50 protein-coding genes (1 of these 50 cut by a window edge) are annotated in these 56,619 nt (G+C 72.0%); 16 read left to right on the top strand and 34 right to left on the bottom strand.

Translation table 11 applies throughout. The annotated features are described in order from the left end of the window. The 3 genes from A6A08_RS18760 to gltB form a co-directional block, all read right to left on the bottom strand. Positions 1-297: the 5' portion of a DUF2784 domain-containing protein gene (locus A6A08_RS18760; protein WP_073703908.1), read on the bottom strand. It extends 87 nt beyond the left edge of the window; the window shows 297 of its 384 coding nt (coding positions 1-297); the start codon lies at positions 295-297; its stop codon lies off the left edge, out of view. Positions 298-610: 313 nt separating this feature from the next. Next, positions 611-2,065, bottom strand: coding sequence for a glutamate synthase subunit beta (locus A6A08_RS18755; RefSeq protein WP_073703907.1), 1,455 nt, complete (start codon positions 2,063-2,065; stop codon positions 611-613). A 31-nt stretch (positions 2,066-2,096) separates the two neighbouring features. Next, entirely contained in the window at positions 2,097-6,653 is a 4,557-nt protein-coding gene (gene gltB / locus A6A08_RS18750) for a glutamate synthase large subunit (RefSeq protein ID WP_073703906.1), read from the bottom strand. A gap of 608 nt (positions 6,654-7,261) precedes the next feature. On the opposite strand from gltB, the gene A6A08_RS18745 reads away from it, so the two are divergent. After that, positions 7,262-8,944 (top strand): bis-aminopropyl spermidine synthase family protein, encoded by a 1,683-nt coding sequence (locus A6A08_RS18745; protein WP_073703905.1) that lies wholly within the window; start codon positions 7,262-7,264, stop codon positions 8,942-8,944. An 87-nt stretch (positions 8,945-9,031) separates the two neighbouring features. Here the strand turns inward: A6A08_RS18745 and A6A08_RS18740 are convergent, their stop codons facing one another. The 14 genes from A6A08_RS18740 to hisI form a co-directional block, all read right to left on the bottom strand. Continuing rightward, entirely contained in the window at positions 9,032-10,054 is a 1,023-nt protein-coding gene (locus A6A08_RS18740) for a hypothetical protein (protein WP_242422715.1), read from the bottom strand. 153 nt (positions 10,055-10,207) lie between these two features. Next, positions 10,208-11,386, bottom strand: a complete 1,179-nt coding sequence (locus tag A6A08_RS18735) for a hypothetical protein (RefSeq protein ID WP_073703904.1) — start codon at positions 11,384-11,386, stop codon at positions 10,208-10,210. 97 nt (positions 11,387-11,483) lie between these two features. Beyond that, complete coding sequence (gene lgt / locus A6A08_RS18730) at positions 11,484-12,593, bottom strand: prolipoprotein diacylglyceryl transferase (RefSeq protein ID WP_073703903.1); 1,110 nt, start codon at positions 12,591-12,593, stop codon at positions 11,484-11,486. A gap of 55 nt (positions 12,594-12,648) precedes the next feature. After that, positions 12,649-13,629: a DsbA family protein gene (locus A6A08_RS18725; RefSeq protein ID WP_073703902.1), complete on the bottom strand. Its 981-nt coding sequence runs from the start codon at positions 13,627-13,629 to the stop codon at positions 12,649-12,651. 53 nt (positions 13,630-13,682) lie between these two features. Continuing rightward, positions 13,683-14,195 carry a MauE/DoxX family redox-associated membrane protein gene (locus tag A6A08_RS18720; RefSeq protein ID WP_073703901.1) on the bottom strand — a complete coding sequence of 171 codons (513 nt, stop codon included), beginning with the start codon at positions 14,193-14,195 and terminating at the stop codon, positions 13,683-13,685. A gap of 368 nt (positions 14,196-14,563) precedes the next feature. Beyond that, positions 14,564-15,382, bottom strand: a complete 819-nt coding sequence (gene trpA / locus A6A08_RS18715; RefSeq protein ID WP_073703900.1) for a tryptophan synthase subunit alpha — start codon at positions 15,380-15,382, stop codon at positions 14,564-14,566. Beyond that, entirely contained in the window at positions 15,382-16,599 is a 1,218-nt protein-coding gene (gene trpB, locus A6A08_RS18710) for a tryptophan synthase subunit beta (protein ID WP_073703899.1), read from the bottom strand. Before trpB ends, trpA begins: the two co-directional genes overlap by 1 nt. A gap of 241 nt (positions 16,600-16,840) precedes the next feature. Continuing rightward, positions 16,841-17,647 carry an indole-3-glycerol phosphate synthase TrpC gene (gene trpC / locus A6A08_RS18705; protein ID WP_073703898.1) on the bottom strand — a complete coding sequence of 269 codons (807 nt, stop codon included), beginning with the start codon at positions 17,645-17,647 and terminating at the stop codon, positions 16,841-16,843. Positions 17,648-17,869: 222 nt separating this feature from the next. Next, positions 17,870-18,235, bottom strand: coding sequence for a CD225/dispanin family protein (locus A6A08_RS18700; protein WP_073703897.1), 366 nt, complete (start codon positions 18,233-18,235; stop codon positions 17,870-17,872). Between the two features lie 97 nt (positions 18,236-18,332). Further along, positions 18,333-18,845 (bottom strand): DUF2752 domain-containing protein, encoded by a 513-nt coding sequence (locus A6A08_RS18695; protein ID WP_083609180.1) that lies wholly within the window; start codon positions 18,843-18,845, stop codon positions 18,333-18,335. A gap of 94 nt (positions 18,846-18,939) precedes the next feature. Further along, the gene (locus A6A08_RS18690) at positions 18,940-19,314 is read right to left on the bottom strand and encodes a CD225/dispanin family protein (RefSeq protein WP_073703896.1); all 375 of its coding nucleotides are present in this window, start codon (positions 19,312-19,314) and stop codon (positions 18,940-18,942) included. 266 nt (positions 19,315-19,580) lie between these two features. Further along, the gene (locus A6A08_RS18685; RefSeq protein WP_073703895.1) at positions 19,581-19,919 is read right to left on the bottom strand and encodes an HGxxPAAW family protein; all 339 of its coding nucleotides are present in this window, start codon (positions 19,917-19,919) and stop codon (positions 19,581-19,583) included. After that, a complete protein-coding gene (locus A6A08_RS18680) occupies positions 19,919-20,626 on the bottom strand; it encodes a Trp biosynthesis-associated membrane protein (protein ID WP_073703894.1) in 708 nt (235 codons plus the stop codon). The genes A6A08_RS18685 and A6A08_RS18680 overlap by 1 nt, the downstream gene beginning before the upstream one ends. Then, on the bottom strand, positions 20,623-20,967 hold the full coding sequence (gene hisI / locus A6A08_RS18675; RefSeq protein ID WP_073703893.1) for a phosphoribosyl-AMP cyclohydrolase: 345 nt from the start codon (positions 20,965-20,967) through the stop codon (positions 20,623-20,625). Before hisI ends, A6A08_RS18680 begins: the two co-directional genes overlap by 4 nt. Positions 20,968-21,127: 160 nt before the next feature. Here hisI and A6A08_RS18670 point away from each other — a divergent pair, with 160 nt between their 5' ends. Continuing rightward, on the top strand, positions 21,128-22,123 hold the full coding sequence (locus A6A08_RS18670) for a sugar isomerase (RefSeq protein WP_073703892.1): 996 nt from the start codon (positions 21,128-21,130) through the stop codon (positions 22,121-22,123). Positions 22,124-22,307: 184 nt separating this feature from the next. Here A6A08_RS18670 and A6A08_RS18665 read toward each other — a convergent pair whose 3' ends face one another. The 9 genes from A6A08_RS18665 to hisD all read right to left on the bottom strand — a co-directional run bounded on the left by A6A08_RS18665 (position 22,308) and on the right by hisD (position 32,179). After that, positions 22,308-24,164 carry an ABC transporter ATP-binding protein gene (locus tag A6A08_RS18665; RefSeq protein WP_073703891.1) on the bottom strand — a complete coding sequence of 619 codons (1,857 nt, stop codon included), beginning with the start codon at positions 24,162-24,164 and terminating at the stop codon, positions 22,308-22,310. After that, positions 24,161-26,176 carry an ABC transporter ATP-binding protein gene (locus A6A08_RS18660; RefSeq protein WP_073703890.1) on the bottom strand — a complete coding sequence of 672 codons (2,016 nt, stop codon included), beginning with the start codon at positions 26,174-26,176 and terminating at the stop codon, positions 24,161-24,163. Before A6A08_RS18660 ends, A6A08_RS18665 begins: the two co-directional genes overlap by 4 nt. A 386-nt stretch (positions 26,177-26,562) precedes the next feature. Then, a complete protein-coding gene (gene hisF, locus A6A08_RS18655; RefSeq protein ID WP_073703889.1) occupies positions 26,563-27,336 on the bottom strand; it encodes an imidazole glycerol phosphate synthase subunit HisF in 774 nt (257 codons plus the stop codon). Further along, on the bottom strand, positions 27,333-28,094 hold the full coding sequence (priA, locus tag A6A08_RS18650) for a bifunctional 1-(5-phosphoribosyl)-5-((5-phosphoribosylamino)methylideneamino)imidazole-4-carboxamide isomerase/phosphoribosylanthranilate isomerase PriA (protein ID WP_073703888.1): 762 nt from the start codon (positions 28,092-28,094) through the stop codon (positions 27,333-27,335). Before priA ends, hisF begins: the two co-directional genes overlap by 4 nt. A gap of 76 nt (positions 28,095-28,170) precedes the next feature. Next, complete coding sequence (gene hisH, locus A6A08_RS18645) at positions 28,171-28,830, bottom strand: imidazole glycerol phosphate synthase subunit HisH (protein WP_073703887.1); 660 nt, start codon at positions 28,828-28,830, stop codon at positions 28,171-28,173. Positions 28,831-28,846: 16 nt separating this feature from the next. After that, positions 28,847-29,008, bottom strand: a complete 162-nt coding sequence (locus A6A08_RS28295; RefSeq protein ID WP_199866978.1) for a hypothetical protein — start codon at positions 29,006-29,008, stop codon at positions 28,847-28,849. Then, positions 29,009-29,602, bottom strand: a complete 594-nt coding sequence (hisB, locus tag A6A08_RS18640) for an imidazoleglycerol-phosphate dehydratase HisB (protein ID WP_073703886.1) — start codon at positions 29,600-29,602, stop codon at positions 29,009-29,011. It abuts the gene before it with no gap. A 94-nt stretch (positions 29,603-29,696) separates the two neighbouring features. After that, positions 29,697-30,779: a histidinol-phosphate transaminase gene (locus A6A08_RS18635; RefSeq protein WP_073703885.1), complete on the bottom strand. Its 1,083-nt coding sequence runs from the start codon at positions 30,777-30,779 to the stop codon at positions 29,697-29,699. A 104-nt stretch (positions 30,780-30,883) separates the two neighbouring features. Beyond that, the gene (gene hisD, locus A6A08_RS18630; protein ID WP_199866977.1) at positions 30,884-32,179 is read right to left on the bottom strand and encodes a histidinol dehydrogenase; all 1,296 of its coding nucleotides are present in this window, start codon (positions 32,177-32,179) and stop codon (positions 30,884-30,886) included. 248 nt (positions 32,180-32,427) lie between these two features. On the opposite strand from hisD, the gene A6A08_RS18625 reads away from it, so the two are divergent. The 4 genes from A6A08_RS18625 (at position 32,428) to A6A08_RS18610 (ending at position 36,640) form a co-directional block, all read left to right on the top strand. After that, positions 32,428-32,988 carry a ferritin gene (locus A6A08_RS18625; RefSeq protein ID WP_073703884.1) on the top strand — a complete coding sequence of 187 codons (561 nt, stop codon included), beginning with the start codon at positions 32,428-32,430 and terminating at the stop codon, positions 32,986-32,988. A gap of 210 nt (positions 32,989-33,198) precedes the next feature. Next, positions 33,199-33,975 carry an LON peptidase substrate-binding domain-containing protein gene (locus tag A6A08_RS18620; protein ID WP_073703883.1) on the top strand — a complete coding sequence of 259 codons (777 nt, stop codon included), beginning with the start codon at positions 33,199-33,201 and terminating at the stop codon, positions 33,973-33,975. Between the two features lie 206 nt (positions 33,976-34,181). Then, positions 34,182-34,667 carry a Cys-tRNA(Pro) deacylase gene (gene ybaK, locus A6A08_RS18615; RefSeq protein ID WP_242422714.1) on the top strand — a complete coding sequence of 162 codons (486 nt, stop codon included), beginning with the start codon at positions 34,182-34,184 and terminating at the stop codon, positions 34,665-34,667. Positions 34,668-34,771: 104 nt separating this feature from the next. Continuing rightward, positions 34,772-36,640 (top strand): long-chain fatty acid--CoA ligase, encoded by a 1,869-nt coding sequence (locus A6A08_RS18610; RefSeq protein WP_073703881.1) that lies wholly within the window; start codon positions 34,772-34,774, stop codon positions 36,638-36,640. Positions 36,641-36,652: 12 nt separating this feature from the next. On the opposite strand, the gene A6A08_RS18605 is transcribed toward A6A08_RS18610, so the two are convergent. Further along, complete coding sequence (locus A6A08_RS18605; RefSeq protein ID WP_073703880.1) at positions 36,653-37,315, bottom strand: hypothetical protein; 663 nt, start codon at positions 37,313-37,315, stop codon at positions 36,653-36,655. A gap of 80 nt (positions 37,316-37,395) precedes the next feature. On the opposite strand from A6A08_RS18605, the gene A6A08_RS18600 reads away from it, so the two are divergent. Beyond that, positions 37,396-37,926 carry a DinB family protein gene (locus A6A08_RS18600; protein WP_073703879.1) on the top strand — a complete coding sequence of 177 codons (531 nt, stop codon included), beginning with the start codon at positions 37,396-37,398 and terminating at the stop codon, positions 37,924-37,926. Positions 37,927-38,056: 130 nt separating this feature from the next. Further along, complete coding sequence (locus A6A08_RS18595; protein WP_073703878.1) at positions 38,057-38,590, top strand: DinB family protein; 534 nt, start codon at positions 38,057-38,059, stop codon at positions 38,588-38,590. 169 nt (positions 38,591-38,759) lie between these two features. Here the strand turns inward: A6A08_RS18595 and A6A08_RS18590 are convergent, their stop codons facing one another. The 5 genes from A6A08_RS18590 to A6A08_RS18565 form a co-directional block, all read right to left on the bottom strand. After that, the gene (locus A6A08_RS18590) at positions 38,760-39,581 is read right to left on the bottom strand and encodes a PadR family transcriptional regulator (RefSeq protein WP_073703877.1); all 822 of its coding nucleotides are present in this window, start codon (positions 39,579-39,581) and stop codon (positions 38,760-38,762) included. Positions 39,582-39,739: 158 nt separating this feature from the next. After that, complete coding sequence (gene dnaE / locus A6A08_RS18585) at positions 39,740-43,300, bottom strand: DNA polymerase III subunit alpha (protein ID WP_073703876.1); 3,561 nt, start codon at positions 43,298-43,300, stop codon at positions 39,740-39,742. Between the two features lie 290 nt (positions 43,301-43,590). Next, positions 43,591-44,772: a globin domain-containing protein gene (locus A6A08_RS18575; RefSeq protein ID WP_073703875.1), complete on the bottom strand. Its 1,182-nt coding sequence runs from the start codon at positions 44,770-44,772 to the stop codon at positions 43,591-43,593. Positions 44,773-44,916: 144 nt separating this feature from the next. Further along, positions 44,917-45,351 carry an Rrf2 family transcriptional regulator gene (locus A6A08_RS18570; protein ID WP_073704001.1) on the bottom strand — a complete coding sequence of 145 codons (435 nt, stop codon included), beginning with the start codon at positions 45,349-45,351 and terminating at the stop codon, positions 44,917-44,919. Between the two features lie 101 nt (positions 45,352-45,452). Next, complete coding sequence (locus tag A6A08_RS18565) at positions 45,453-47,069, bottom strand: MFS transporter (protein ID WP_073703874.1); 1,617 nt, start codon at positions 47,067-47,069, stop codon at positions 45,453-45,455. Between the two features lie 388 nt (positions 47,070-47,457). Between A6A08_RS18565 and panB the strand changes: the two genes are divergently transcribed. From panB to A6A08_RS18540, 5 genes are all read left to right on the top strand, one after another. Further along, positions 47,458-48,315 (top strand): 3-methyl-2-oxobutanoate hydroxymethyltransferase, encoded by an 858-nt coding sequence (panB, locus tag A6A08_RS18560; protein WP_073703873.1) that lies wholly within the window; start codon positions 47,458-47,460, stop codon positions 48,313-48,315. Between the two features lie 195 nt (positions 48,316-48,510). Beyond that, positions 48,511-49,551 (top strand): LLM class F420-dependent oxidoreductase, encoded by a 1,041-nt coding sequence (locus A6A08_RS18555; RefSeq protein WP_073703872.1) that lies wholly within the window; start codon positions 48,511-48,513, stop codon positions 49,549-49,551. 642 nt (positions 49,552-50,193) lie between these two features. After that, positions 50,194-50,739 carry a hypothetical protein gene (locus A6A08_RS18550; protein ID WP_083609177.1) on the top strand — a complete coding sequence of 182 codons (546 nt, stop codon included), beginning with the start codon at positions 50,194-50,196 and terminating at the stop codon, positions 50,737-50,739. A 43-nt stretch (positions 50,740-50,782) separates the two neighbouring features. Next, positions 50,783-51,400, top strand: a complete 618-nt coding sequence (locus A6A08_RS18545) for a hypothetical protein (protein WP_073703871.1) — start codon at positions 50,783-50,785, stop codon at positions 51,398-51,400. 26 nt (positions 51,401-51,426) lie between these two features. Continuing rightward, positions 51,427-52,029, top strand: coding sequence for a hypothetical protein (locus A6A08_RS18540; RefSeq protein ID WP_073703870.1), 603 nt, complete (start codon positions 51,427-51,429; stop codon positions 52,027-52,029). Positions 52,030-52,108: 79 nt separating this feature from the next. Here the strand turns inward: A6A08_RS18540 and npdG are convergent, their stop codons facing one another. After that, positions 52,109-52,804: an NADPH-dependent F420 reductase gene (gene npdG / locus A6A08_RS18535; RefSeq protein WP_073703869.1), complete on the bottom strand. Its 696-nt coding sequence runs from the start codon at positions 52,802-52,804 to the stop codon at positions 52,109-52,111. Positions 52,805-52,894: 90 nt separating this feature from the next. Continuing rightward, a complete protein-coding gene (locus A6A08_RS18530) occupies positions 52,895-53,089 on the bottom strand; it encodes a hypothetical protein (protein WP_073703868.1) in 195 nt (64 codons plus the stop codon). 147 nt (positions 53,090-53,236) lie between these two features. Here A6A08_RS18530 and map point away from each other — a divergent pair, with 147 nt between their 5' ends. The 3 genes from map to A6A08_RS18515 all read left to right on the top strand — a co-directional run bounded on the left by map (position 53,237) and on the right by A6A08_RS18515 (position 56,583). After that, positions 53,237-54,088 (top strand): type I methionyl aminopeptidase, encoded by an 852-nt coding sequence (map, locus tag A6A08_RS18525; protein WP_083609191.1) that lies wholly within the window; start codon positions 53,237-53,239, stop codon positions 54,086-54,088. 102 nt (positions 54,089-54,190) lie between these two features. Beyond that, a complete protein-coding gene (locus tag A6A08_RS18520; RefSeq protein ID WP_073703999.1) occupies positions 54,191-55,024 on the top strand; it encodes a M55 family metallopeptidase in 834 nt (277 codons plus the stop codon). A gap of 173 nt (positions 55,025-55,197) precedes the next feature. Beyond that, complete coding sequence (locus A6A08_RS18515) at positions 55,198-56,583, top strand: M20/M25/M40 family metallo-hydrolase (RefSeq protein ID WP_073703866.1); 1,386 nt, start codon at positions 55,198-55,200, stop codon at positions 56,581-56,583. Positions 56,584-56,619 lie beyond the last annotated feature (36 nt).

The following is a 56,619-nucleotide window of genomic DNA, read 5'->3' as shown; positions in this document are numbered from 1 at the left end:
GGCGAGTTGCACGGTGAGCAGGTGTTCGGCGGGGTAGACGATGCCGGTGAGGTAGTGGTCGATGAAGCCCTCCTCGGGGAGTCCGGCCTGTCCGGCGCGTCGGCGGGCCCGGTTCTCGACGTGGGTGAGGGGGCAGGGCCAGCCGATGACGGTGATGCCGAGCCCGTAGAGGGCGCAGCCGAGGTGGATCCAGAAGGTGCGGGGCCACCTCCAGGCGAGGAGGCCGCCGAGGGCGACGTAGGCGAGGAAGGCCAGGTGCACGACCATGGCGGCGTCGGCGATCAGCCGGTAGGTCATCGCGGCCCCTCGCGGTGGTGTGGTCCGCGGCCACGGGTGTGGGCTTGTGCGGGTGGTGGGGTGGTCTCCCCTGGTTCCAGTATTCCTGCCGGGTCTTCGCCGTACCAGGGTGTGGTGGGGTCTGTGGACGGCGGATCCGTCGGCCGCCGCCCGTGGGGCCGTCGTCTCAGGCGGGGTCGGGGGTTCTCGTGCGCCGCCTGCGGAGGGTGAGGGGGGTCGGGCCGGCCCAGGAGGCGAGGACGACGACGGCGACGCGCCGGGCGCGGGGGTGTTCCTCCCCCGCGCCCGGCGCGTGTGTGCTCGGGCCGGCCTCCTAGACCAGCGGGCGTTCGGTCGGCGGGATGGCGACCGGCAGCGTGCTGTCGTCGGTGAGGTAGCGGTCCACTCCGGCGGCGGCGGAGCGGCCCTCGGCGATGGCCCACACGATCAGCGACTGGCCGCGGCCCATGTCGCCGGCGCAGAAGACGCCGTCGACGGTGGTGTGGTAGTCGGCGTCGCGTACGACGTTGCCGCGTCCGTCCAGTTCCACGCCGAGCTGTTCGAGCATGCCCTCCTTCTGGGGGCCGACGAAGCCCATGGCGAGGGTGACCAGTTCGGCGGGGATCTCGCGCTCGGTGCCCTCGACGGGTTCGAAGCCCTTGTCGGTGCGCTTGACCTCGACCAGCTTCAGGGCGCGGACGTCGCCGTTGTCGTCACCGAGGAACTCCAGGGTGTTGACGGAGTAGATCCGCTTGCCGCCCTCCTCGTGCGCGCTGGTGACCTTGTAGAGCATGGGCATGGTCGGCCAGGGCTGGTTCTCGGGCCGCGTGGTGGGCGGCTTGGGCATGATCTCCAGCTGGGTGACCGAGGCGGCGCCCTGGCGGTGGGCGGTGCCCACGCAGTCGGCGCCGGTGTCGCCGCCGCCGATGACCACGACGTGCTTGCCCTCGGCGCTGATGGCGGGGCGCTCGTAGTCGCCCTCCTGCACCCGGTTGGCCAGGGGCAGGTACTCCATGGCCTGGTGGATGCCGCCGAGTTCGCGGCCCTTGGCGGGCAGGTCGCGCCAGGCGGTGGCTCCGCCGGTGAGCACGACGGCGTCGTGGTCGGCGCGCAGCTGGTCGACGGTGATGTCGACGCCGACGTCGACACCGGTGCGGAAGGTGGTGCCCTCGGCGCGCATCTGGGCGATGCGGCGGTCGATGTGCCGCTTTTCCATCTTGAACTCGGGGATGCCGTAGCGCAGCAGTCCGCCGATGCGGTCGGCGCGTTCGTAGACGGTGACGTCGTGCCCGGCGCGGGTGAGCTGCTGGGCGGCTGCGAGCCCGGCGGGGCCGGAGCCGACGACGGCGGCCTTCTTGCCGGTGCGGGTGGTGGGGGGCAGGGGCTTGACCCAGCCCTCCTCCCACGCGCGGTCGATGATGGAGACCTCGACGTTCTTGATGGTCACGGCGGGCTGGTTGATGCCGAGCACGCACGCGGACTCGCACGGGGCGGGGCAGAGCCGCCCGGTGAACTCCGGGAAGTTGTTGGTGGCGTGCAGGCGTTCGATCGCCTCGGCCCAGTCGTGGGTGTGGACGAGGTTGTTCCACTCGGGGATGAGGTTGCCGAGCGGGCAGCCGTTGTGGCAGAAGGGGATGCCGCAGTCCATGCAGCGTGAGGCCTGCTTGGTGACGGTTCCCCGGTCGAAGTCCTCGTAGACCTCGCGCCAGTCCTGGATGCGTACGTCGACCGGGCGGTGCTTGGGCAGCTCGCGCTCGGTGATCTTCAGGAAACCCTTGGGGTCAGCCATGTGTTCTTCCTCCTTTCGTGTGCGCTGACGCTCAGGACTGCGCGGAGGCCATGACGGCCTCGTTGACGTCGCGGCCCTCGCGTTCGGCCTCGGCCTGGGCGAGCAGGACGCGCTTGTAGTCGCGCGGCATGACCTTGGCGATCCGGTCGAGTCCCGCGTCGCCCGCGGCCAGGAGGCGTTCGGCGACGGCCGATCCGGTCTCGGCGTGGTGGCGGGTGAGGACGTCGGTGAGGAAGGCGCGGTCCTCGTCGGTGAGCGCCTCGACCTCGACCATCTCGGTGTTGACGCGTTCGGTGTCCAGGTCCAGGACGTAGGCGGTGCCTCCGGACATGCCGGCCGCGAAGTTGCGGCCGGTGCGGCCGAGGATGACGGCGCGGCCGCCGGTCATGTACTCGCAGCCGTGGTCGCCGATGCCCTCGACGACGGCGAGGGCTCCGGAGTTGCGGACGCAGAAGCGTTCGCCGACGACTCCCCGCAGGAAGATCTCTCCGGAGGTGGCGCCGTAGCCGATGACGTTTCCGGCGATGATGTGGTCCTCCGCGACCAGCCGGGAGCCGGCGTCGGGGCGCACGATGACGCGTCCGCCGGAGAGGCCCTTGCCGACGTAGTCGTTGGCGTCGCCGGACAGGCGCAGGGTGATGCCCCTGGGGACGAACGCGCCGAAGGACTGGCCGGCGGATCCGGTGAAGGAGATGTCGATGGTGTCGTCGGGCAGTCCGTCGGCGCCGTAGCGCTTGGTGACCTCGTGTCCGAGCATGGTGCCGACGGTGCGGTTGACGTTGCGTACGGGCAGTTCGAGCCTGACGGGCTGGCCGAAGTCCAGGGCGCCCTCGCTGAGCTGGATGAGGGTGTTGTCCAGGGCCTTGCCCAGACCGTGGTCCTGGTTGCGCCGCTGGACGCGGTGGTCGCCCGCCCAGGGCTCGACCTCGTGCAGGATCGGCGACAGGTCCAGGCCCTGTGCCTTCCAGTGGGTGAGGGCCTCGGTGGTGTCGAGCAGGTCGACGGCGCCGATGGCCTCGTCCAGGCTGCGGAAGCCGAGCTGGGCGAGGTACTCGCGGACCTCCTGGGCGATGAACTCGAAGAAGTTCACCACGTGGTCGGCCTGGCCGGAGAACCTCTCGCGCAGGGCGGGGTTCTGGGTGGCGACGCCGACGGGGCAGGTGTCGAGGTGGCACACGCGCATCATGACGCAGCCGGAGACGATGAGGGGTGCGGTGGCGAAACCGTACTCCTCGGCGCCGAGCAGGGCGGCGACGACGACGTCGCGGCCGGTCTTCATCTGGCCGTCGGCCTGGACGACGATGCGGTCGCGCAGGCCGTTGAGCAGCAGGGTCTGCTGGGTCTCGGCGAGGCCGAGCTCCCAGGGTGTGCCCGCGTGCTTGAGGGAGGTCAGCGGCGAGGCGCCGGTGCCTCCGTCGTGGCCGGAGATGAGGACGACGTCGGCGTGGGCCTTGGACACGCCGGCGGCGACGGTGCCCACGCCCGCCTCCGAGACCAGTTTGACGTGGACCCGCGCGGAGGGGTTCGCGTTCTTGAGGTCGTGGATGAGCTGGGCGAGGTCCTCGATGGAGTAGATGTCGTGGTGCGGCGGCGGGGAGATGAGCCCGACGCCGGGGGTGGAGTGGCGGGTCTGGGCGACCCACGGGTAGACCTTGTGGCCGGGCAGCTGGCCGCCCTCGCCGGGCTTGGCGCCCTGGGCCATCTTGATCTGGATGTCGTCGGCGTTGCTGAGGTAGTGCGAGGTGACGCCGAAGCGGCCGGAGGCGACCTGCTTGATGGCGCTGCGCCGCAGGTCCCCGTTGGCGTCGGGGGTGAAGCGGTCGGGGTCCTCGCCGCCCTCGCCGGTGTTGGACTTGCCGCCGAGGCGGTTCATCGCGATGGCGAGGGTCTGGTGGGCCTCGGCGGAGATGGAGCCGTAGGACATGGCTCCGGTGGAGAAGCGCTTGACGATCTCCGAGACGGGCTCGACCTCCTCGACGGGCACGGGTTCGCGCACGCCCTCCTTGAGGCGGAAGAGTCCGCGCAGGGTCATGAGCTTCTCGGCCTGGTCGTCGACCTTGGAGGTGTACTCCTTGAAGATCTCGTACTTGCGGGTACGGGTGGAGTGCTGGAGCTTGAAGACGGTCTCGGGGTTGAACAGGTGCGGTTCGCCCTCGCGGCGCCACTGGTACTCGCCGCCGACCTGCAGGCGCCGGTGGGCGTTCGGGTTGGCGGTGTGGGCGCGGCGGTGGCGGATGGCGACCTCCTCGGCGAGGACGTCGAAGCCGACGCCGCCCAGGCGGGAGGTGGTGCCGGTGAAGCAGCGGTCGATGACCTCCTGGCCCAGGCCGAGGGCCTCGAAGATCTGGGCGCCGGTGTAGGAGCTGACCGTGGACACGCCGATCTTGGACATGACCTTCAGGACGCCCTTGCCGAAGGCCTTGACGGTGTTGCGGACGGCCTGGTCGGCGTCGATGCCGCCGATGGTGCCCCGCTCGACCAGGTCGCGGACGGTGGCCAGCGCCAGGTACGGGTTGACGGCGGAGGCGCCGTAGCCGACGAGCAGGGCGACGTGGTGGCATTCGCGCACGTCGGCGGCCTCGACGAGGAGGCCGACCTCGGTGCGGGTCTTCTCGCGGACGAGGTGGTGGTGGACCGATCCGGTGAGCAGCAGCGAGGGGATCGGTGCGCGGTGCGCGTCGGCGCGTCGGTCGCTGAGCACGAGGATGTGGGCGCCGTCGGCGATGGCGGCCGAGACCTCGCCGTTGATCTGCTCCAGGCGGGCGGACAGGGCGTCGCCGCCGCCGTCGACGGGGTAGGTGCCGTCGACGGTGAAGGTCTTCAGGGCCGGGTTGTCCCGGCCCGCGGCGACGATGGCGGCCAGTTCGGCCTGGTCGACGACCGGGGTGGGCAGGACGAGGCGCTGGGTGTCGCCGGGTGCGGCGTCCAGGATGTTGTGCTCGGCGCCCAGGAGGGTGGCCAGGCTGGTGACCATCTCCTCGCGGATGGCGTCCAGGGGCGGGTTGGTGACCTGGGCGAAGTTCTGCGAGAAGTAGTCGAAGAGCTGGCGGGAGCGCTCGGAGAGCGCGGCCACCGGGGTGTCGGTGCCCATGGAGCCGATGGGTTCGGCGCCGGTGCGGGCCATCGGTGTGAGGATGACGCGCAGCTCTTCCTCGGTGTAGCCGAAGACCTGCTGGGCGAGGTTGAGTTCGGCGACCGGGGCGGGCTCGCTCGCGGGCAGGTCGGCCAGGCGCAGGACACCGGAGTCGATCCACTCCTGGTAGGGGTGTTCGGCGGCGAGTTCGGCCTTGATCTCCTCGTCCTCGATGATGCGGCCCTGGGCGGTGTCGACGACGAAGATGCGGCCGGGCTGCAGGCGGCCCTTGCGCACGACGTCGGCGGGTTCGATGTCCAGGACGCCGGCCTCGCTGGCCAGGACGACGAAGCCGTCCTCGGTGACCCAGTAGCGGCCGGGGCGCAGGCCGTTGCGGTCCAGGACCGCGCCGACGACGGTGCCGTCGGTGAAGGACACCGAGGCGGGTCCGTCCCAGGGCTCCATGAGGGTGGAGTGGTACTCGTAGAAGGCCCGGACGGCCGGGTCCATCTCGGTGTGGTTCTCCCAGGGCTCGGGGATCATCATGAGCACCGCGTGCGGCAGCGAGCGTCCGCCCAGGTGCAGCAGCTCCAGGGCGTCGTCGAAGGAGGCGGTGTCGGAGTCGTCGGGGTCGACGATCGGGAAGATCCGGTCGAGGCTGCCGGGGATGAGGTCGGTGGCGAGCTTGGCCTCGCGCGCCCGCATCATGTTCCGGTTGCCCTTGACCGTGTTGATCTCGCCGTTGTGCGCCACGTAGCGGAACGGGTGGGCGAGCGGCCAGGACGGGAACGTGTTGGTGGAGAAGCGGGAGTGGACCAGGGCCAGGCCGGAGGTGTAGCGCCGGTCGGACAGGTCGGGGAAGAAGGGCTCCAGCTGCGGGGTGGTGAGCATGCCCTTGTAGGCGATGGTGCGCGGGGACAGGCTCGGGAAGTAGACGTCGGTCTCGTGCTCGGCGCGCTTGCGCACGCAGTAGGCGTAGCGCTCCAGGGCGATGCCGGTCAGGCCCTCGGTGGCGGTGCCGGGGGTGCCGGTGATGAACAGCTGCCCGAAGTAGGGCATGGCCTGGCGGGCGGCGGGACCGCTGTAGCGGGGTTCGAAGGGCAGGTCGCGCCAGCCGAGCAGGGTCAGGCCCTCGTCGGCGACGATGGCGTTGATGCCCTCGATGGCGGCGGCGCGCTCGGCGGCGTCGGCGGGCAGGAAGCCGATGCCGGTGGCGTAGGCACCCGCCTCGGGGAGCGGGAAGTCGCAGACCTCGGCGTAGAGCTCGTGCGGGACCTGGGTGAGGATGCCCGCGCCGTCGCCGTCGTCGGCGTCGGCACCGGAGGCGCCGCGGTGGTCGAGATTGCGGAGTACGGTGAGCGCCTTCTCGACGGTGTCGTGGCTGCGACGTCCAGTGAGGTCGGCTACGAAGCCCACACCGCAGGCGTCGTGCTCGAAGGCGGGGTCGTACAGGCCCTGGGAAGTGGTTTCCGCGTTCGTTCGGACGGACGAACGCCGCACCTGGCCAGCAGGCATCTACCCTCCTGTCGTCTTTCGTCGGCTTCGTGAAAAGCGCATCCGGGACGACGTTGGCCCTGCTGCGTGCGGATGAAGTTGTGGTGCCGCGTGTGGCGGCGGTTCCCGTCGGGTGTGCTGTGGTCGGCCCGCCTCCGTGGCGCGGTCACGTCCTCGTGGCCGCTGGTGGCGGGTGGGGTACCTGTGACGGGCAGGTTCCCTTATACATGCCGGTCCAGCCGCGATGGTAATCGCAGGTCTAGACCATGTGGCGCCGCGGTGCGCCGTTGGTCGCCGCTCGCGTCCGCCCCCACGGGTGCGGGCACGGTCCCTCGCGGTGTGTCTCCGTGAGGGCTGGCCTAGCCGGTTTTTCCACGAGGGAACCCCGCTAAACCTCCCAAGGTGTTCAAAGCACCGACTGCGGGGTCGGGTAGGTCACGTTGGGCATGCGGGCTCGACGCGCCGCTCCCCCACATTACCCCGGTGTTAACCCTGGCCCCAAGGGGGGCGGGGGTTCGCCGCCGCGTGATCTGCCCCTCACCCGTGATCTGCGCCTCACCGCACGCGGGCCCCGCGACCCGCGTGCCGTCCGTCCGCGGGTACCCCGCCGTGCGTGGGACGATCGACGTATGCATCCGACCATCCCGGGCGAGAGCGCCCCGCCCCTTCCCGAGCCCGCGTTCAGGCTGCTGCGCGACCATGGCGTGGACGCGCCCCGGCTGCGCCGTGTGCTGGCCCTGCTCTCGGACGGCCGCTGGTGGGGCGCGAACGACCTGGTGCGGGAGAGCGGTGTGGCGTACGCGCTCGTGTCCGCGCTGGTGGAGGCCCTGGTGGAGGCCGGCGAGCTGACCGCCGAGGCCGGGGGCGGGCGGGGCCGGGTGCGCCTGGTCCGCTCCGAGGACTACGTCGGCGCGGCCGCCGAGGAGCCGGCCGATCCGGTGGCGCACCTGGTCCCCCGGTACAGCCGGGCCCTGGCCGAGCTGGTGCGCGCCACGGACGTGGGCCCCGCCTCCGACCTGGACCTGGACCACGTGTCCGCGACCGCCGAGACGGCGCTGCGCCGCGCGCTGCTGCTGTCCACCCGTTTCGACCTGCACGACCGCACCCTGCTGTGCGTGGGCGACCACGACCTGACCTCGGTCGCGCTGGCCCTGGTCCTGCCGGGGGCCCGGGCGGAGGTGGTGGACCTCGACGAGCGCGTGCTGGCCCACATCGACGCCCTGAGCGCCTCCCTGGGGCTGCCGGTGCGCACCCACCACGCGGACCTGCGCCTGGGCCTGCCGCCCACCCTGCGCGGCTGCGCGGACGTGGTGTTCACCGATCCGCCCTACACCCCCGACGGGGTGGAGCTGTTCGTGCGGCGCGGTGTGGAGGGGATGGCCGACCCGCGCCGGGGGCGGGTGCTGGTGGCCTACGGCGCCAGTGAGACCACCCCGAGGCTGGCCGCGGCCACCCAGGCCCGACTGGTGCGGATGGACCTGCTGGTGGAGGCGGTGTGGCCGGACTTCAACCGCTACCACGGGGCCGAGTCCATCGGCGCCGCCTCGGATCTGTACGTGCTGCGGCCCCTGTCGCGTGCCCTGCCCGGGTCCTCGGGGGAGAACGCGCGCGTGTACAGCCAGGGGGCCAACGCCAAGGAGGCCCGGGGCGGTCTGGACGCGGACCGGGCCCGTGCCGTGCTCGACCGGGTGGCCGAGGAGGTCGGCGGGTCCGGTGAGGACCGGGAGCCGACTCTGGTGGGCGAGTGGCCGCGGCGGGTGGCGGAGTCGGGGCGGGTGCGCCTGTCCACGTGGATGGAGGCGCCCACCGGCGGCGACGGGTGCTCGGTGGTCAATCTCACCGGCGGGTGGGAGCGGCTGGCGGCGCGTGCCGCCCTGGCGGCCGCCGGGGGCACGGTGTACGCGCTGGTGCCCTCGTCGGCGGAGTGCGTGCGCGACGAGGCGGGCCAGCGGAGGCTGCGCGCCCTGGTGGAGCCGCGTTTCCGTGTGCGGTTCCTGCGCGGGTTCGGCGCGAACGACCTGACCGCGGTGCGGCTGACCCGGCGTCCGGAGTCGGACTCGGCGGTGGACCGGCTGCTGGTCCACGTGCAGGAGCGGGCGCACGGCAGGCTCACGACGACCCTGCGGACCGGGCTGGTGGAGGTCACGGCGTGGCGGGAGAACCCCGTCAACAAGCGCACCGCCCGCCACGCGGTGTCCGCGGCCCCGCACTGGGTGTGCGGGCACACCCTGCTGGACTTGCCCGAGCACCGTTTCGGTGAGCTGCGGGAGGTGGCCGCCGACCTCCTCGCGCGGGCGCAGGCCCCGGTGTAGGACGGCGGCGGGTACCGGTGACGGCGCGGAGGTGACACGGCGGGGCCCCGGGGAGCACTCCCCCGGGCCCCGCTGGAGGAGCGCGGGTCAGCCGGTGCCCGTGGTACCGGTCCCGCCGGTGCCCGTTCCGGTGCCCTCCGTGCCGGTGGTGCCCGTTCCGTCGGTGCCGCCTCCCTGGAGGCCCTCCCCCGTGGTGCCTCCGGTGGTGCCCTCGGTCTCCTGCTCGGACCCGGTGCCGGAGTCCTCCAGCTGCACCATCCGCCGGTAGAGCGGGTCGCGGAAGTTCGCCAGCGCCACGAGCGGGCCGGAGAGGCTGACCCGCTCGTCCACCGACTCCGAGTCGGTGGGCTGGACCCACACCAGGACCAGGTAGTGGCCGCTGACGATGGCGTCGCTGGCGCTGTAGCCCTGGCCCAGGCGGCCGAAGGGGTCCTCGCCCGAGGGGGCGAGCACGAAGCCGGGGTCGGGACCGCCCGCCTGGGCCTGCCCGCCCTCCTGCGTCTCGGGCTCGGCCATGGCCGCGGCGACGGCGCGGCTGCCCTCGACGTCGGCCAGGTTGAACACGGCCGTGACGCCGAAGTAGGCGTCGGAGACGTAGGTGGCGCGCCCGGCCTGGGTGCAGTCGGCCTCGGCCAGCGCGGACCGGACCGGCTCACCCCACACGGCGGCGGCGCAGTCCTCGGACAGGTCCGAGTCGCGCAGCGCGAACTCGATGCTCTGGCTGGAGATCTCGGCGTTGTTGTTCTCGAACAGCTCGCCCTCGTTGAGGGGCCGGCTGTCTTTTTCGCGGGTGGCCAGGACCTCGTTCATACCGCCGCTGTCGATCACCCGGTACATGACCGGGCGGGTCTGCGGGGCGGCCTGTCCGGTGCCCTCGTCACCGCCGAGCTGTACGTACAGCACCACGCCGAGGGCGACCAGAGCCACGACGAGCGCCCCGGCCAGGATCCCGATCAGGGGGCCGAAGCGCTTGGACTCCTTCTTCCTGCGGCCGCCCGACCGGCGGCGCCCGCCCGCGCGGGAGGACCGCTCCGCGGGCACGTCGTCGGACTCACTGCTCTTCCTCCGACGCCCCGCGGGTCCGGACGCCGACGGTTCAGAAGGGGACACCCAGTGGACCTTTCCTAGGATGCGGTCCGGCCCACGCGCGTGGGCCGGACCGGTCGAGTTCGGCAGGACGGCCTCTCGCCGTGCCTGGTGCGGCCCTGCGGGCGGGCCGATCTGTCCGAGATCCTATCGGGGTGTCCGACAGCGCGGGACAGGCTACTCCGCGGCCTGGTTCACCGCGACGACCTCCTCGTAGACGTGGCGCGCCGCGTTCATGGAGGCCACGCTCAGGGTCGCCATGTCGGTGTCGTCCCCGGGCTTGGACCCGTCGGTCTCGGCCACCCAGAACACGGCCAGGTAGTGGCCCATGACCTGGGAGTTGGCCTGACTGTAGCCGTCCTGCAGACCGGGGATCTCGTCGTTGGTCTGGGTCAGCAGGAACCCGGCCCCGCTCTCGGGGTTGGTCGGGTCCAGCTGGCTCTCGACCTCGGCGGCCTCCTCGGCGCTGGCCAGGTCGAACAGGGTGAACTGCGCGACGTACTTCTCGTCGGCGTCGGTGTACACGCCCGAGGCCGCCCGGATGCAGTTGCCGTCGACGAGGCTCTGGCCCAGCTCCTCGCCCCACACCAGGGAGGTGCAGGAGTCGGTGACCGAGCCCTCGCGCAGATCCAGCTTCATGTCGTCGAGCCCGATCTCCTCGACCCCGCCGAAGACGGTGTCCTCGGTCATCGGCTCGACGCCCTCGGGACGCTCGTTGATGGGGCCGAACACGTCCTCGCGGTTGGGCTCGGACAGGTACATCTCCGGAGTCAGGGTGCTGTGCCCCTCCGGCGGTGCCACGACCGACTCGTCACCGCCCGCGGTGGTGCCGCCGGGCGCGAGGAAGAGCTGGTAGGACAGCAGGCCCAGCAGGGTCACCAGGGCGAGGCTGAACGCTCCGAGCAGCACGCCCAGCACGGCGGTGCCGCGCTTGCGCCTGCTCTGCTCGGCGAGGGTGTACACGATCTGGTTGGGCCGGTCGCCCAGGACCGACACCTTCTTGATGGCGGAGGCGGAGAAGGCCGAGACCTTGTCCACCCCGGCGCGCCTGACGCCCGAGGCCCTGCGGCGGGAGGCGCCGGAGCCGCGGTTGCCGCGGCCGCCGCGGCGCGGGGAGCGGCCGGAGCCCTCGGCCTCCTGCTCCGCGTCGGAGGCGTCGTCGGCGCCGCCCGGGTCGCCGGTGCCGACGGGGCGGGTGTGGCCGTACTCCGCGGAGAAGTCCTCCTCGGGGTCGTACCCGTCCTGGTGGTCGTCCTGGCCGTAGTCGTCGGCGTGGTCCTCGGTGTAGGCGCGCTCGGCGCGGCGGGTACCGCCACGGCGGCCCATGCGGCCGTACCCGGACTCAGCTCTGGTCACGGTTCTTCTCAATCGTCAACCCGTGGTCTGCTCGAAAGGTACAGGAGGCGCCCAGATCCGTGCCCGGACATGGCCGGTCCACGTGGCTTTCCTGCGTCTACTCGGGCTTCGCCCCGGGATCGGTTCCCTCTTCGGTGCCCCGCTCGGTCGAGCCCTCGGTACTAGATCGCTCAGGACTCGGATGGTATTCCGTCCCCGCCTCCTCCGAGCTGCCGTTCTTCACTTTGACCTGTGCCTCGTCCTCGTCCAGCGCGCTGTAAACGGTGCTGTCGTCGGCGGTCTCGCCGTCGGATGTGGGACCGAACACCTGGGTTCCGGCGTCGTGTCCGTGGGGGACGACGGCGCTGGAGAAGGAGTCCAGGCGGCGGCCCGCCCACACGAAGTAGGCCAGGGCGGCGAGGAGGACCAGGATGGAGGTCCAGTTGTTCAGGCGCATGCCCAGGAAGTCGTTGGCCGGGTCCACGCGCAGGTACTCGATCCAGAACCGGCCGATGCAGTAGCCCATGACGTAGAGGGCGAACAGGCGGCCGCCCTGGAGGGAGTGCTCGTAGCGGCGGCCGGCCCAGGCCAGCAGCACCGCCAGGAGCAGGCACCACAGGGACTCGTAGAGGAAGGTGGGGTGGTAGGTGCCGACACCGAGTTCCATACCGGGGCGCAGGTGGCCCTCGGGGTAGGGGGAGATCTCCACGGCCCAGGGCAGGTCGGTGGGCCGGCCGAACAGTTCCTGGTTGAAGTAGTTGCCCCAGCGGCCGATGGCCTGGGCCAGGGGGAGGGTGGGGGCGATGGCGAAGGAGAGCTTGGACATGGACAGGCCGCGCTTGCGCGCCACCAGCCACACGCCCAGGGCGCCCATGGGGACGGCGCCCCAGATGCCGAGGCCGCCCTCCCACACGTACAGGGCGCGGATGGGTTCGCGCCCCTCGGCGAAGTACAGCTGCGCGTCGCTGATGACGTGGTAGAGACGGCCGCCGACCAGGCCCAGGATCACGGCCCACACGGCCATGTCCATGATGGTGCCCTTCTCACCGCCCATGGCGGCCCACCTGCGCTCGCTCCACAGCACGGCGACGATGACGCCGGCGAGGATGCACAGGGCGTAGAAGTGGATCTCCAGCGGTCCGATGGGGATGGAGTTGACCTGCGGGCTGGGGATGGCCGCGAGGGCACGGCCGGACTCGACCGCGCCCTCGGAAGCTGTCGACGACAATGTCACTGGTCTGCTCTCGGATTCGCCCCGCGTGCGGGGGTGTCTTCAGGGGTGGCTACTCCGCGCCACCCCCGTCTCCCATGGGCTGGGTGTCGACCTCGCCGGGACCGGCTGAGTCGATCGCCTCGTCGAGGCCCCGAGCGGTCATGGCGGTGTTGTTGTCGAGCAGCTCACCGTTGACGTAGACGGAGGGGGTTGCGCGGAAGGCGTTGTCTCCGTTGTAGCGAGTGTAGGCGTTCCCTGTGGCCTCGATGATCTGGCCCGTGTACGTCCCGTCCAGGAACGAGGAGTCGTGGCCGTGCCCGTCGCCCCAGGCGAGCAGGTCGGACAGGACCATGGTGCCCAGGGTCTCCTGGCCGATCTGCTCCTGGGCGTCCTGGGTCAGGGCGGGAAGGAACTCCCCGGTGAACCTGGAGACCACGGCGGCCTCCTCCTCCACGCGCTGGTCGAACTGCTCCTGCTGCTGCTCGGTGGGCCCTGTGTCGGCGAACCAGTCCTTGAGCTGGTCGACGGTGAAGCCCTCCTCGCCCTCGGTGGGCTGGTTCTCGAAGAGGGCGTCGTTGTACTGGACGAAGCGGTCGTGGTCGGCGGCGGCGCGGGCGGCGGCCCCGGCGCGCAGCGAGTTGCTGCTGATGGGCTGCGGCCGCTGGGCGAAGATGCTCACCGGCCGGTAGTGGACGATGGCCTGGCCCTCGGCGGCGTTCTCCTTGAGGACGTCGCCGTTGAGCAGCTCGAACTGGCGGCATGCGGGGCACTGGTAGTCGGCGTAGACCTCGACGACGGGGGCCTCGGCCCCCTCCTGGGCCATGACGACGCTGCCGTCCTCCTGCAGGGTCCGGGGCGGCAGGGCGCCCTCGAAACCGGAGCTCCTGCGGTCGGCGTTGAGCACGAGGTAGCCGACGCCGACGATGAGCAGGACCACCACCGCGGCGGCGCCCACGACGAGCAGGGTTCTGTTGCGTTTGGCCGCCCGCTTCTCCTTCTCCCTCTGTTCCCTGATCCTCTCGCGGGAGCGCCTGCGCGCTTCACTCCCCATGCTCTCCTCTGTTTCTGCTGCTGGATACGGTCGGCCGGGCCCGTTCCGGGGGCTCACCGGAACAGGCCGAGGGCGCGGTCGATGGCGAAGGGCGAACGCGGCCAGAGCGCGATGAAGCCGCCCAGGGCCGCGAAGGCGATGTCGCGGGCGATGGAGAGTCCGTACTTGGTCTCCCCCGGTTCGACCTGTCCACCGCCGCCGAAGCAGCCGCAGTCGATGTTCAGGCCCCGTGCCATGGCCGAGACGACCCCGGCGATGAAGACGACCATGAGCAGTGCGCTGACGGCGCCGGCGTAGCGGGTGGCGAGTCCGACCAGGAGCAGGACGGCCAGGGCGATCTCGAACAGGGGGAGGGTGTAGCCGATGAGCCGGGCGACCTCGACGGGGAAGAGGTCGTAGGCCTCCACCGCCTGGACCGACAGGGCCGGGGGGAACTTGGAGACGGCGGCGTAGAACAGGACGGCGGCCAGTCCGAGCCGGCAGGCGAGGGTGAGCCAGGGTTGGACGGCGTCCCAACGCGATCCGCGTGCGGAGCCGGGGTCGGGGGTCTGGTCGGGTGTGTCCATCACTGGGGCCTTCGGGGAGATCGGGGGCGGACTATCGCTCCGGGTGTGCGCCTCATTGCTCTTCGTGTCGCGTCAGATCCTACTGGCTGTGGTGAGTGCGTGACGCTGTGTCCGGAAACTCGGGCGCAGCGGTCACCGCTCTCGGGCGGCGGGCGCCACCGCCGCCTTCATGGATACCTGGCCGCGGGAGTGTTCCGGGGCCTCACGGGCGGGCTCTCACCCGATTCTCACCGCCTTAACCGTTCCCTTGCCCGGCGCGGGGCGGCGGGAGCGGCCCGGGTGGCGGGGCTCACGCGAAAGAGGCGGGAGGCCGCCCCGGTGGGGACGGCCTCCCGCCTGTGTGGGGGGGCGCCGGGGCGCCCCGGTGCTCAGCCGCGGCCCGAGCGCACGCCCGCCGCCAGTTCCTGGGCGAAGGAGCGGACCGCCGTGAGGCCTGTCTCCAGGTCCGGTGCGTCCAGGATCCGCTGGCAGAACCCGGCTCCGACGATCACCCCGTCGGCGTAGGCGGCCACCTCGGCGGCCTGGGCGCCCGTGGAGATGCCCAGCCCCACGCAGACCGGCAGGCCGGAGTCGCGGGTGGCCTCCCGGGTGCGCCGCACCAGCTCGGCGGCGGTGTCGGCGACCTGGGTGCGGGTGCCGGTCACCCCCATCAGCGAGGCCGCGTACACGAAGCCGCTGCAGGCCCGGGTGGTCAGGGCCAGCCGCCGGTCGGTGGAGGAGGGCGCGACCAGGAACACCCGGTCCAGGCCCGAGGCGGTGGAGGCGGCCACCCACTCCTCGGCCTCCTCGGGGATGAGGTCGGGGGTGATCACTCCGGCCCCGCCCGCCTTGGCCAGGGCGGTGGCGAAGCGCTCCACGCCGTAGCGCTCGATCGGGTTCCAGTAGGACATGACCACGGCGGCGGCGCCCGTGGCGGCGGTGGCCTCGACCACGCGGAACACGTCGTCGGTGGTGGTCCCGGACTCCAGGGCCCGGTCCGCCGCGCGCTGGATGGTGGGGCCGTCCATCATGGGGTCGGAGTAGGGGAGGCCGACCTCGACGACGTCGCAGCCCCCCTCCACCATGGCCTCGACGACCCTGATCGAGGAGTCCACGTCGGGAAAGCCGGCGGGCAGGTAGCCGATCAGCGCGGCCCGTCCGGCCTCGCGGGCCTCGGCCAGCCTGTTCTGCAGTGCGGTAGCGGTCATCACGCCTGTCCCTCCGGGTCCACGAGGCCGAAGTAGGCGGCCGCGGTGTCAACGTCCTTGTCGCCGCGCCCGGAGAGGTTCACCAGGATGACGGCGTCCGGGCCGAGGCGCTCGCCGAGCTTGCGGGCGCCGGCCAGGGCGTGCGCGCTCTCGATCGCCGGGATGATGCCCTCGGTGCGGCACAGCAGCCGGAAGGCCTCCATGGCCTCGGCGTCGGTGACCGGCTCGTAGGAGGCGCGGCCGGTGTCGGCGAGGTAGGCGTGCTCGGGCCCCACCGCCGGGTAGTCGAGTCCGGCGGAGATGGAGTGGCTGGGCAGGGTCTGCCCGTACTCGTCCTGGAGCACGAAGGTGCGCGCGCCGTGGAAGACCCCGGGGCTGCCCGCGGTGATGGAGGCGGCGGTGCGGGTGGTCCGCGCGCCCTCTCCCCCGGCCTCGAAGCCGTACAGGGCCACATCCTCGTCGGGGATGAAGGCCGCGAAGACGGCCATGGCGTTGGAGCCGCCGCCCACGCACGCGGCGACCGCGTCGGGGAGCCTGCCGACGCGCTCCAGGACCTGCTCGCGCGCCTCCTGGCCGACGACGAAGTGCAGGTCGCGCACCAGCTTGGGGAAGGGGTGCGGGCCGGCCACGGTGCCGAACAGGTAGTGGGTGTGGTCGACGTTGGCGACCCAGTCGCGGAACGCCTCGTTGATGGCGTCCTTGAGGGTGCGGCTGCCGATGGTGACGGGGACGACCTCGGCGCCGAGCATGCGCATGCGGGCGACGTTGAGCGCCTGGCGCCGGGTGTCCTCCTCGCCCATGTAGATCACGCAGTCCAGGCCGAGCAGGGCGCAGGCGGTGGCGGTGGCCACGCCGTGCTGTCCGGCTCCGGTCTCGGCGATGACGCGGGTCTTGCCCATGCGCCTGGTGAGCAGGGCCTGGCCGAGCACGTTGTTGATCTTGTGCGAGCCGGTGTGGTTGAGGTCCTCGCGCTTGAGCAGGACGCGGGCGCCGCCGCAGTGCTCGGAGAAGGTGCGGGCCTCGCTCAGGGGGCTGGGGCGTCCGGTGTAGTCCTTGAGCAGCGCGGCGAGCTCGGCCTGGTACTCGGGGTCCTGCTTGGCCTTCTCCCACTCGGAGGCGACCTCGTCGAGGGCGGCGATGAGCGCCTCGGGTGCGAAGCGTCCGCCGAAGCGGCCGTAGTGCCCGTGCGGGTCGGGCAGTGGTTGGTCGTGGCTCATGGGAAGTTCTCCTGGGAAGGGCCGACCGCGTGGCTTCCCCGGGCCTCGCGCCGCGGGGTCCGCGCGCCGACCGGTCGTGCGCCGCCCGGCTTCGGCGGCGCGTTCGTACTGTGGGTCAACGCGGCGTCGGGAACCCGCGGCTCACGCCTGCGGGCTCCCTAGAGCCATCGCCGTCGAAGGCCGGGGCGCACCATCGCCGCGGCCCTCGGCGCCCGCGTCGTTCCCGTCACGGTGTGTCTCCCTAGTTGCGGTCGCGCAGGGCGGGGTGGGCCCCGGCGGTCACCAGGTCGGCGACGGCCTCGCGCGGGTTCCTGCCGCGGACGAGGCTCTCACCGACCAGGACGGCGCCGGCACCGGCGCCGGCGTAGGCCAGCAGGTCGTGCGGGCCGCGGACTCCGGACTCGGCGATCTTGACGACGTCGGAGGGGATGAGGGGGGCGAGCCGGGAGAAGGTGTCCCGGTCCACCTCCAGGGTCTTGAGGTTGCGCGCGTTGACGCCGACGACGGTGGCCCCGGCGTCCAGGGCGCGGGAGACCTCCTCCTCGTCGTGGACCTCCACCAGCGGTGTCAGGCCCAGTGAGCGGGCCCGCTCCACCAGGGACACCAGGGCCTCCTGGGGCAGGGCCGCGACGATGAGGAGTACGGCGGAGGCTCCGAAGGCGCGGGCCTCCCACAGCTGGTAGGAGCTGACCACGAAGTCCTTGCGCAGCAGCGGGGTCTCGACCGCCTGGTGGACCGCCTGGAGGTCGGCGAGGCTGCCGTTGAAGCGGCGCTGCTCGGTGAGGACGCTGATCAGGGCGGCGCCGCCGGCCTCGTAGTCGCGGGCCAGGGCCGCCGGGTCGGTGATGGTCGCGAGGGGGCCCTTGGAGGGGCTGGCCCGCTTGACCTCGGCGATGACGTGCACGCCGGGGCGCCGCAGGGCGGCTTCGGCGTCCTGCGGGGTGGGCGTCGCCCCGGCCTGGGCCTTGAGGCGGTCCAGGGGGAGGGCCTCCTGCCGCTGCGCCAGGTCAGCGCGTACTCCGTCGAGGATCTCGTCGAGCACGCTCACCAGTTACTGCTCCCTCGTGAAAGTGGGCCGGTCGCGGCGCCGGTCCGCCCGGGGGCGGGCCGGCGGTCGTGCGGCGGGACCGGACACCGCCGTCGCACCGTGTCGCTGGTCATCGTATCCACCCGCCGGGGCCGCGGGGTCGGCGACCCCGCGTGACACTCCGTGGGAGGCGGGAAGACGCGGGCCCCGGTCCGCGGGGCGGAGCGGGGCCCGGGTCCGCGGTCAGTAGGTGTAGGTGGTGCTGGAGGCCCCGGCGACGATCACCATGACGATGATGAACCCGAAGTAGAGCACGAGGAGGACTATGCCGAGGATGAACAGCACCAGGCCGATCATGCCCATGGTCTTGGCGGTCTTCGCCGCGGACTCGGCGCCCGCGTAGTCCCCCATCTGCCACTTGCTGTTGATCTGGAGGGAGAAGACCAGGCCGATGATGCCGATGACCGGCAGGCAGCTGAGGATGCCGAGGATGTTGTGCACCAGGTAGGTCTTCGGCGGCTCCCCCGGTGGCGGACCACCGTATCCGGGAGGGCCTCCGTAGCCGCCGGGAGGGCCGTAACCGCCGGTGGGCGGGGGTCCGTAGCTCATGTGATCAAACCTTCCCGAACGTGGGTGTCTTCGTAGCGCGCGGAGGGGGCGGCCGCGCTCGTCGGATCAGACTGCGCGAAGTCCGTTCTGGTTCCGGTCACCAGCCCGGGAACAGCGGGGTTCCGGGGGCCAGGAAGGAGAACCAGGGCAGGTTGCGCAGGATCCAGTGCCCGGTGATGACGACCAGGAGGCCCCACAGGAACCAGCCGGGCGTGAGCTTGGGCGGTTTCGTGGGCGGCCGGACCGTTCGGACCAGCCAGAGCCCGTAGGTCCACGCCACGTAGGGGGCCAGCAGCCACAGCAGGGGGTTCATGCTGATGGAGGCGAGGACCTCGCCGTGGGTGAGCAGGGCGACCGCGCGCATGCTGCCGCAGCCGGGGCAGAAGGTGCCGGTGAACAGCAGCCAGGGGCAGGTGGGGTAGTTGCCCGGCTCGTTGGGGTCCACGAGGTGGAGGAGGGCGGCCCCCGTCAGGCCGAGGGCACCCAGGCCCACGGGCCACACGGCCGGGTGGAGCGTCTCGGCCCGGCGCCTGGTCCGCTCGGCCAGGGAGGGTGCCGCGGGGGGCTGGGCCGGGGGGCTCTCCGGCGGCTTTTCGTGGTGTGGGTGCACGCGACCAGCTTAGGGGTTCGGGGGCCGGAGAGGACTCTGCCCCCGAGCGCCGGGGCGCTCGGGGGCAGACGCGGTACCGGAAGGCGGGCGCCTTCTAGTAGTACGTCGGGGTGGTGGAGGCGGCGCCGAGTCCGATGATGATCAGCAGGATGTAGAACCCGATGCTCAGGACGTAGGCGATGCTGCCGAGGATGAAGGCGAGCTTCGTCCACTTCTTGGCCTGGGCCTGGGCCTCCATGGCGCCGGCCTGGTCACCGCGGTTCCACAGGTCGTTGACCTTGGTGGCGTTGATGATGGCCGGGATGGCGAAGGGCCAGCAGCAGAAGATGGCCACGATGGCCCAGGTGAGGCCGTTGTCCGGAGGGGTACCGCCGGGAGCGCCGTAACCGCCGCCGGGGGCGCCGTAGCCGCCGCTGGGGGGACCGTAGCCGCCGCCGGGGTTGCCTGGGGGCGGGGGACCATAACTCATGCTAGGTACAACTTTCCGGAAGAGGACAGGGGTTCTGTGCGGCGCGCCGACGGCACGCCGACCCAACATGGGGCAGGGTTGGATCACCGGAGGCAACGTCGCGGGCGGAAAACGCATGATGCCAGATCAGCGGGACTCCCACCGAACGGGACCAACGCGACAGTCAGGGCCGGTGGAGTGAATCTACCCGTCCCATGCGACCTTCGTCCATTTTCGGTCATTCGCTCACTGTGAGCTGCGGTTCCCCCGGGTTCACCGGGTCCCGGTCAGGCCTTGGCGGACTCGGCGTCGGGGTCGAGGGCGGGTCCGGGCTGGGCCACGGCGGGCTCGGGCTGGGCGGCGGCGGCCTTCCGGCCGGCCTCCCACTCCTCGCGTGTGGGCGGGACGGGACGGGGCTCCTTGCGGCCCAGGCCGGCCTTCTTCATGACGCCGGCGACCGCGGCGAGCACGACGCTGACGCCCAGGGCGATGGCCGTCCACAGCAGCACGCTGCCGCCCATGGCGACGATGGCGAAGGCCGCCGCGCTCCACACCACGATCCAGGAGAGGGTGAGGAACCATGCGGAGACGGTGTTGCCGTGGTCCTCGTGGTGTTCGTCCGCCATCAGGGTTTCTCCTTAGGTTCGGCTGGCCGTGGTGCCAGCGGTGCGTGTTCCGTGTCGCCCCCGGTCGTTTCCGCGACGCCCTCGGACGCGGCGCCTCCGGGGGCGTCGAGTGTGGGGTCCTCACCGGCGTCCAGCGATTTCCACAGGTCGGAGGGTGTCTCTGCCCGGGTCGCGCGCGGTGCGGCGTCCCGATCGTACCGGGTGCCCATACCTGGCCAGACCGGGGCCCTTACCACGGCGAACAGGCCCGCCGCGACGAGCAGCACGGCGCCCGTCACGGCCATGGCGGGGCCGAGGGCGGACAGCTGGGGGGCGGTGGCCGCCTGCGCGCCGCCGGCCGCGTCGGCGGCCTTCTCGGACACGGCGGCCAGGAGGGTGGCGGGGCGGGTGGCGTCCCAGACCGCGCCCAGGGCGGCCGCGCCGCCGAGGGCGACGAGGAGGCCGACCGCCCGGCGGGCCTGGTTCCGGGCGGCGTACAGGCCCGCGATCGCGGCCAGCCCGGCCCAGCCGATGCCGCTCAGGGCGCCGGTGAGGTCGGTGCCGGTGAGTTCGACGGGCGCGGGGGCGACCGGCCCCGGCGCGTCGAGTCGGCCGGTCGCCCAGTGGCGTCCGGCGGCGGCGAGCAGCAGGGCGGCACCGGCGGCCAGGGCGAGCATGGCGAGGCCGTACTCCCGGCCCACGCGCGCCGGAGGCGTGGGAGAGCTCACAGGAGTCTCCCCGCGTCGAAGCACGTACGGTCGCCGGTGTGGCAGGCGGCGCCCCTCTGGTCGACGCGGACCAGCAGGGTGTCCCCGTCGCAGTCGAGTGAGACCGACACCACACGCTGGGTGTTGCCGGAGGTGGCGCCCTTGACCCAGTACTCGCCGCGGCTGCGCGACCAGTAGGTGGCGGCGCCGGTGGTGAGGGTGCGGTGCAGCGCCTCGTCGTCCATCCAGGCGAGCATGAGTACCTCCCCGGTGTCGTGCTGCTGCACGACGGCGGGGACGAGGCCGTCCGGGTTCCGCTTCAGGCGGGCGGCGATGTCCGGGGCGAGGCTGGTGACGCTCATGCGTTCCAGGTTATGGCCGTCCGTGGAGCGTCCCGCACCGGGTGGTGTATGAGGGCCAAGCGCATAAGGCGGGGCCGGTGGGAGGGGAGGAGCGTGGGACAAGCCACTAGAGTTCGTGCGTCCGTACCGTCACCGCCTCTTCCTCTCATCTGGGGGTTCCGTGACCGCCGAGTCCCTGTCCGCCGACCTGGCGGGCAAGCCCGACGCGCTGGCCTCGCTCGCCGACCGCTTCCCGCGCTGGGATCCCTACGCCGCTCTGCCCGCCCTGCTGGACGACGAACCCGCCTCGGTGCGCTTCCTGGGCCTGGGCGCGGCGCGCCACGCCTGCGCGGTGGCGGCGTCGCGCCTGCGCCGGGCCGGGATCGCGGCGACCGCGGACTTCTCCTCCTCGGTGGAGGAGCCTCCCGCGGGCCCGGAGACGCTGGTGGTGGCGGTGAGCCTGGGCGGCGGGCAGCGGGAGCTGTACACGGCCCTGGACCGCTATGTGGCGCGGTCGCCGGTGATCGTGCTGGCTCCGTCCGTCGACGCCGTGGTGGGGCGCCAGGCGGACCTGCTGGTGCCGCTGCACGCGGGCGAGGAGGCGAGCGGCCTGGGGTGTCGCGCCTACCAGCACGCGCTGGCCCTGCTCCTGCTGCTGGGGCACCGCCTGGGCGCGCCGGTGTCGGGAAGCAGCCAGAACTTTCCCGGATTGCTGCGCCGGGCGGCCAACGCGACGGGGTCGCTGCTGCGGAGCGCCCCGGAGTGGGTGCCCGAGGCCGCCCGGGCCCTGGAGTCGCCGCACGGTGTGCACCTGGTGGCCCCGGCCGAGCGGTTGGCGTCGGCGGGGCAGGGGGTGCAGGCGCTGCGCAAGGGGCCGGTGCGGGTGGCGCACGCGTGCGAGACCGGGGAGTGGTCGCACACCGGCCGCTACCTGGCGGCGGTGACGGACTACCGGGCGCTGTTGTTCGCGGGGTCGGCCTACGACGAGCGCTTCGCGGAGCACCTGCGGCACCTGCGGGGCGCGTTCGTGGCGGTGGGCCCCACCCCCGGCCGCGAGCGCGTGCCGGGGGCGGAGCTGACGGTGCGCTATCCGGGCGACTCCGACCCGGACGTGAGCCTGCTGGTGGAGCCGCTGGTGGCGGAGCTGCTGGCGGCGCACTGGTGGCGCGGCCGATGACACTACCCGTCTGATGACTGCCGACCTGCCACCTGGGGGTGTCGTTCGGGCGCCGGCGGGGTTCTGGAGGTGCCGGAGGTGGGTTCGCGAGGAACGAGCCAACCCACCGGAGGCGCCGAAGGTTCCCGCCTTTTGGGCGCCCGAACACGGGGCGAAGCGGAGCGGAGCCCCAGAACAAGCACGGTCAGGCCGAGGAGGTCACCCAGGAGGCGTACAGGTCGGCGTACACGCCCGGCTGGTCGACCAACTCGGTGTGGGAGCCGCTCTGCACGATGCGCCCGGCGTCGAAGACGAGCACCCGGTCGGCGGCCTCGGCGGTGGACAGGCGGTGCGCGATGGCCACGGAGGTGCGCCCCCGTGTGAGCCGGTCCAGGGCGCGCTGGATGCGCACCTCGGTGTGCGGGTCCACGGCGGAGGTGGCCTCGTCCAGGACCAGCAGGTCCGGGTCGGCGACGTAGGCGCGCACCAGGGCCACCAGCTGCCGCTCCCCCGCCGACAGGGACTCGCCGCGCTGGCCCACCGGGGTGTCGAGACCGTGCGCGAGGGTGTCGAGCCACTCCGACAGTCCCAGTTCGGTGATGGCCGCCTCCAGTTCGGCGTCGGTGCTCTCGGGGCGGGCGAAGCGGATGTTGTCGCTCAGGGAGCTGTCGAAGAGGAAGCCCTCCTGCGGGACCATGACCACCCGGCCGCGCAGGGAGGAGAAGGCCACCTCGCGCAGGTCGACGCCGTCGAGCCGGACGGTGCCCCGGTCGGGGTCCATCAGGCGGGTGAGCAGCTTGACGAAGGTGGTCTTGCCCGATCCGGTCTCCCCCACCACGGCCACCCGGGTGCCGGGGGTGATCTCGACGCTGACGTCGTCCAGGACGACGGGGCCCTCGGGGTAGGAGTAGGTGACCTCCTCGAAGGAGACCCGGACCGCTCCGCGCGGCAGCTCCCGGCCCGCCTCGCCGGGGTCGGCGATGTCGGGGACGGTGTCGAGCACGCCCAGGACGCGGCGCCAGCCGGCGATGGCGTTCTGCGCCTCGTTGAAGATCTCGGTGGCCATCATCATCGGCTGGATGAACAGGGTCATCAGGAACAGGAAGGCGATGAGCTGTCCGGCGGTCAGGTCGCCGTCCAGGCCGAGCCAGACGCCGACGAGGACCACGGCGGTGTTGCCGGCGGCCGCGACGATCTCGGCGAAGGGCGAGACCGCCATGGACAGCCGCTGGGCGCGGACCTGGGAGCGCCGGGTGGCCTGGACGGTGGTGTCGATGCGCTCGGCGGTGCGCCGCTCGATGCCGTGGGCGCGGATGACGGCGGCGCCCGTGACGGTCTCACCGATGACACCGAGCATGTCGCCGGTGTTCTCGCGGACCTTGAGGTAGGCCTTGGAGAGCAGTCTCTGGAGCCAGCGCACGCCGAACAGCAGCGGCAGGAAGCAGATCCACACCACGAGGGTGAGCTGCCAGGAGTAGACCGCCATCAGGGTGGTGGCGACCAGGAGCTGGCCGCTGCTGACCAGCAGGAGCATTCCGCCCCACTGCATGAAGGTGCTGATCTGGTCGACGTCGCTGGTGACCCGGGAGACCAGGGCGCCCTTGCGCTCGCTGTTCTGGGTGAGCACGGACAGGTCGTGCACGTGGCGGAACGCCTTGCGGCGCAGCGTGGCCAGGCCCGACTCGGTGGCCCGGTACAGGCGCACGTTCATCAGGTAGGAGCAGACCATGGTGACCACGAGCAGGGCGGCGCAGACGGTCACCATGCGGGTGACGAAGTCCAGGTCGGGCCCGTCGGGGCCGGAGAGTCCGTTGTCGATGATCTGCTGGACGGCGACGGGCACGATGACCTTGCCCGCGGTGGCCACGACCGCGAAGACCAGGGTGAGCCACAGTCCCCGTGCGAACTCCGGGGAGAGTTTGAGGCCGCGCCTGAGCGTGTCCATCGCGCCGTCGGAGGAGCGGTGCAGGGACAGGGCCGGGTCGGCGCCGCCGCCCTCCTGCCCCTGCCGCGCGCCGGGGCCGATCCGCTGCTCGGCGCGGGACTGGGCGGGTGCGCTCATCGGCTGGTCTCCTCGGTGGCGTCGCTGCGTCGGGCGGATTCGGGCGGCCCGGGGTCCTCGGGGAGGGGGGCGCGCTCGGCCTCGTTCTCGGCGGAGGCGCGCTCGTAGGCGGTGACGAGCCTGGTGTAGCCGGGGGATGTGGTGAGCAGTTCCTCGTGGGTGCCGCGGGCCAGGACGCGCCCCCGTTCCATGTAGACGACCTCGTCGGCGAGTTCGATGGTGGCGCGCCGGTAGGCGACCACGACCACGGTGGCGGCGCCGTCGCGTTCGCGCAGGCCCGCGAGGATCTGTGCCTCGATCTGCGGGTCGACGGCGGAGGTGGCGTCGTCCATGATGAGCAGCCGGGGACGGCGCACGATGGCGCGGGCCAGGGCCAGGCGCTGGCGCTGGCCGCCGGAGAGGGTGGTGCCCTTCTCCCCGAGCCGGGCGTCGAGCCCACCGTCCAGTTCGCCGACGAAGCCGTCGGCGCGGGCCAGGCGCAGGGCGGCCCAGACCTGGTCGTCGCCGATGTCGGCGCCCAGGGTGATGTTGTCGCGGACGGTGTCCTCGAACACGAAGGTGCCCTGGGGCACCAGGGCGGCGTGTCGGGGGATCTGGTCGCGCCGCAGGTCGCGTACGTCGGTCCCGTCGAGGGTGACGGTGCCCGAGTCGGCGTCGACCAGGCGCATGAGCACGGTGGTGAGCGTGGACTTGCCCGCGCCGGTGGGGCCGACCAGGGCGACGGTGCGTCCGGGGGCGATGTCCAGGTCCACGCCGTTGAGGACGGTGGTGCGGGCGGTCGCGGCCCCGCCGTCCATCAGGTCGCGTCCGCCGCCGTCGGCGTCGTAGGCGTCGGCGTAGGAGAAGGTGACGCCGCGGGCGCTCAGGGCGATGCCGGTCGGGGTGTCCTCCAGGGTCCGGTCGCCGTACTCCATGGCGCCGCCCGAGTTCAGGACGGACTGGACGCGGTCCCAGCCCACGACGCTGCGGGGCAGGTCGCCGAGGATCCAGCCGAAGGAGCGGATGGGCAGGGCCAGCAGGGTGAACAGGTAGGCGATCTGGACGAGGCCGCCGGGGTCGATGGCGCCGGTGGACAGCCGCCACATGCCCAGGAGCAGGACGGCGAGCACGCCGAAGTTGGGCAGGGCCTCCATGACGGGGTCGAACATCGAGCGCATCCGGCCGACCTGGATGAGGGCGTCGCGCAGGCGGTGGGCGGCGTGGGTGAAGCGTTCGGTCTCGGTGTCCTCGCGGCCGAGGGTCTTGACGACCAGGGCGCCGTCGAAGGACTCGTGGGCGACGCCGCTGACCTCGGCGCGCAGGGCCTGGGCGCGGGAGGCCATGGGTGAGACGCGGCGCTGGAAGACGACGTTGGCGGCGGCCAGGACGGGGAAGACGACGAAGGCGACCAGGGCGAGCACCGGGTCGGTGGTGACCATGGCGACGGCGGAGATGGCCAGCATGAAGACGCTGCCGACCGCCATGGGCAGCGGGGCGAGCGGCTGCCAGGCCGCCTCGACGTCGGCGTTGGCGTTGGACAGCAGCTGTCCGGTGGCGTGGCGGTGGTGCCAGGACAGGGGGAGGCCGAGGTACTTGCGGGCGACGGCGCGGCGGTAGCGGGCCTGCATGCGGAACTGCATGAGCGCGGCGAGCATGCGGCGCATGGCGATGCCGGTCGCCTTGCCGAGTCCGACCGCCATGAGCAGCGCCGCGGCGGCGAGGAGGGCGGCCGCGGTGGTGGTGCCCTGCTCGAAGGCGGGGAGGATGGTGGCGTCGGTGAGGTGGCCGAGCACGGAGGCGGAGCCGACGTTGACGGCGGCGTGGAGCATGGCGCCGACGACGGCGACGAGGAAGATCCACGGCTCGGTGCGGATGGCGGTCCCCAGCACGCGCATCCCCCGGCCGAAGACGCCGGTGTGCGCGTCCGCAGCGGGCCGTTTCCGGGGATCGGCGTCCCCGCCGCCCTCCCCCGGGCCGGAGGGGGCCGTGCTTCCTTCCGTCTGCGGATCCCTGGTGCTCGTGCCCTGCGCCATGCGCTCCCCGTTCTGTTCCCTGGCCGGGGCAGGCCCGGCGCAGCCCGACAGGCGCACGGAGGCTCCCGGGCATGCCGGGGAGCCGTGGAGTGCGCGCGTCCTGTCAACCTATCCAGCGGCACCGACAGGTTCCACCGGATTGTTTCAGCGCCGGACGCGGCGGTGCTATTCCGTCCAGTTCCGGGGCGTGGCGGGGCCGGTTCCGGCCAGCGGGTGCGGTCCTGGCGGCCGGCCGGGTCCTGGGAGGCGTCGGGACCGGGGACCCCCTCGGCGGCGGGCGCCGGTGCCGCGCGGGGGGACGCGCTCGTCCGTCCTCCCGCACGTGGGGACGGTGTGCCGGGTCCTCCCGCGAACGGTTCCGTTCGCGGGAGGACTCGGCGACGTGCTCAGCGGACGGGGTGGCCCGCCTCGCGCAGGCTCTTCTTGACGTCGGCGATGGTGAACTCCCCGAAGTGGAAGACCGTCGCGGCCAGCACCGCGTCCGCGCCCGCCTCCACCGCCGGGGCGAAGTGCTCCACGGCCCCCGCGCCGCCGGAGGCGATCAGCGGCAGCTCCACACGGGCGCGTACCGCGCGGATCAGCTCCAGGTCGAAGCCCGCCTTGGTGCCGTCCGCGTCCATCGAGTTGAGCAGGATCTCTCCCGCCCCCAGCTCGGCGGCGCGCTCGCACCACTCCAGGGCGTCGGTCCCCGTGCCCCGGCGTCCGCCGTGGGTGGTGACCTCGAACCCGCTCGGGGTCGGCCTGTCGTCGGGGCGGACCCTGCGCACGTCGGCGGAGAGCACCAGCACCTGGCGGCCGAAGCGCTCGGCGATCTCCCCGATGAGCTCGGGGCGGGCGATCGCCGCGGTGTTCACGCCCACCTTGTCCGCGCCCGCGCGCAGCAGCCTGTTCACGTCGTCGGTGGTGCGCACGCCGCCGCCCACGGTCAGCGGGATGAACACCTGGTCGGCGGTGCGGCGCACCACGTCGTAGGTGGTCTCCCGGTCGCCGCTGGAGGCGGTGACGTCCAGGAAGGTGAGCTCGTCGGCGCCGTCGGCGTCGTAGGTGCCCGCCAGCTCCACGGGGTCGCCCGCGTCGCGCAGGTTCTCGAAGTTGACGCCCTTGACCACCCGTCCGGCGTCCACGTCCAGGCAGGGGATGACGCGTACCGCCACGCTCACTGGTCCGCTCCCTTCGTCTCGCGCACCGCGGCCAGGGCGTCCTGCAGGGTGAAGGCGCCCTCGTACAGGGCGGTGCCCATGATGGCGCCCTCCACGCCCAGCGGCACCAGTGTGGCGATCGCCCGCAGGTCGTCCAGGCTGGACACGCCGCCGCTGGCCACCACCGGCTTGTCGGTGCGCTCGCACACGGTGCGCAGCAGGTCCAGGTTGGGGCCCTTGAGGGTGCCGTCCTTGTTGACGTCGGTGACGACGTAGCGGGCGCAGCCCTCCGACTCCAGGCGCTCCAGGGTCTGGAAGAGGTCTCCGCCCTCGCGGGTCCAGCCGCGCGCGGCCAGGGTCGTGCCGCGCACGTCCAGGCCGATCGCGATCCGGTCGCCGTACTCGGCGATGATCCTGGCGCACCACTCGGGGTTCTCCAGTGCGGCGGTGCCGATGTTGACCCGCCTGCACCCGGTGGACAGGGCGGCGGCCAGCGACTCGTCGTCGCGGATGCCGCCGGACATCTCCACCTTCACGTCGAGGCGTCCGACGATGTCGCGCAGCAGGTCGCGGTTGTGGCCGCGGCCGAACGCGGCGTCCAGGTCCACCAGGTGGATCCACTCGGCGCCGGCGTCCTGCCAGGCCGTGGCCGCCTCGAAGGGGTCGCCGTACTGCCCGCCCGAGCCCGCCCTTCCCTGGACGAGCTGGACGGCCTGGCCTCCGGCCACGTCCACGGCGGGCAGCAGTTCGAGTACGGGGGTGGTGGTCTCGCCGGTCATGGGTCCTTCTCGTCTTCGTTCGGGGAGGCGTTGGTCGGCAAATCGTGCAGGCGCGGCCGGACAGGCCGGCGTCCCCCTAGAGGGTGTCGACCCAGTTGGCCAGGATGCGGGCACCCGCGTCGCCGGACTTCTCCGGGTGGAACTGGGTGGCCCACAGGGGCCCGTTCTCGACGGCGGCCACGAACGGCTCGCCGTGTTCGGCCCAGGTCACCTTGGGCGGGGCGATGCGCTCGTTGGCGGAGACGAACTCCCAGTCGCGCACGGCGTAGGAGTGCACGAAGTAGAAGCGGTCCGCCGGGTCGATCCCGGCGAAGAGCCGGGTGTCCTCGGGCGGGCGGACGGTGTTCCAGCCCATGTGCGGCACGATGGGCGCGCGCAGGCGCTCCACGGTGCCGGGCCACTCGCCGCAGCCCTCGGTCACCTCGGTTCCGGCCTCGGCGCCGGGGTCGGCGCTCTCCACCCCCTTGTCGAAGAGCACCTGCATGCCCACGCAGATGCCCAGGACCGGGCGGCCCCCGGCCACGCGCCTGCCGATGATCCGGTCGCCGCCCGCGGCTCTGAGGCTGGACATGCAGGCGCTGAAGGCGCCCACGCCCGGGACGAGGAGGCCGTCGGCGTCCAGGGCGGCGTGCGGGTCGGAGGTGACGGTGACGTCGGCGCCGGTGCGCTCCATGGCGCGCTGTGCCGAGCGCAGGTTTCCGGAGCCGTAGTCGAAGACGACCACACGTGAGGCCATGAAGCTGCCCTTCCTCTTAGAAGTAGCCCAGTCGGAGCACACCGGAGGCCGCCGCGAGCGCCGCGCACGCGCCCAGGGCGACGGCGAGGGCCCGGTTGGCCCTCCACACCGTGTAGGCGCCTCCGCCGAGGAAGCCTCCCAGCACGACGAGGAGTATGCCCCACAGGTCGGTGTCCATCTACAGCGCACCCTTGGTCGAGGGGATTCCGCTGACGCGCGGGTCGTTCTCGGTGGCGGCGCGCAGGGCGCGGGCCAGTGCCTTGAACTGGCACTCGACGATGTGGTGGGCGTTGCGGCCGTAGGGCACGTGGACGTGCAGGGCCACGCGGGCCTGGGCCACGAACGACTCCAGGATGTGGCGGGTCATGGTGGTGTCGTAGTCGCGGCCGATCACCGGGGCCATCCCCTCGGGCTCGCTGTGCACCAGGTAGGGGCGCCCGGAGACGTCGACGGTCACCTCGGCCAGGGCCTCGTCCAGGGGCACCTTGACGTCGGCGAAGCGGCGGATGCCGCGCTTGTCTCCCAGGGCCTCGCGGAAGGCGGCGCCCAGGGCCAGGGCGGTGTCCTCCATGGTGTGGTGGGAGTCGATGTGCAGGTCGCCCTCGGTGCGCACGGTGAGGTCGAACAGGCCGTGCTTGGAGAGCTGGTCGAGCATGTGGTCGAAGAAGCCGACGCCGGTGGAGACGTCGGAGACGCCGGTGCCGTCCAGGTCGATCTCGACCAGGACCTTGGTTTCCTTGGTGGCGCGCTCGACGCGTCCGGTGCGACTCATGGCGGCCTCACTCTCTCGGTGGTGTGGTGGTTGCCGGGCGCGGGCGGGGCGGGTCCGCGCCGGCCCGGTGGCGTTGCGGGCGGTGGTCCGCGGTTCAGCGCCCGGTGGCGTGGAGCAGGGCCCGGCGGAAGGCGTCCATCTCGTCGGAGGTGCCGACGGTGACGCGCAGCCAGCCGGGCGGGCCGGTCTCGCGGATGAGGACCTGCTGGTCGAGCATGTCCTGCCACACCTTGGTGCGGTCCTCGAACTCGCCGAACATGACGAAGTTGGCGTCGGAGTCGGCGACGGAGAAGTCCCGTGCGCGCAGCCACGCGACCAGGGAGTCGCGTTCGGCGCGCAGGTCGGCGACGGCGGCGAGGAGTTCGTCGGCATGGTCGAGCGCGGTGAGCGCGACCGTCTGGGTGACGGCGGACAGGTGGTAGGGCAGGCGGACCAGCTGGAGGGCCTCGACCACGGCCGGGTGGGCGGCCAGGTAGCCCACGCGCGCCCCGGCCAGGGCGAAGGCCTTGGACATGGTGCGCGAGACGATCAGCGTGGGGTGGTCGGGCAACAGGCCCAGGGCGCTGGGGGTGCCCTCGCGGCGGAACTCGGCGTAGGCCTCGTCCACGACCACGACCCCGGGGGCGGCCCGGATGACGCGCTCGATGTCGGCGATGTCCAGGGCGGTGCCGGTGGGGTTGTTGGGCGAGGTGAGGAAGACGACGCTGGGCCGGTGCTCGGCGATCGCGTCGAGGGCGGCGTCCATGTCGACGCGGAAGTCGGCGCCGCGCGGTACGGGGGCCCAGGCGGTCCCGGTGCCCCGGGAGATGATCGGGTGCATCGAGTAGGACGGCTCGAAGCCCATCGCGACGCGCCCGGGCCCGCCGAAGGCCTGGAGGATCTGCTGGAGGACCTCGTTGGAGCCGTTGGCGGCCCACACCCGGTCGGCGGTCAGGCCGTGGCCGAGGTAGGCGGCCAGGCCCTCCCGCAGGCGGACCGCGTCCCGGTCGGGGTAGCGGTTGAGGCCCAGGGCGGTGTCGGCGACCGCCTCGGCCAGGGCCTTGGCCAGGCGCGGCGAGGGCGGGTGCGGGTTCTCGTTGGTGTTGAGCACCACCGGGACGTCCAGCTGCGGCGCGCCGTAGGGCGAGCGGCCGCGCAGGTCGTCGCGTAGGGGCAGGTCATTCAGGGTGAAGCTCACGGTTCCACGCTCATGGTCGGTTGTGGGCGGCGGGCGTGCCTCCCCGGCCGGTGTGGCCGGGGCCGCGGCGCGCCCGGTTCCCGCCGGGCTGGCTGGCCGTCGGTTCAGGCCTGGTCCGTGCGCGCGGCGACGGCCTCACCGTGCGCGGGCAGGTCCTCGGCGTTGGCCAGGGTGATGACGTGGTGGGCGACGTCGGCCAGCGCGTCACGGTCGTACTCGACGATGTGCACCCCGCGCAGGAAGGTCTGCACGCTCAGGCCGCCGGTGTGGCAGGCGCAGCCGCCGGTGGGCAGTACGTGGTTGGACCCGGCGGCGTAGTCGCCGAGGGAGACCGGCGAGAAGTCGCCGACGAAGACCGCGCCCGCGTTGCGCACGCGCGCGGCCCACGCGGCGGCGTCGGCGGTCATGATCTCCAGGTGCTCGGCGGCGTAGGCGTTGACGACGGCGAGGCCGTGGTCGAGGTCGTCGACCAGGGCGATGCCGGACTGCGGGCCGGAGAGTGCCTCGCGGACGCGGTCGCTGTGCTTGGTGGCCTCCACGCGGACGGCGAGGCGCTGGGTGACCGCCTCGGCCAGGGCCTCGTCCGGGGTGACCAGGACGGAGGCGGCGACGACGTCGTGCTCGGCCTGGCTGACCAGGTCGGCGGCGACGTAGTCGGCGTTGGCGGTGGCATCGGCGAGGATCGCGATCTCGGTGGGGCCGGCCTCGGCGTCGATACCGATGACGCCCTTGAGCAGGCGCTTGGCCGCGGCCACCCAGATGTTGCCGGGGCCGGTGACCATGTCGGTGCGCTCGCAGGGGCCCGCGCCGTGGGCGAACATGGCCACGGCCTGGGCGCCGCCGACGGCGTAGACCTCGTCGACGCCGAGCAGGGCGCAGGCGGCGAGGATGGTCGGGTGCGGCAGCCCGCCGAACTCGCTCTGGGGCGGTGAGGCCACCGCCAGGGAGCGCACCCCCGCCTCCTGGGCGGGGACGGCGTTCATGACGACGCTGGAGGGGTAGACGGCCCGGCCGCCCGGTACGTAGAGGCCGACGCGGTCGACGGGGATCCACTTCTCGGTGACGGTGCCGCCGGGCACGACCCGGGTGGTGTGGTCGGTGCGGCGCTGATCGCGGTGTACCGCGCGGGCCCGGCGGATGGACTCCTCCAGCGCGGCGCGCACGGAGGGGTCGAGGTCGGCCAGGGCGGCGTCGATCGCGGCCTTGGGGACGCGGATGTCGGTCAGGCGCACGCCGTCGAAGCGTTCGGTGAGTTCGATCAGCGCCTCGACCCCGCGATGGCGTACGTCCTCGCAGAGGGGACGTACGCGCTCGACGGCGGCCGCCACGTCCAGTTCCGCACGGGGAAGGGCCTGGCGGGGGTCGCCCTGGGTGCCTCGGAGGTCGATTCGACTGATCACGGTCCCAGTCTAGGGGGAGGTTCCCATTCCGTGGGTGGTGGTGTCCGGATGATGGACACCACACCGGCGCCACCGGCGGGTACACGCCTTCCGGGCATCGGCGAGCAGAGTGCGACAAAGAGCCCCATTAAGCGTCGCCTAAGTTTGGGACACCTAACCTTATTAATCTTCAGAAAGGCTTGCCTAACAAATTCAGGGGACACTTCGGGAGTTTCACAAAAAGCTTTTTTATGCGTTATCGTGGGGCCATGACTTCGAGCAAGAGCAGCGATATCGGCCTTTCCAAGTTCCACCGTCTCCTGGTCGACCAGGTGCGGCACGAGTTCACGGCCTCCCACCAGTACGTGGCCATCGCCGCCTGGTTCGACGATCAGGACCTGCCCCAGTTGGCGCGGGTCTTCTACGAGCAGTCATTGGAGGAGCGCGACCACGCGATGATGATCGTGCGGTTCCTCCTCGACAACGACGTTTCCTTCGCCCTGCCGGGCGTGGACGAGATCGAGACCGATTTCTTCGCCACCCGCGACCTGGTCGCCCTGGCCCTGCGCCAGGAGCGCGAGGTGACCGACCAGTTCCACCGCCTGGCCAAGGTCGCCCGCGACGAGGACGACTACACCGGTGAGCAGTTCCTGCAGTGGTTCATCCAGGAGCAGACCGAGGAGGTCGCCAAGATGTCCACTCTGCTCAACGTGGTGGACCGCTCCAACGGCAACCTGTTCGACGTGGAGACCTTCGTCGCCCGCGACATGCCCAGCGAGGACAACGGCAGCCAGGGCGCTCCCGGCACCGCAGGCCCCTCCGTCTCCTGAGGGGTTGGACCACGGGCCGCCTCCGGGCGGCCACTCCCGCGGCCCGGGGCCCGGGCGCCCGTTCCAAGAGGGGGGAACGCGGGCGCCGGCCCCGGGCCGCCCTTCGCGCGGGAGGCCGCGGAGGGGTTCTCCGCGCCCCCTCCGCGGTAAATCCGTGTCGGGGCGCGCCGCCGGCGCCCGCGTTCCCGGCATGAGGGGCATACTGGGAGCATGCCCTTGGCCCTGCCCATCTTCCCGTTGAACACCGTGCTCTTCCCCGGCATGACCGTTCCCCTGCACATCTTCGAGCGGCGGTACCGCCGCCTGGTCTCGGAGCTGCTCGGACCCACCCTCGCCCAGGGCGAGCTGACCGGCCCCGACCGCGGGCCGCGCCGGTTCGGGGTGGTGTGGATCGAGCTGGGCCACGAGGTGGCCGCCGAGTCCGGGCAGAGCGCCGAGGGCGCGGAGACCGGGGTCCCCGTCACCGGCGGCCCCGGGACCTCGCTGCCCCGGGTGAGCTCGATCGGGTGCACCGCGCTGGTCCGCGACGTGCGCACCTACGAGGACGGCCGCTACGACCTGGTCGTGGAGGGCGGCGCGCGGTTCGCCGTCACCGAACTGACCGAGGTGGACGCCGCCTCGCCGGAGGAGTACTCGACCGCGTCGGTGGCCCTCCTGCCCGAGCCGCTGGGCCCGGACGTCGAGGAGCACGCCGAGCGGGTGAGGGACCTGTTCGCGACCTACTCCCAGCGCCTGGCCTCGATCGGGATGTCGCCGGACGCCTCCCCGGAGCTGCCCAAGGACCCCATCGCGCTGTCCTACAGCGTGGCCGCGTCCACGGTCCTGGACCAGGCGGAGAAGCAGCGGCTGCTGGAGGCGGAGGACGCCGCGACGCGGCTGGCCGTCACCGCCCGGTTCCTGCGCCGGGAGAACCGCATCGTGGCCGCTCCCACACTGCCCAACCTTCCCGCGGGCCCCTTCCTCGACAACGGCGTCTCGTTCAACTGAGGACGTCGCGGACACGGGCCGAAGGTCCCGACCTCGGGGCCGGGCAGCGAAAACACCACCTTTCCCGCACGTCCCCTCACGCACTCGCGGCTCCGGTCACCTAGCCTGCTGTGCGAACCGGTGCGGCGTGCCCGGGGTCCCGATCCGGGCGTGTTCATAACGCACGCACCAGCGCGTTCACGCGCAGGAGAGGAACCAGGTACTCGATGAGCGCAAAAGCCACACCCGCGACCGTGGCCGCGGGGCGGACCAAGACCACGTACACACTGCACCCCTATGAGGCCGACGGTGCGTCGGACGGGCACTCCTACGGCACCGTCGCCGCCGACGCGCTGGGCGTTCCCCGCGAGCACGTCTTCAAGACGCTGATCGCCGAGGTGGACGGGCGGCTCATCGTGGGGGTCGTCCCCGTCAGCACCACGCTCGACCTCAAGGCGCTGGCCGCGGCGGTCGGCGGCAAGAGGGCCGCCATGGCCGACCCGGCCCTGGCCGAGAAGGCCACCGGCTACGTGCGCGGCGGGATCAGCCCGCTGGGCCAGCGCAAGCGGCTGCGCACCGTGATCGACGCCTCGGTGACCGCCCTGCCCACGGTCTACGTCTCGGCCGGGCGGCGGGGGCTGCAGATGGAACTGAAGCCGCAGGACCTGATCAAGCTCACCGAGGCGGTCACCGCGCCGATCGGCTCCCCCTGACCCGGGCCGCGGGCACGGGCGGGGCCGGCGGGGCGTCGGGAACCCTCCGGGAGAGCCGTACACCGGTTGTTGCCGGTCCATCTACCCAAGAGTAGTTTTGTGACATGGGCAACACTGATTCCCCCTTCCAGTCGGTCCCCGGAATGTTCCTCTCCCGCGTCGCCGAGTCCGGTGACGCCGAGGCCTTCAGCTACCCCCTCCCCGATCCGGGCGGCGCCCGGGAGGAGTGGCAGACCCTCACCTGGTCCCAGACCCGTGACCGCGTGCGCGACCTCGCGCTGGGCCTGCACTCCCTGGGGGTGACCTCCCAGGCCCGGTGCGCGATCGCCTCCAGCACCCGGATCGAGTGGATCCTCGCCGACATGGCCGTGCTGTGCGCGGGCGGCGCCTCCACGACCATCTATCCCTCCTCCACCCCGCCCGACTGCGCCTACATCGTCTCCGACTCCGGCAGCATGGTGGCCTTCGCCGAGAACGACGAGCAGGTCGCCAAGCTGGTCGACCAGCGTGCCCAGATGCCCGGCCTGTCCAGGGTGATCGCCTTCGAGGGCGCCGCGGGCGGTGACGACGGCTGGGTGATGACCCTCGACGAACTGGCGGACGCGGGCGCCGCGCTGCACGCCGAGCAGCCCGACCTGTTCGAGAAGCTGGTGGCGGGCGTGCGGCCCGACCACCTGGCCACGCTGATCTACACCTCCGGCACCACCGGCAGACCCAAGGGCGTGCGCCTGGACCACGCGAACTGGCTCTACGAGGCCCGGGCCATGGAGGAGCTGGACGCCGAGCTGCGCCAGCGGGGCTGGGACCTCATGGGCATCGACGACGTGCAGTACCTGTGGCTGCCGCTGGCGCACGTCTTCGGCAAGGTCATGCAGGTCAGCCAGCTGCGGATCGGGTTCAAGACCGCGGTGGACGGCCGGGTCGACAGGATCGTGCAGAACCTGGCCGTCGTGCGGCCCACCTTCATGGCCGCCGCCCCGCGCATCTTCGAGAAGGTCTACAACCGGGTGGTCGTGCAGGCCAAGGAGGGCGGTGCGGCCAAGTACCGGATCTTCCGGTGGGCCATGGGCGTGGGAGACCGGGTCGCGCGCCTGAAGGAGGAGGGCCGGGAGCCCACCGGCCTGCTGGCCGTCCAGTACAGGATCGCCGACAGGCTCGTGTTCGCCAGGCTGCGGGCGCTCTTCGGCGGGCGGCTGAAGTTCCTCATCTCCGGCAGCGCGCCGCTGTCCCCCGACATCGGGCGGTTCTTCTACGGGGCCGGGATCACCATCCTGGAGGGGTACGGGCTCACCGAGACCAGCGCCGGAACGTTCGTCAACCGGCCCGGCGACATCAGGTTCGGCACGGTCGGGCTGCCCATGCCGGGCACGGAGGTCAAGATCGCCGAGGACGGGGAGGTCCTCATCCGCGGCGGCGGCGTGATGCGCGGCTACCACAACCTGTCCGGCGCCACCGAGGAGGTGCTCACCGAGGACGGCTGGTTCGCCACCGGCGACATCGGTGTCCTGGAGGGCGGGCGCCTGCGCATCACCGACCGCAAGAAGGAGCTGATCAAGACCTCCGGCGGAAAGTACGTGGCGCCGCAGACCATCGAGAGCCGCTTCAAGGCGCTGTGCCCCTACGTGAGCAACCTGGTGGTGCACGGCGACCGGCGCCCCTACTGCGTGGCGCTGGTGGCCCTGGACCCCGAGGCCATCGACGCGTGGGCTGCCGACAACGGCCTGGGCGAGCTGGACTACGCGGGCCTGACCCGCGAGCCGAAGGTCAGGGAGATGGTGCAGGAGGCCGTCGACGAGCTCAACAGGGACCTGCCCCGGCACGAGACCGTCAAGAGGTTCGCGATCCTGCCCAACGACCTGACGGTGGAGGAGGGCGAGATCACGCCCAGTCTCAAGATGCGGCGGCGGGCGGTGGAGAACAAGTACCGGGACCTGCTCGACGGCATGTACGAGGACACCGTCCAGACCCTGTGAGGCGGCGCGGGGTCAGCGGGGAGGGTCCTCCGGCCGCGCCTGCTCCTCGGCGGCGGCCGGCCGGGCGGGCGGTGCCTGGCCGGAGTGCGGGTCGGCCTCCCCCGCGTCCGTGTCCGCCGGGTCCGGTCCGGGCACGCCGGGCTGGTCGCGGCGCACGAGGCTGATCGCGTCGAGCAGCCCGTACTGCAGGACGAACATCAACGGCCAGATCAGCAGGAAGGCGGTCGCGTCGAGCTGGAGCCCGGTCCGGACGGTGGCGCCGGGGTCGGCGGCGGCGACGGCGTCGTGCGCCGGGCCGTCCAGGGCCACTCCGAGGCGCCAGGTGAGCAGCGCGCCTCCCAGCGAGCCCAGGCAGCCCGCGACCAGGCAGACCATACGCAGGTCCTGGAAGCGGCGGCGGGCCAGCGGGAACTGGACCATGTAGGCGGTGTAGCCGGTGGCCAGCCCCGCCAGGCCGGTCATGAGGACGAAGTAGCCCTCCCCCGCGAACACGGCCTCGGTGGTGCCGGTGAAGACCTCGCCCCCGCCCAGGGCGGTGCCCTCCGCCCGGGGCGCGATCTGCCACCACAGGGGACCCAGGAGCGCGCCCAGCAGGAGCAGGGCTCCGAGGACGCACACCCCCGCCGTCAGCTGGCGCCGCACCGCCGACGTGTCCGACCGGTTCTGGTCCGCCATCTCCCCCACTCTCTCCGCCCCGTCCCGGCCTGCGGGAAAACCAGTGGATACGGGGCACGGCCGGAACGGAGAATACCGGCATGAGTGACAAGAACGGTCCCCTGGCCGCCCCCGTGCTCCGGCGTGTCGACCCGCCCATGGCCGCCGACGAGCGCACCATGCTCACCACGTGGCTGGACTGGCACCGCGCCACGGTCCACGCCAAGTGCGCCGGGCTGTCCCCGGACCTGTCCGCGGCGGCGCCGCTGCCGACCTCCCCGCTGATGACGGTGGGCGGTGTGGTGTGCCACCTGCGCTGGGTGGAGGCGTTCTGGTTCGAGGCCGTGATGCTCAACCAACCGGACCGGGCCCCCTACGGTGAGGAGGACCCGGACGCCGAGTGGCGCCTGGGCGCGGAGCTGCCGCTGGGCCGGCTGCTCGACGAGTACGAGGAGCAGTGCGCCCGCTCGCGCGAGATCACCGCCAAGCTGGAACTGGGCTCGGGCGCACGGCGCACCCGCCCCCATCCGACCCTGCGCTGGGTGCTGGTACACATGATCGAGGAGACCGCCCGCCACAACGGCCACCTGGACGTGCTGCGCGAACTCGCCGACGGCACCACCGGCGAATGACCGTCCGGGCACGTCGCGGGTGGCGCGGAGCGCGGTCCGCCGGCGCCCGTGCCGGCCTTCCTGACACACCGGGTGGACGAGATCGGCAAAACCGGTGGATGCGGGAACCCGTGCCCGGGAGAATGCCCGGATGAGTGATGAGAACGCATCCACGCCCGTGCCCGGCCGCGTGGACCCGCCCAAGTCGGCCGACGAGCGCACGATGCTCACCACGTGGCTGGAGTGGCACCGCGCCACGGTCCACGCCAAGTGCGCCGGGCTGTCCGCCGAACACGCCACCGCGACGCCCCTGCCGACGTCGCCGCTGATGAGCGTGGGCGCCATCGTGTCCCATCTGCGGTGGGTGGAGCACGCCTGGTTCGAGATGGTCCTGATGGGGCTGCCCGATCAGGGCTACGCCACTCCGCAGGATCCGGACGCCGAGTGGCGCCGGGGCGGGGAGGTCCCCCTGGACCGGCTGCTCGACGAGTACGAGGACCAGTGCGCCCGCTCGCGCGAGATCACCGCCAAGCTGGAGCTGGACGCCGTGGCGGCGAGCGCGCGACGGAACGAGGAGTCCACCACGCTGCGCTGGGTGCTGGTGCACATGATCGAGGAGACCGCCCGCCACAACGGCCACCTGGACCTTCTGCGCGAACTCGCCGACGGCACCACCGGCGTGTAGCCGCGGCGCGCCCGGCCGCCGGCACGAGTGTGCTCAGGGGGCCGGGCGGAACCGGCTCCTTCGGCCGCGTCACCGACGTGCACGGGATGCGGCACGCCGGGGCGGCGCACACTCCTGACACGCGCCGGCGCCCGCGGACGGGTGCGTCCGCGGGCGCCGGCGGTGCGGTTCAGAGCTCGGCTTCGCCGTCCCCGTCTCCGGAGCCCCCGTCCTCCTCGGCGAGGATCAGGTACAGACCCCGCCTGGTCTCGGCCAGGAGGCGCTTGGCGCGCTCCAGCTGCTCGGCGCTGCCCGCCTGGGCGACCTGCGCCGCGGCGGCGGTGAGCTGGTAGGCCAGCGTGCCGACCTCCTCGTACCGGGAGCGGCTGTCGGCGTAGGCGTCGGCGACCGCCTCCCAGGGCGGGGTGAGGTCGGCGCCGTGCTCCTCCAGGTGGGCGATGCCCTCCTCGGTGAGCTTGTAGGGGCGCCGCCGCCCCTCACCCGTCTGCTGGGCGACCAGGCCCTCGTCCTCCAGCTGCTGGAGCATGGGGTAGACGGAGCCGGGGCTGGGCCGCCACATGCCGCCGCTGCGGTCGCGCCCCTCGCGGATGATCTCGTACCCGCTGCGCGGTTCCTCGGCGAGCAGCAGCAGGATGCCGGTGCGCACGTCGCCCCGCTTGGCACGGTACCCGCTCCCGCGCCGGCCTCCGCCGCGTCCGCCCCGGGGACCGAAGCCCCCGCCGGGGCCGAAGCCGCCGCCGGGGCCGAAGCCGCCGAACTGCTGACCGGGCCCGGGGGGCCCGCCTCCCCACGGCGGGACTCCGGGCGGCATGGGGGGCTCGGGTGGAACCGATCCGAACTCAGCCCACCCACCGCCGCGCCCGCGACCGCGGTACTCGGGGCCGCGGCGCTCGGGGCGGCCGCCTCCGAGGCGCCGGCCCCAGGGGCCGCGCACACGACGCGGGCTGTTCGCGTCCCAGGACCAGGGGCCGGGAAGTGCCATGGCACTCATGGTGTTCTCCTTCTCAACTAGCGATATCAAGAGACTGTCATTCTCTGTTCTGATAGCTCAAAGATATATCGATAAATTTCCGAAGGCAAGCCCCGAGCACGAAGAAGGTCCCCGGACGCCCTTCACGGGGCGCCCGGGGACCAGGAGGACGGGGCAGATCAGTAGTCGACCGCGTAGGCCCCCAGCAGGCTCTTCACCTCACCGTTGAACTCCGGGGAGATCCGCACCGAGTAGCGGTCCACGGCGTAGATCCTGGACCGGACCGGGTTGTCCACCCGGATCCGTACCGGGGTCTCCCCCTTGTGCGTGGACAGCACCTGGCGCAGGTCACCGATCAGCTCGGGGGTCAGCCGCTTCTCGTCCACGGTCAGCAGCACCGGCGGCTCGCCCTCGGTGATGTGCGAGATGTCCAGGATCGACATCTCGGAGGCGAACATCGACCACGTGCCGTCCCGGTCGTTCAACCGGCCCTTGACGGTGACCGCGGTGTCCTCCAGCAGGGCCTCCACGTACAGCGGGTAGGTCTTGGGGAAGAACAGGACCTCCATGCTGGCGTCCAGGTCCTCCACCGTGGCGATCGCCCACTGGTTGCCCGCCTTGTTGGTGCGCTTGTCCACCTTGGAGATCAGCCCGGCGATGCGCACCTCGCCGCGCTCGCGGGCCAGCTCACCGGCCACGATCTGCGCGATGGAGGTGTCGCGCGAGCGCGCCAGCACGCGTTCGGCGCCGGCCAGCGGGTGGCTGGACACGTACAGGCCCAGCATCTCCCGTTCGAAGGAGAGCTTGGTCTTGCGGTCCCACTCCTCGTCGCCCCAGTTGATGTTGAGGCCGATCGGGGCGGAGTCGCCCTCGTCCGCGCCGCCGAACAGGTCGAACTGGCCGTGCGCCTCCTGCTTCTTGGAGCTGATCATGCCCTCGACCGCCGTCTCGTGGTGGCGGTACAGCTCACGGCGCGGCTGGCCGAGGGAGTCGAACGCGCCCGCCTTGATCAGCGACTCGATGACGCGCTTGTTGCAGGCCGCCAGCTCGATCTTGGACAGGAAGTCGGTGAAGGAGGTGTACCTGCCCTTCTCCGTGCGGGTCCTGATGATCGAGTTGACCACGTTGGCGCCGACGTTGCGGACGGCGCCCATGCCGAAGCGGATGTCCTTGCCGACCGGGGTGAAGCGCAGACCCGAGTCGTTGACGTCCGGCGGCAGCACCTTGATGCCCTGGGTGCGGCATTCGGCCAGATAGACCGCCATCTTGTCCTTGTCGTCGCTGACCGAGGTCAGCAGCGCGGCCATGTAGGCGGCGGGGTGGTTGGCCTTGAGGTAGGCGGTCCAGTAGGAGACCAGCGCGTACCCGGCGGCGTGCGACTTGTTGAACGCGTACCCGGCGAAGGGGAGCATGACGTCCCACAGGGCCTGGACCGCCTCCTTGGAGAAGCCGCGCTCCATGGCGCCGGGGAAGAACTTGGCCTCCTCCTCCTCCAGGGCCTCCTTCTTCTTCTTGCCCATCGCGCGGCGCATCAGGTCCGCGCCGCCCAGCGTGTACCCGGCCAGCTGCTGGGCGATGGCCATGATCTGCTCCTGGTAGACGAGCAGGTGGAAGGTCTCCCCCAGGATCGGGTCCAGGGCCTCCTTGAGCTCCGGGTGGATCGGGGTGATCTCCTGGCGCCCGTTCGAGCGGTCCGCGTAGTCGTTGTGCGCGTTGGCGGCCATCGGGCCGGGCCGGTACAGCGACAGCACGGCCGCGATGTCACCGAACTTCTTGGGTTCCATCCGCTTGAGCAGGTTGCGCATGGCGCCGCCGTCCAGCTGGAACACGCCCAGGGTGTCGCCGCGTGAGAGCAGCTGGTAGGTCTTCTTGTCGTCCAGGGGCAGCTTCCCCAGGTCGATGTCGATCCCCTCGGACTCCTTGATGCTCTTGACCGCGTCGTCCATGATCGTCAGGTTGCGCAGGCCCAGGAAGTCCATCTTGAGCAGTCCCATGTCCTCGCACTGAGGGTAGGGAAAGCCGGTGATGATGGCGCCGTCGGTGTCGCGCTTGTGCAGCGGGATGACGTCGAGCAGGGGTTCCTTGGACAGGATGACGCCCGCGGCGTGCACGCCGGTGCCGCGGGTCAGGCCCTCGATACCCCGTGCGGTCTCCATGACCTTGTTGACCTGCGGGTCGTTCTCGACGAGGTTGCGCAGCTCCGTGGTCTCGCTGTAGCGCTCGTGCTCGGGGTTGGACACCGCCTCCAGCGGGATCTCCTTGCCGCCCACGGCGGCGGGGAAGGCCTTGGTGATCTGGTCCCCCACCGAGTAGGGCATGCCGAGGATACGGGTGGAGTCCTTGACGGCGGCCTTGGCCTTGATGGTGCCGAAGGTGAGGATCTGCGCGACGCGCTCGTCGCCGTACAGGCGGGTGACGTACTCGATCATCTCCCCGCGCCGACGCTCGTCGAAGTCCAGGTCGACATCGGGCATGGTCACGCGCTCGGGGTTGAGGAAGCGCTCGAACAGCAGGCCGTGCTCCAGCGGGTCCAGGTCGGTGATGCCCAGGACGTAGGCGACCATCGATCCGGCGGCCGAGCCGCGGCCCGGCCCGAGCGCGATCCCGTTCTTGCGCGCGTACTGGCAGATGTCGGCGACCACGAGGAAGTAGGCGGGAAAACCCATCTCGTTGATGATGCCCAGCTCGAACTCGACCCGCCTGCGGACCTCGTCGCCCGCCCCGTCCGGGTAGCGCGTGGGGAGCAGCCGCTCGATCTCCTTGGCCAGCCAGGAGGACTGGGTCTCCCCCTCGGGCACGGGGAAGACCGGCATCAGGTCGCGGTGCGCGAACACCGAGTCGTAGGCCCCCGGGTCGATGCGCTCGGCGATGAGCAGGGTGTTCTTGCAGCCCTGCTGCCACTCGTCGAAGTTGAGGAGACCGCGCATCTCGTCCGCGCTCTTGAGGTAGTAGCCCGAGCCGTTGAACCGGAAGCGGGTGGGGTCGTCCAGGTTCTTGCCCACGCCCACCGCCAGCAGGGCGTCGTGCGCGGAGGCCTGGGACTCGTAGACGTAGTGGGAGTCGTTGGTGACCAGCGGCGGGATGTTCAGCTCGCGGCCGACCCTGAGCAGGCCGTCGCGGACCTCCTTCTCGATGGGCACGCCGTGGTCCATCAGCTCCAGGAAGACGTTGTCCCTGCCGAAGATGTCCTGGAGCCTGCCCGCGTACTCGATGGCCTCCTTCTCCTGCCCCAGCCGCAGCCGCGTCTGCACGCCGCCCGAGGGGCAGCCGGTGCTGACGATGACGCCCTCGCTGTGCTCGGCCATCAGGTCCAGGTCCATGCGGGGCTTCATGTAGTAGCCCTCCATGGACGCCAGGGACGACATCCTGAAGAGGTTGCGCAGCCCGGTCTCGTTCTCCGCCAGCATCGTCATGTGCAGGTAGCGCCCGCCGCCGGAGATGTCCTTGCCGCCCTCGGCCGACGCGTCGTCGGATCCGCTGGCCCGCCCCCAGAAGACCCGCTTCTTGTGGAAGCGCGACTCGGGTGCGACGTAGGCCTCGATGCCGATGATCGGCTTGACCCCCGAGCCCTTGGACTGCTGGTAGAACTCGTACGCCCCGAACATGTTGCCGTGGTCGGTCATGGCGACCGCGGGCATGCCCAGCCTCGACGCCTCCTTGAACAGGGGCTTCAGCTTCGCGGCCCCGTCGAGCATCGAGTACTCGGTGTGGACGTGCAGATGGGCGAAGGAGTCGGCCATGGCTAGGGTGCCCCCATGAGGGTCGGTGGACGGGTGGTAACTCCTGAGCCTACGACTTTCCCGGCCGTTCCGCTGACGCCTGTGGACGGCCGTCCGGCACCGCGTGGCCGGGCACGGACGGCCACCGGAGCGTTAGCAGCACCGAGTCCTCCTCCGCGACCCAGGAGTGGTCGAGGCCACGCCCCCACACGACGTGGTCGCCCCGCTGTTCCAGGACGACCTCGCGGCCTTCCCCGGGGCGGGCCCGGACCGCGAAGGCGGGACCGGCCCGGCCCCGAAGGCGGACCGGGTCAGTCGGTGCCCAGCCACAGGTCGGGGCCGAACACCTCGTAGCGGACGAGGCGGGCGGGCACGCCGGCCCCGAGCAGCTGGGCGCGCACGTCGCGCATGAACGGCAGCGGCCCGCACAGGTAGGCCTCGGCGCCCCGGGGGATCTCCACCCCGCTCAGGTCCATCCGCCCCCGGCCGTCGTCGCCGCCGGTCTCGTACCAGAACCGTGAGGTCGCGTTGGGGAGCGCGTCGACCAGGGCGCGGATCTCGTCCCGGTGGGCGTGGTCGCGCGGGCTGCGGTCGGCGTGCAGCACGAGGACGCGGCGCCCGCTGCGCCGTCCGGCGAGCCGGCCGAGCATGGCGACCATCGGTGTGCAGCCGATCCCGGCCGAGGCCATCACGAGGGGGTGGTCGCCGTCGGACAGGGTCACGTCGCCCGCCGGGACGGACACCATGACGGTGTCTCCGGGGACGGCGGTGTCGTGCAGCAGGGTGGAGACCTCGCCCGCGGGGTTCGCCCCGGCGCGCAGGCGCTTGACGGTGATGCGGCGGCGCCTGCCCTCGCCGCCGGTCAGGGAGTACTGGCGGGCCTGGCGGACGCCGTCGGGCATGCGGACGCGGACGCTGACGTACTGGCCGGGCCGGAAGGCGGGGACGGGGTCCCCGTCCTCGGGTTCGAGGGTCAGGCAGACGGTGTCGGGGGTCTGCTCGCGGCGCTCGGCGACCCGCCAGGGGCGCCAGACCTCCTGGCCCGTGCGCCCGTGGCCGGCGTACAGGCGCGCCTCCGCCGCGATGAGGGCTCCCGCCATGAGCCAGTACACCTCGTCCCAGGCCCCGACGACCTCGGGGGTGGCCGCGTCGCCGAGGGTGTGGGCGATGGCGGCGAAGAGGTACTTGTGCACGACCACGTACTGGTCCTCGGTGACCCCGAGGGAGACGTGCTTGTGGGCGATACGGGAGAGGAGGGCGTCGGGGCGCTCGTCCGGGCGTTCGAGGAGCATCGTGGCGAAGGCGGCGATCGATCCGGCCAGGGCCGCGCGCTGCTCGCCGGAGGCCTGGTTGCCCCGGTTGAACATGCCGTCGAGGAGTTCGGGCCGGTCGCCGAGCATCGTCTCGTAGAACCGGGCGGTGACGGTGTCCAGGGCCTCGGCCACGACGGGGAGGGTGGACCGTACCGCGGCGGCGGACTCGGTGGAGAGCATGGGGGCTCCTTGGTGGGGAAACCTGTCCCGGGACAGATAATTGGCATCTGGGATGCATATTAAAACCACCGCGGGGAGGCCCCCACCGGGGGTGCCGTTGCGCGCCGGACGCACCTTCCACGAGGGGTCGCCCCGAGGAGGACGTCAGTCGGAGCGCAACAGGGTGAGGGCGCCACGGGCGGGCGGCGCCACCAGGGACTCCACGGTGACGCCGTCGAGTGAGGCGTAGAACGCCTCGCGCGCCTCGCCCAGGGCTCCCCGCAGCCGGCAGGCGGCGCGCAGCGGGCAGGGCGGATCGTCCTCGCACCCGGCGAGGTCCCCTCCGCCCTCCAGCTCGCGCACGATCGACCCGACCGACGCCCGCCTCCCGGCCTCCGTCAGGCGCAGGCCGCCGTTGCGGCCGCGCCGGGCCTCCACCAGCCCCATGTCGGACAGCCGGGCCACGGCCTTGGCCATGTGCGTGTACGGCACGGAGAGCATCCCGGCGGCGGTCCTGGTCGTGAGGAGCTCGCCGTCCTCCGCGACCGCGAGCCGCATGACCAGCCGCAGTGAGACATCGGTGAAAGCGGTCAGACGCATGGACACAAGGTAGGCGACCGGCTCCGGTGGCCGGTTCCGCCGGTCGGGCCGGTCTCCGCCCGGGCCTTTGCCCACCGGCCCCCACCGGGCGCCCGCGGACGTCACCGCGGGGAGTCGGCCCCCGTCCCCCCGGAGCTCCCCGAGCCCGCCGGGCCGCGTTCCCCGGGCTCGTCCGCGGCCCGGTGGCCGCCGGCCTCACGCGGCATCCAGACGAGGACCACGACCAGCCCGACCAGGCCGAAGCACAGGGACACGGTCGCCGCCGTGTGCAGCCCGGACAGGAACGCCTCCTTGGCGGGGGCCACCAGGACCCGGCCCTCCTCCCCCATGCGGCGGGCGAGGGCCATGGTCGCCTCGATCGACTCGCCCGCCGAGCGCAGCTCCCCCGGGTCCGCCGCGCCCTCCCCCTCGGCCGCCCTCTCCAGGACGGGGGTGATCCCGGCCCGGTACCGGAAGGAGATGACCGCGCCCAGGACCGCGACGCCCATCGCCGTGCCCACCTGGCGGACGGTGTTCTGCACCGCGGAGGCGGCGCCGGCCCTGCCCGGCGGCACCGAGGACATGATCGCGTTGGTCGCGGGGGTCAGGACCACCGCCATCGCACCCGCCTGGAGGAAGAAGAACCCGATGATGAGCGGCAGCGGCGTGTCCACCTCCAACCGGGTGAAGAACAGGAAGCACGAGCACACGCCCAGCACGCCGACGGCGGCGACCACGCGCGGCCCCGCCCACCGCACGAGCGTCGGGCTCAGCGGCGCCATGATCATCTGCCCCAGGGCGGCGGGCAGCACCAGCAGCCCCGCCACGAACGGCGAGAACTCCCGGACGCTCTGCCAGTAGAAGCTCAGGAAGAAGATGATCCCGGCCATGCTGAAGAACAGCACCATGACGATGGCGATGGAGACGCTGAACCTCGGGTCGCGGAAGAAGCGCACGTCCAGGGAGGGGGACGGGGTGCGCGACTCGTGCACCAGGAAGAGCGCGAGCACGGCCACACCGCCGATCAGGGCGCCGAACACGTCCCAGTCCGCCAGGGAGGCCCTCTCGCCCGCGGTGATGATGCCGTAGATGAGCAGCACCAGGCCCGGGACGGACAGCAGCACGCCCAGCACGTCCGGCCTTCCGGGGTCCTCGTCCCGCGAGTCCGGGATCAGGACGAGCATCAGGGCCAGGCCCAGCACCACGAAGGGCACGTTGATGAGGAAGATCGAGCCCCACCAGAAGTTCTCCAGCAGCAGGCCGCCCGCCCACGGGCCGATGGCCATCGCCATCCCGACCGAGCCCGCCCAGATCCCGATGGCGCGTGCGCGCTCCTCGGCGGGGAACACGTTCGTGATGATCGACAGGGTCTGCGGCATCACCATCGAGGCGCCGAACCCCATCACCGCGCGGGCCAGGACGAGCTGTTCGGGGCTCTGGGAGTAGGCCGACAGCGCCGAGGCCGCGCCGAACACCGCCAGCCCCAGCATGAGCAGGCGGCGACGGCCCCACCGGTCGCCGAGCACGCCGAAGGTGAACAGCAGCCCGGCGAAGACCAGCGTGTAGGAGTTGATCGCCCAGGCCAGTTGCGACTGGCTGGCGCCCAGGCCCTGTACGGGGTCGGACAGCACCCGCAGCGCCACGTTGAGGATCGTGTTGTCGGCGACGATCACCAGCAGGCAGATGACCAGTACCGCGAGCCCGCCCCACCTGCGCCGATAAGCCGTCTGCGCGTCCACGAACCACCTCCGTCGCCGGGGCACACGATCGGGGCGCGACCGCGCCCACGAACGGCGCCGCCGGTGGGCCCCGGCGGCGCGGGCGGTGCGTTGGCCTCCCCCTTGCGGCCCTTGTGTTCCCAGGGCTACATGGAAACATCCGAAGGCGCAATCCGGTTGTATCCCCATGTATCCCGAAGGAAGTGGTACGTGCGGGGGCATGCGATGATGTTCGCGTGCGACGGCCGGTCCCCCGCCACCCGGCGCAGGGCCCCGTCCCCGCACACGTCCGGTCCCCTCGGACCGCCCGCGGCCCCTGGCCGCCCAGCGCGCGAGCGCGACACCATCATTCGTCCACACGTCCGGAGACACCCCCGAGGTGCTTCGAGACAACGGAGGAACGTACATCATGAACACCCCAGGCAAGACCCCCGAGCCGAACGGCAACGCCCTGTACGGCGGGGTCACCAACCGGCGTGTCACCGTCCGCGACCTGGCCGCCGCCAAGGAGCGCGGCGAGCGCTGGCCGATGCTGACCGCCTACGACGCGCTCACCGCCCGGGTCTTCGACGAGGCCGGCATCCCGGTCCTGCTGGTCGGCGACTCGGCGGCCAACGTCGTCTACGGCTACGACACCACCCTTCCGGTCACGGTGGACGAACTGGTTCCGCTGACCGCGGCCGTGTCCCGCTCCACCCGGCGGGCGCTGGTCGTGGCCGACCTGCCGTTCGGCTCCTACCAGGCCTCGCCCCAGCAGGCGCTGGAGTCGGCCTCCCGCTTCATGAAGGAGGGCCGGGCCCAGGCGGTGAAGCTGGAGGGCGGCCACGCGGTGGCCCCGCAGGTGGAGCTGCTGGTGTCGGCGGGCGTGCCGGTGATGGCGCACCTGGGCCTGACCCCGCAGTCGGTGAACACCCTGGGCGGCTACCGGGTGCAGGGGCGCGGCGAGGCCGCGGCCGGGCTGCTCAAGGACGCCAAGGAGATGGAGCGAGCGGGCGCCTTCGCGGTGGTGCTGGAGTGCGTGCCCGCCGAGTTGGCCGCACAGGTGACCGAGCAGCTGTCCATCCCCACCGTGGGCATCGGCGCCGGCCCGTCCACGGACGCCCAGGTGCTGGTGTGGCAGGACATGGCGGGGCTGAGCCCACGCGTGGCCAAGTTCGTCAAGACCTACGCCAACCTGAACGAGACGCTGCGCGAGGCGGCCTCGGCCTACGCCGACGAGGTCGTCGGCGGGACGTTCCCGCAGGAGCGCCACTCCTACACCGGCTGACGGCCGGGCCGGCCCTCGGCTGAGGGCGAGGAGCGCGCGGACCGCCGGCCGGGGCCTGCCCCGGTCGGCGGTCCTTTTCCGTACCGGGCGCGCTCCCGTGTGACCGGGGCAACGGGCCGAACCGTACTCGGGAGTAGAGTCGCACCGTATTCCAGCGCCTAAGGGGCCGGGGGTCCGGCCCTCCCGGGAGGACAGATGCGCATCTCGATGCCGCTCCAGTACGCGGGTGAGCCCAAGGCCGCCGTCGACCAGGTGGTCGAACTGGAAAAAGCCGGACTCGACACCGTGTGGGTCGCCGAGGCCTACGGGTTCGACAGCCCCACCCTGATGGGTTACATCGCCGCGCGTACCGAGACCGTGGCGATCGGTTCGGCCATCCTGCCGCTGTACAGCCGCACCCCCTCCCTCATCGCGATGACCGCCGCCGGACTGGACGACCTGTCCGGCGGGCGCGCCATCCTCGGTCTGGGGGCCAGCGGCCCGCAGGTCATCGAGGGCTTCCACGGTGTGCCCTACGTCAAACCGCTCGCGCGCACCCGCGAGACCATCGAGATCTGCCGCAAGATCTGGGCGCGCGAGGACCGGCTCACCCACGACGGCACCGTGTTCCAGCTGCCCCTGCCTCCGGAACAGGGCACGGGCCTGGGCAAGCCGCTCAAGATCATCAACCACCCCGTGCGCCCCGACATCCCGGTCTACGTGGCGTCGCTGGGCGTCAGGAACGTGGCCATGACAGCGGAGATCGCCAACGGCTGGCTGCCGCACCTGTTCATCCCGGAGAAGGCCGACACGGTGTGGGGCGAGGCACTGGCCGAGGGCAGGGCCGAGCGGGACCCCTCCCTGGGCGAGCTGGAGATCTCGGCGGGCGGGCTGCTCGCCATCGGCGAGGGCGAGGACACCAAGAGGCTGCTCGACTTCGTGCGGCCGATGATCGCCCTGTACGTCGGCGGTATGGGCGCCAAGGGCAAGAACTTCTACAACACGGTCGCCCGCCGCTACGGCTACGAGGAGGCGGCGGAGAAGATCCAGGACCTGTACCTGGACGGGAAGAAGGACGAGGCCGCGGCGGCCGTGCCCGAGGAGTTCGTGGAGCTGACCAACATGGTCGGCCCGGAGTCCTACGTGCGCGAGCGGGTGGAGGCCTTCCGCGCCGCGGGGGTCACCCAGCTCAACGTGATCCCCATGGGCGAGGACCCGGCCGCGCTGATCGGGAAGGTGAAGGACTGGGTGTCCTGAGCCCCCTGCCGCAGGGGTCGGCGGCTCCGCGCCCCCGCGCGGGGCCGCCTCGGAACACCGGGCCCCCGACGCAGAACGCAGAGTGACCGATCACCACAGGAACACACACAAAGACTCGCGTTCACAACCCCTGTTCGCGCGCCCCTCGGACCGCGCGTTCGGAAAGTGGAACGGAGAACCACGTCCGAACACCCCAGGACACTCCGACCTTCTTCGGGGACAAAGTGTGTTTCCCACACGGACACCTTCCGAAGACGGACACCCTGGGTGACATTCCGGGACTTCCCGATCCCACCCGAACGCCTGTACGTGACGCACGTCACCGGAGAAATCCTCCGGCCCGCCCGGGCCGGACGGCCCCTTTCGCCCGGAACGGTCCCGGACACGGCTCCACGGGGCATGGAACCGCAGGTCGGAGCACCCCCTCCCACGCGTCCGCCTCCCATCGCGTTAAACAACCGATCACCGGGCCAATAACGTCGGAAACCTTCCCCCGTTGAGCCCGGGCAGTCAGAAAAATTCTTTCCGCGGCGAAGCCCCACCGCATGACGGATTATATACGGACAGTCACCAAACAAGACCTAAGAGTTCCGTTAATCTGCGTTAAGTCACGTCTCACCCCCAGACGAGCACGGAGAACGCATGACCTCACCGCACGGACGGCCCCGGGCCGTCGCCCTGGCCGTCGCGATCGCCACCGCCGCGGTGGCGACGACGGCCGCCGCCTCCGCTCCCTCCGACGACGGGCGGCACTGCATCAGCGACGTCGGCACCGGGCAGGAGCAGTGCTTCGCCACCTTCGACGAGGCGATCACGGCCGCCGAGGAGCGGACCGGCCGGACCCTGGAGGAGCAGGAGCGGGCCCTGGACCGCAACCGCGTCTCCCTGCTGGCGGCCGGGTCCGACGTCATCATCGGCACGTACTTCGAGCACGAGAACTACGGCGGCGCCTCCTTCACCCTCTACGGCGACAACACGTGCCAGGGCGGCGACGACACCGAGTTCTGGTTCACCTTCCCGGCCGACTGGCAGAACATGATCAGCTCGGCACAGCCGTGGGCCAGGTGCGCCCTGTGGCTGCACTCGGGACCGGACGGCACCGGTGACCGCGACGGCCCCTACCGCGAGAACACCAACTACGTCGGCGACTACATGAACGACCGCACCGTCTCCACCACCCTGGGCTGAACGCCCCGCTTTTCCCCTGCCCCCGCTCGAAGGGAAAACCGACATGAAACGCACGTACGCCGTGCTGTGCGCCGCCGCCGTCGCCGTGGCGGGCACGATCGCGGTGTCCCCGACCGCCGCGTACGCCGACCACGAGGGCAACCCCACGGTCCGTGAGCTGCTGGAGCTGTGCGGCGTGGCGACCGACCTCTGCGAGTTCCACCCCGGCGGAGAGCGCGAACTGTTCTCCGCCGGCGGCCGCGTCGTCGGCTCCGAGGTCTTCAACTGCACCTCCGGCCGCCAGGACATGGCCGTGACCTGGTCCGACACCACGTCCCAGAGCAACAGCGTCGGCCTGGCCCTGACCACCGAGGCCGGATTCGGCGAGGTCTTCTCCGTGTCCTACGAGCAGTCCTACGAGCACACCTGGACGACGTCGCACACCGAGAGCCAGACCACCTTCGTCAACACCGGCCCCGGCGAGGTGGGCTGGGTCGAGCGCCGGCCCCGGATGCAGCGTGTCCACGGCACCTACGAGCTGCACTTCCCCGACCGCAGGTGGGGCCACTACATCTGGTACGCCCCCTTCACGGTCGAGGGACCCGTCCCCGACTCCCCGGAGGACGTCGTCACGCAGAACGTGCGCCCGATGACCGACGCCGAGAGGGCCGCGTGCCCGTGACCCCCGACCCCGCGAAAGGCAGAGCGATGAGAACCCTCGCAGTGGGCGCCGCGGCGGGCCTGGCGGCGGCCCTGGCGCTGTCCCCCGCACCGGCCTCGGCCGACCACGAAGGCACTCCGACCGTCAGGGAACTGCTGGAGAGGTGCGGTGAGAGCACCGACCTGTGCGAGTTCCACCCCTCGGGTGCGCCGGAGTACTTCCAGAACACCTCCGAGCCGGTCGGCTCCCCCGTCTACAACTGCACCGACCACGAACAGCTGTCCATGGTGGAGTGGTCCAAGACCACGGGCGAGTCCAACAGCGTGAACCTGTCGATGACGGCGACGTTCGGCGTGGTCTTCAAGCAGAGCTTCACCCTCTCCTACGGCCACGAGTGGAGCTCGTCCCACACCCAGAGCCAGCGGACGCAGGTCACCGCCCAGCCGGGCGAGGTGGCCCGCGTGTACTACGGGCCCAGGATGCAGCGCGTCCACGGCACCTACGAGCTGCACTTCCCCGACCGGGAGTGGGGCCACTACATCTGGTACGCCCCCTTCACCGCGGAGGGGCCCGCCGACGACCAGGGCAGCACCATCACCCAGTCCACGCGGCAGATGACGGACGAGGAGCGCTCGGTCTACTGCGGCTGACCGCGGCCTCCCGCCCGTGCGGCGCCGGTCCCCACGAGGGGCCGGCGCCGCACGTGTCGACGGTGGGAGGGCCCGCCGGCTACAGGCCGGTGATCCGGATGCCCGCGTGGGTCTTGTAGCGGCGGTTGACCGCGATGAGGTTGGCGGTCAGGGCCTCGACCTGGTGGGCGTTGCGCAGGCGCCCGCCGAAGACGCCGCGTACGCCGGGGATCCGGTCGGCCAGGGCGCGCACCACGTCGGTGGCCGCGCGGTCCTCGCCCAGCACCAGGACGTCCAGGTCCACCTCCTCGACCTCGGGGTCCAGCAGGACCACCGCGGACACGTGGTGGAAGGCGGCCGTGACGCGGCTGTCCGGCAGTACCTCGGCGGCCTGCTGTGCGGCGCTGCCCTCGGCGACGTCGAGTGCGAAGGGGCCCCGCTTGTCGAACCCGAGCGGGTTCACGCAGTCCACGACGATCTTGCCCGCCAGCGGTTCGGCCAGGCCCTCCAGCAGTTCCCTGTGCCCCTCCCAGGGCACGGCGACGATGACGACGTCGCCCGCGGCGGCGGCCCCGGCGTTGTCCAGGCCGCGCACGTCGATCGGGACGGACTCGCCCTCCACCAGGTCCCTGGCGGCCTTCTCCGCGCGCTCGGCGCTGCGCGAGCCCAGGTGGACGGTGTGTCCGGCCAGGGCGAGCCGTCGGGCCAGGCCGCGCCCCTGGTCGCCGGTCCCGCCCAGGACGGAGACGGTCATCGCGGCGACGTCGGCGCCCTCGGGTGTGCTCTGTTCAGTCATACGCCGATCCTGTCAGAGGCCCCGGAGCGGAGGCGGACCCGGTACGGCCCGGACCCCGCGACCCGGTGCCCGGGCCGCGGGGAGCGCAGGTCACAGCTCCTGCTCCTCGTCGGAGACGTCCCACGCCTCGTTGCGCTCGGCGGCGATGGCCAGCGCGCTGGCGGCCGTGGCCTCGTCCGGGTAGGGGCCCATGCGCACCTTGTTGGGGCAGCCCGGACCGTGCTCCACCCGGTTGTGCTTGAGGCAGTACCACCACTTGCCGTCCTGTGACATGTCCTCGCTCACACTCACTCCCTTCCTTCCGGGCCGCGCCCGGAGCGGGAACGTGTTCTCCCGCCGTGCGACCTACCCAGGCCGGGTCCTTCCTCACACTCCCCCGGGAGGGCTCCGCCCAGGACCGGCGGGCCCGCCCACGAACTACAATCAGTGTTCATGACTACTCCGCTGGTTCCTGGGCGAATCTCGCCACAACGTTCGGTTCCCTCCCACATCGTCCGCCCGGAGTACGTCGGACGGAAGCATCCCGTGGAAGGCGTCCTCGGCGACGTACAGACCCCCGAGACCATCGAGCGGATGCGGGTGGCCGGACGGATCGCGGCGCAGGCCCTGCAGGAGGTCGGCAAGCACGTCGAGCCCGGGGTGACCACGGACGAGCTCGACCGGGTCGGCCACGAGTTCCTGCTGGACCACGGCGCCTACCCCAGCCCGCTGGGCTACAAGGGCTACCCGAAGTCGCTGTGCTCCTCGCTCAACGAGGTGATCTGCCACGGCATCCCGGACGACACGGTGATCTCCGACGGCGACATCGTCAATATCGACATCACCGCCTACAAGGACGGCGTGCACGGCGACACCAACGCCACCTTCATGGCCGGGAACGTCACCGAGGAGCACCGCCTCCTGGTCGAGCGGACCCACGAGGCGACCATGCGCGCGATCAAGGCGTGCCGTCCGGGCCGTCAGATCAACGTGATCGGCCGGGTCATCGAGTCCTACGCCAAGCGCTTCGGCTACGGCGTGGTCCGCGACTTCACCGGCCACGGTGTGGGCCCGGAGTTCCACTCGGGGCTGGTGGTGCCGCACTACGACGACCCTCGCGCGGACACCGTCATGGAGCCCGGCATGACCTTCACGATCGAGCCGATGATCACGCTCGGCGCCGTGGAGTACGACATGTGGGACGACGGCTGGACCGCCGTGACGGCCGACCGCAGGTGGACCGCCCAGTTCGAGCACACCCTGGTCATCACCGAGTCCGGTGCGGAGATCCTCACCCTGCCCTAGGGAGCACCCCGGGGGTGGTCCTCCCCGCCGGTCGGACCGGAGACGGAAAAAGGCCGCGCGAGGCCGTGGATGCACGGCGGGTCGGAGCGTAGGGTCTTGCGGGTGAAGATCCTCATCTCCGCCGACATGGAGGGCGCCACGGGCGTCACCTGGCCCGCCGACGTCGAGCCCGGCACGGAGCAGTGGCAGCGCTGCCGGGCCATGTTCACCAGCGACGTCAACGCCGCCGTCGAGGGACTGTTCGAGGGCGGCGCCACCGAGGTCCTGGTCAACGAGGCGCACGCGACCATGCGCAACCTCCTGCTGGAGGAGCTGAACGGTGACGCCACCATGATCACCGGGCGGCACAAGGAGCTGTCCATGGTCGAGGGCGTCCAGTCCGGCGACTGCGACGGCGTGGTGTTCCTCGGCTACCACTGCGGCGCCGGGGACGAGGGCGTCCTCGCCCACACCTACCTGCCCAACGCGGTGACCGGCGTGTGGCTGGACGGCGAGCCCGCCGGCGAGGGCCGCCTCAACGCCGCCGTGGTCGCCGAGTATGGCGCCCCCGTCATCCTGGTGACCGGGGACGACCGCGCCTGCGAGGACGCCGCCGCCTACGCCCCGTTCGCGCGGACGGTCGCGGTCAAGGACCACGTCAGCCGGTACGCGGCCCGCTGCCGCCCCCCGATCAGGACCGCGCGGGACATCCGGGCCGGGGCCCGTGCCGCCATGATGCTGGCCGGGCGCCTGGATCCCGTCGAGCCGGCTCCCAGGGCCGTGGAGGTCGAGGTCGACTCCGCCCAGCTCGCCCAGGCCGCCGCCATCGTCCCCGGCGTCACGCGTGTCGGGGTGCGGCGGGTCCGCTACACCTCCCCGGACGCCTACGAGATGATCCGCTGCTTCAAGGCGGTCACCACGCTCATCTCCAACGCCATGGAGGCGGACTACGGCTGACGTCCCTCCGGGAGAGGGCGGGGTCGCGGTGGCGGCGGCCCCGCCGCCACCGGAATGCCCGGGCGCCCCCGTTCGGAACTGGTAGAACTGTGCCGGGGAGCACCGCATCATCACGAGTCACCACGTTCCCCTCCTTTCACCGAAACCCTGCAGTCGAGAGCGAGGCCGCGCACGTGGGCCACACCGCCACCTCCTTTCCCGGGCGAACCGACGGCCTCGCGGCAGCCGGGGAGGACGCCGTCCAGCTGACCCGCGGCCTCATCCGCCGCGACTCCACCAACCATGGGGGCGGCCGGGGCGACGAGCGCGCCGCGGCCGAGTACGCCGCCGAGGCGCTCGGCGACGCCGGACTGGCTCCCCGGATCCTGGAGTCGGCTCCCCGCCGCGCGAACGTGGTCGCGCGCGTCCCCGGCACCGACCCCACCGCGCCCGCGCTGCTGGTGCACGGCCACCTGGACGTGGTGCCCGCGGACGCCGCCGACTGGACGGTGCCGCCCTTCGCCGGGGAGATCGCCGACTGCCCCGTCACCGGCGCGCCCGCCCTGTGGGGGCGCGGGGCCGTGGACATGAAGAACTCCGTCGCCATGGTCACCGCCGTCGTGCGCCACTGGGCGCGGCACGGACTGCGGCCCCGGCGCGACATCGTGCTGGCCTTCGTCGCCGACGAGGAGGACAGCGCCGCCTACGGTGCCGACTACCTGGTCCGTGAGCACCCCGACCTGTTCGAGGGCTGCGCCACCGCGATCGGCGAGGGCGGCGGGGAGACCATCCACGCCCGTACCGCCTCCGGGGAGCCGGTACGCCTGTACCCCGTGGGCGCGGCCGAGCGCGGCAGCGCCTGGCTGACCCTGCGCGCCCGGGGCACCGCCGGGCACGGTTCCCGGCCTCCGGCCGACAACGCGGTCGGCGCCCTGGCCGGGGCCGTCGCCCGGATCGACCGCCACGAGTGGCCGCTGCACCTGACCCCCGTCACGCGGGCGTCGATCGACGCGATCGCCGCCGCCCTGGAGATCGAGCGCGTGCCCGGCGACACGGGCACCGCGGAGACGGTGGCCTCCCTGGTGGAGAGGCTGGGGACGGCCGCGCCGCTGATCGGTCCGACCACCCGCAACAGCGCGACGCCCACCATGCTCTCGGCCGGGTACAAGGTGAACGTGGTGCCCGGTGAGGCCACCGCGGGCGTGGACGGCCGGGTGCTGCCCGGGGGCGAGGAGCAGTTCGCCACCACCATGGACGAGCTCACCGGTGACCGTGTGACCTGGGAGTACGCGCACGGTTCGCCGCCGGTGGCCGCGCCGGTGGACTCCCCCGCCTTCGCGGCGCTGCGTGAGGCCCTGCTGTTCCACGATCCCGGTGCCCACGTGGTGCCGGTGTGCCTGGCAGGGGGGACGGACGCCAAGGTGTTCGCCCGGCTCGGCATCGAGTGCTACGGCTTCTCCCCCCTGGCGCAGCCCGAGGGCCTGGACTACACGGGCCTGCTGCACGGCGTGGACGAGCGGGTACCGCTGGAGGGCCTGCGATTCGGCGTGCGCGTCCTGGACACGTTCCTGCGCGCCTGAGCGCCCGGGTCCCCGGTCACCTGGGAAACTGGGGCC

It is taken from the genome of Nocardiopsis sp. TSRI0078 (assembly GCF_001905145.1).
In the GTDB taxonomy this organism is placed as follows: Bacteria; Actinomycetota; Actinomycetes; order Streptosporangiales; family Streptosporangiaceae; genus Nocardiopsis.
This window is presented reverse-complemented; position numbering and strand designations above follow the sequence as displayed.

Bases quoted from the DNA above. Each gene is read 5' to 3' on its own strand.
- A6A08_RS28295 (WP_199866978.1), bottom strand. From the start codon at position 29,008: ATGGACACCGACCTGTGGGGCATACTCCTCGTCGTGCTGGGAGGCTTC.
- A6A08_RS18755 (WP_073703907.1), bottom strand. From the start codon at position 2,065: ATGGCTGACCCCAAGGGTTTCCTGAAGATCACCGAGCGCGAGCTGCCC.
- A6A08_RS18540 (WP_073703870.1), top strand. From the start codon at position 51,427: ATGAGAACCCTCGCAGTGGGCGCCGCGGCGGGCCTGGCGGCGGCCCTG.
- trpB (WP_073703899.1), bottom strand. From the start codon at position 16,599: ATGAGCCACGACCAACCACTGCCCGACCCGCACGGGCACTACGGCCGC.
- hisI (WP_073703893.1), bottom strand. From the start codon at position 20,967: ATGAGCGTCACCAGCCTCGCCCCGGACATCGCCGCCCGCCTGAAGCGG.
- ybaK (WP_242422714.1), top strand. From the start codon at position 34,182: ATGAGCGCAAAAGCCACACCCGCGACCGTGGCCGCGGGGCGGACCAAG.
- A6A08_RS18660 (WP_073703890.1), bottom strand. From the start codon at position 26,176: ATGGCGCAGGGCACGAGCACCAGGGATCCGCAGACGGAAGGAAGCACG.
- A6A08_RS18555 (WP_073703872.1), top strand. From the start codon at position 48,511: ATGCGCATCTCGATGCCGCTCCAGTACGCGGGTGAGCCCAAGGCCGCC.
- A6A08_RS18600 (WP_073703879.1), top strand. From the start codon at position 37,396: ATGAGTGACAAGAACGGTCCCCTGGCCGCCCCCGTGCTCCGGCGTGTC.
- dnaE (WP_073703876.1), bottom strand. From the start codon at position 43,300: ATGGCCGACTCCTTCGCCCATCTGCACGTCCACACCGAGTACTCGATG.
- A6A08_RS18550 (WP_083609177.1), top strand. From the start codon at position 50,194: ATGACCTCACCGCACGGACGGCCCCGGGCCGTCGCCCTGGCCGTCGCG.
- npdG (WP_073703869.1), bottom strand. From the start codon at position 52,804: ATGACTGAACAGAGCACACCCGAGGGCGCCGACGTCGCCGCGATGACC.
- A6A08_RS18725 (WP_073703902.1), bottom strand. From the start codon at position 13,629: ATGGGGAGTGAAGCGCGCAGGCGCTCCCGCGAGAGGATCAGGGAACAG.
- A6A08_RS18620 (WP_073703883.1), top strand. From the start codon at position 33,199: ATGCCCTTGGCCCTGCCCATCTTCCCGTTGAACACCGTGCTCTTCCCC.
- map (WP_083609191.1), top strand. From the start codon at position 53,237: ATGACTACTCCGCTGGTTCCTGGGCGAATCTCGCCACAACGTTCGGTT.
- A6A08_RS18545 (WP_073703871.1), top strand. From the start codon at position 50,783: ATGAAACGCACGTACGCCGTGCTGTGCGCCGCCGCCGTCGCCGTGGCG.
- panB (WP_073703873.1), top strand. From the start codon at position 47,458: ATGAACACCCCAGGCAAGACCCCCGAGCCGAACGGCAACGCCCTGTAC.
- A6A08_RS18610 (WP_073703881.1), top strand. From the start codon at position 34,772: ATGGGCAACACTGATTCCCCCTTCCAGTCGGTCCCCGGAATGTTCCTC.
- A6A08_RS18570 (WP_073704001.1), bottom strand. From the start codon at position 45,351: ATGCGTCTGACCGCTTTCACCGATGTCTCACTGCGGCTGGTCATGCGG.
- A6A08_RS18575 (WP_073703875.1), bottom strand. From the start codon at position 44,772: ATGCTCTCCACCGAGTCCGCCGCCGCGGTACGGTCCACCCTCCCCGTC.
- A6A08_RS18685 (WP_073703895.1), bottom strand. From the start codon at position 19,919: ATGGCGGACGAACACCACGAGGACCACGGCAACACCGTCTCCGCATGG.
- A6A08_RS18595 (WP_073703878.1), top strand. From the start codon at position 38,057: ATGAGTGATGAGAACGCATCCACGCCCGTGCCCGGCCGCGTGGACCCG.
- hisH (WP_073703887.1), bottom strand. From the start codon at position 28,830: ATGGCCTCACGTGTGGTCGTCTTCGACTACGGCTCCGGAAACCTGCGC.
- priA (WP_073703888.1), bottom strand. From the start codon at position 28,094: ATGACCGGCGAGACCACCACCCCCGTACTCGAACTGCTGCCCGCCGTG.
- A6A08_RS18590 (WP_073703877.1), bottom strand. From the start codon at position 39,581: ATGAGTGCCATGGCACTTCCCGGCCCCTGGTCCTGGGACGCGAACAGC.
- A6A08_RS18720 (WP_073703901.1), bottom strand. From the start codon at position 14,195: ATGGACACACCCGACCAGACCCCCGACCCCGGCTCCGCACGCGGATCG.
- A6A08_RS18700 (WP_073703897.1), bottom strand. From the start codon at position 18,235: ATGAGCTACGGACCCCCGCCCACCGGCGGTTACGGCCCTCCCGGCGGC.
- A6A08_RS18625 (WP_073703884.1), top strand. From the start codon at position 32,428: ATGACTTCGAGCAAGAGCAGCGATATCGGCCTTTCCAAGTTCCACCGT.
- trpA (WP_073703900.1), bottom strand. From the start codon at position 15,382: ATGACCGCTACCGCACTGCAGAACAGGCTGGCCGAGGCCCGCGAGGCC.
- A6A08_RS18605 (WP_073703880.1), bottom strand. From the start codon at position 37,315: ATGGCGGACCAGAACCGGTCGGACACGTCGGCGGTGCGGCGCCAGCTG.
- A6A08_RS18690 (WP_073703896.1), bottom strand. From the start codon at position 19,314: ATGAGTTATGGTCCCCCGCCCCCAGGCAACCCCGGCGGCGGCTACGGT.
- A6A08_RS18745 (WP_073703905.1), top strand. From the start codon at position 7,262: ATGCATCCGACCATCCCGGGCGAGAGCGCCCCGCCCCTTCCCGAGCCC.
- gltB (WP_073703906.1), bottom strand. From the start codon at position 6,653: ATGCCTGCTGGCCAGGTGCGGCGTTCGTCCGTCCGAACGAACGCGGAA.
- A6A08_RS18665 (WP_073703891.1), bottom strand. From the start codon at position 24,164: ATGAGCGCACCCGCCCAGTCCCGCGCCGAGCAGCGGATCGGCCCCGGC.
- hisB (WP_073703886.1), bottom strand. From the start codon at position 29,602: ATGAGTCGCACCGGACGCGTCGAGCGCGCCACCAAGGAAACCAAGGTC.